Here is a 55,516-nt window from a genome sequence, read left to right on the forward strand (position 1 = left end):
TCGATCGCTTGTTGAATCACTTGCCGCGCCCCGTGACGAACCAATTCGTCAAGTCCAAGCCCGACTCCCGATAGACCGACGACTGCTTTTTCCGTATCCTTGCTCATGGTGGATGGTTTGATTTTTTGCTGGTTTCCGACTTCGACAATCAGATTCTCAGCTGAAACCTCCACCGCCTTCAACTTCCCGCCTCAACTCCCCCGTACACCACTTTCGACTTTAGCTCCCCCAATTTGAGGCTGAAGGCCTCGAGCCGATGCGCTCCGCGAGGTCGCGGGATCGGGATCGGGCTATCGAAGGACTGACTTTTCCCCATAAGATCAAGGCCTTACGAAGGGAGTGGAAGTCTAGGATGCCAATTGACAAATTTAATGCGGGCTTACGCCTATTGACGCTATTGCCTCGCTTTCAACGTAATTAAAATTGTCACTACAGAGCCCGCGTTGGCTCAGTTTCGCCAAACCGTAGTGACATTTTTATTTTGTTCTACGCCGAGCAAATCAAGCCGACGCTAAGCGCAGTGCGCGAGCGGCTGGGCACTGGCAGCATGAACACCATCCACCGCCATCTGGTTACTTGGCAGGGTCAACAAAAGCCTGCCGCGCGCAAGATTGGCGATCCGAACCCCCGCCTGCTGGCCGCACTGGGCACCGAGTTTTCGCGGGTGGCCGAGGACGCCGCGGCCGACGCCGAGGCCGCACTGGCGCAGGTCATGAGTGAAAACGCGGTGCTGGCCAGCACTGGCGAGGCTCTGGAAGCTGAACGCGACGCCCTGACGCAGGAGCTGCAGCAGGTTGCGACAGAGCGCGACAAGCTTGCCGGCAAGGCGGCCGAGCAGGCAGCAGAGATCGAACGCTTGAATGCAGAGTCGGAGCGGGAGCGCGGCGAACTCGCCGCCGTTCGTCGGGCGCTCGCGCAAGTGGAGTTGCGCCTGGAAGCGCTGCCACACTTGGAGCGCGAACTGAGCGAACTGCGCGCCCAACTGGCGGCGGAACAGGCCGCCCGGGTCGCTGCCGATCGCACAGCCGCCGTCGCCGATGCGCAGCGTGAAGCTGCTGACATCGCCCGAATCCAGGCCAACGAGCGCTTGGCCAACGCCGAATCGCGCGAGCACCAGGTGCGTGCCCAACTGGCTGAAGCGCAGGCCGCGCATGAGCGCACCCGCGAGAAACTAACCGAGGTCGTCGGTCTTGAGGCCGGTGCCCAGGCCGAGTTGCGAATGCTGCGCGAGCAAATTGAGGCCGCGAAGCCGACACCAGAGTCGGCACCAGATCAGCAGACCGGTCAACCGCCGAGCAAACCAAACTCACGGCGCAAGGGGGCGTAGCAACGCCGCTTACCTACCCACTGGGCGGCACGGCCCCCCTCTGCATTGCGCCCTGCCCGCCATACAGTCCTTCCCCTAGCCCTCTTCACATCCGGAGTCATCGCATGCTGCGGTCGTTTGGCCTGGTTGACCAATTTCGCACACTGGCGGCATTCGTTTGTGCCGCCACCCTCGCCTCCACACCGGCTATTGCACAGGATGGCGTACCCGCACTCGCAATCACCGCGCCGAACGGGGCCAAAAGCGTGCTGGTCGCCACTCTCCACGTCCCCTATCAGGGCATGCGCCAGCCGGCGATGTCGGTGCTCCAGGGCGCCACAAGTTTTGTCATTGAAAGTTCGAGGGCCCAAGGTCCACAGCCTGTCGAACTCCAGGGCGCCGATCTACTGGACCCCGAGGTGTTTGCTGGTCGGGCCTCTCGTGCACCATGGGCCCGGTCATTGACCGATACACAGGTTGAATTTCTTCAGCTGCGCGCGAAATGCGCAGCACCTCAACGTCCCGACCTGGCCATCGAAATGCTGCAGCACAAGAGTCCGCGTATGGCCGCCGCGTACGCTTGGATTCCCTGCACAGAATTGAGCAACCTGTCCAGAGACGCGATATTCGCGATAGCGGCACTGCGCTACAACGTAGCGATAGTGCCTCTCGAAGATCAGACCGACTTGGAAAACCGGCGACGCGCGGTCCCGGATCGGATCTATTGGCGCCTGCTGATGGGCGGCTTGAACATCGCCCGCCAGCGAGAGGATTTCCGTCAAGCTGTTATCGCATTCAATCGCGGCGACTATGAGAGGATCGCCGCTCTCGCGAGTCTGGGTAACGAATCTCCAGAGGATGCGGCGATCTATCACCGCCTGATGGTCCACGACCGCAATTTGTCCTGGATGCCGCGCTTGCGCCAAGCCCTCGACGCCGGCGGCGCGGTGGTCGCGGTTGGTGCTGCTCACCTGCCAGGGTCCGACGGACTCATCGCACTCTTGCGAGCGGACGGCTACCAAGTCAACGACATTCTGCTGCCGAATGACACAGCAATGGAGATGCAAGCACCATGATGGATGATGCAATGCATCGCGCTCAAGATGTCGTCTATGGCCAAGACCAAGCCGCGCAGATGCGAAAGGCACCGGGCCTTGCGCGCATCCGCGCGGCAGCATCTGACTCCAGTTGCACGGTATTGGACCAGTCGGTCTGGAAGCGCACTGAGCTGGGCCCGGTCCTTGATCTCCTCACGACTGAAGGATCAACCCAGCGGGTCTACGTCGACGTGCCCATCGCCGCCGTGGTTGGCTTAACGCATCGGAATTTCAGCAAGGCCTTGACGTGGCGCGGCATGCTGCAGGACCTGCACGGTTTTGGCTGGGACGAGCGCGTCATTGACTACTGCGAATCGGAAATCGGCCACCAATCATTTCCCGCCCCTGAGGCAGCGTACGAACTGAAGCTGGCCGCCTACGGCGGGGCTGTGACGTGCACCAACGGCGTCCACCGCCTGGTCGCGGCCGTGAACTGGTTGGGCGCCACGCAAGGTGAACACGCCGTGCTGCGCAAGGTCTCGGTCTGGTACCGGCCGACCGATGCCTCGTTGGTCAGTGCGTTGCGCGCGCTCGAGCAGCAAGGCGCCCGATTGCGTCTCGGCTGCGCCAGAGACGACGCCGGCATCCGCCGTATGTGGTTCATCGAATCAACCACCGCGCACCGCGTCAGCTATTTCCACGTCACGCCCGGACGCTGCACTCCAATTCAGGTCGGACCGCGCTGGGTGGCAAAAGCACGAGCATGGGCGGGCCTAGAGGCCGACGCCGTACATTTCGTGTCGGAGTGGTTCGATATTCCCCCGACCGTTCTCGATACGGTGGTAAAGGATGCTTGGATCGACGCGCAGATCCGCGCGCCCCGCTACGAGGCCCCTCTTGACTAAATGAAGACGGTGAGTCCCGTTGTCCAGCACGACTGGCCTTGCTATTCTTCCCTCGCACGCAGTAGCGCGCACAATTCGCCATCTCGCGATGGTCAACCACCTTGAAATCTACGCACTCCATGGCGACGAAATCCAAGACCGCAGCAAAGAAAGCCGCACCGGCAAAGAAGACCGCCGCCGCCGCGGCCCCGACCATCAAGCCGCTGAAGGACACCTTCACCAAAGCCAGCCTGGTGAGTCACTTGGCCGAGCAGACAGAACTTGAGGCCAAGGCCGTGAAGTCCGTGCTCCTGCATCTGGAGAACACCATCCTGAGTGCGCTGCACAAGAAAGGCGCCGGCGAGTTCACGCTGCCTGGTCTCTTCAAGGTGGTATCCGTGAAGGTACCGGCCACCAAGCGTCGCTTCGGCAAAAACCCTTTCACGGGCCAAGAGCAATGGTTCGAGGCCAAGCCGGCCAGCGTGCGTGTCAAGGTGCGCCCGCTGAAGAAGGTGAAGGACGCCGCTCAGTAAGTCCTCCGCTGCCATTCGTGCCAACGGGAGGCCAAGCCTCCCGTTTTCATTGGCGCGTGTGCCCAACGCAACCCATGAGGATGTCTTGTCTCTCTTTCCCCAGCGTAGCGCGGACGTGCGCCGCTACAAGTTCATCAATTGGAACGTCGTACTGAAGCCGGCTCTGCAAGAGAAATTTGAGAAGGTCATCACTGCAGCCGAGCAAGCAGGCTACCTCGAACGGCTATACGTGCGCGTCGAACGCGAGCACCGAACTGTCACCCTATTCCCAGGCCAGCATCCGGTGGGCGCTTCGCTGAGAAAACAGGGCTCGACAGCGGCGGAGCACGGAGCCGCACTTGTGTTCTCTCAAGCCAAAACCGGCAATGTCGCCGTGCTGCTCTATCCGTACGAGTCTGAATTCATGCGGCAGCCCGAAAAGCTCATCGTTTGGCGAGTGTTCGTGGGCCCGAACGATGTCACACAAAGCGTCATCGACGCAGCCGTGGCCGACGCGTTCCGATACTGGCGCGTATCCAGTGTGCTCGACGGTGGTTCGCGGTGGGATCGTTGGCGCATCGGAATGCTGCGGCGCCGAGACCGTTACCAATCGGCGGAGAAGGCGATGACGACTCGGCCAAGCCTGGTAGCAAGGGCCGTCGGCGCGTTCCTTGCCTGGTGGCCTGTTGCTGCCTTCGTCGCGTTTAGTGCCCTCGTGACGGTCGTGACCGGCTGGCACGACTTCAGCGACAAGTTTGGTGCCGCTTTCCACTCAACATCCACCGCAGCGAAAGAGTCGACGACTACATCAAAGACAGGCCGCGCCAGCGAAGCGGCGGCGGCCCCCTCGACAGCGCAGGATCGCTAGGCCCGCACCCGTAGTTACGGGTTCAACCGAACTGGGGGGCGAGGCATCCCTGTTTTCGGGTAGTAGCTGTAGTACACGTCAACAGCGCGGGCCCAGCAGTCGAGCAACTCGTCCGAGTGGTCGCGTACCCACTTGGCCAAGGCCTCAGCGTTCGGGTGGCTCATTCCGAACGCCGGCGCACCAGTCGCCACGTCGAACGCGCTTCGTGTCCAAGCAGAAAGCGAACGCCTTCGCCTTCTCGAAGGGATAGTCGCAGGGCACCAGGGGGTGCAGCGACTGTAGCGTGGCGGCGCTGGGCACCACAAAGCCTGCGTCATGGAAGTGCTGCCGGCCATGCGCTTCAAAGTCGTAGTCTACGAACCCAGCCGGGCTGTTGTATTCGACCCGCGTAATCTCGGAGGCGGTGATCGGCGCAAACGAGAGCCACCACGTGCCTTCTTTGGTTGTGGTCGATTTCAATAAATGCCGCCGTCTCGTGAGAGGCAGACGCCAAGGATTTTCGACGTATGCGGAAAGGCCCATAAGCTTGGCTTCATCGGGCTTTTCGCCACGACGCGCGTAGTACTCGACAAAGGGCATCAGAGTGGCTGTGTCGGCCGACATCTCCACCGTCAGGCGCACTCGGGTTTTGTTCATGACGATGCCATTCTTGGGTGCGACCCCATCGACGCGGGTCAGATACTCCATGTCTCTCGCGGTCAACGTTTTGTCGCCTGTCGTCAGGCCGTGACCATCAGCATCGGGATCCGTCGTCAGCCAGACCACTGAGTTGCGAATGCTTCCGTCACCATGCTTCACGTGGCCACGCGAAATCCCCATCGAGAGGATCGTTTCGGCGTACGAGACGGACGTGAAATGGTAGAACTTCATCCGCGTTCCTTCATCGTTGTGTGTGTTGATAGTTCAGCAACGCGATTGACCGAATGCGGTGTCAAACGGGTGCCGACAAGCTTTCTTCATTCAATTAGTCGCAACTGTCCTAGGCGCTCCAATCGCTCGCGGTCGGCCTGATCACTATGCTCCGGTGCGACCGGGTGGGCAGCGCCGCAAATCGTGCAGATCCAAAGCTGCACCCGGTGTGCCGCGTCGAACGATGTTACGCCGGCATTTTCGGGAACGTGGTCACGCAGGACGCCACAACTGTTGCAGGCGAGCCATCGTGTGTGGGATCTCATGGGAGTGCTTCGAGGGTTTTGGCCCGTTCGATGATAGCGCGCACGTTCGCAAGGCAAGGTGCTCGCTCATACAGTGAACCAACTTCAATGCCGATTTTGGCGCCACTGAGCAAATTGCTGGCCGTCGATTAGTTCGAAGCCAAACTCGCGCCCGACCTCGGCGGCCCCCGAAGTAAAGCGGCTTGTGGTAATGACGATCCCTTTGCTGGTGCCGCTGCTGCCGCGATCAGCAAAGGCAATGGCCCCATGCAGTTCACGCACGATTTCCGGGCCGACACTGCGATGCGCCGCCCAGCATTTGCATTGTACGATCCAAGATTGGCCGCTCTCGTCAACCGCGTATAGATCGACGCCACCATCGCCATCCCGACTGGCGGCCTGGTGAATCACGCGCAGCCCTCGTTCCCTGAGCAGTTGCATACAATCCCGCTCGAACTCAAACCATGCCGGCCGCGCACCTTCTGGCGCGGTTGATACCTCTTCGTAGATCATGCGCGATGCCGAGCGGCTGCGGTAGACACGCACCCGCTCAGCCTCCGCCATTGCCCCGCGAGTGTGTGGGCGCACGAATGTGAACCCTTCTGGAAGGTGCATTCCATACCGCTGTGCGAGAAAACGCTGAGTCGCCGATGTTGTTGCCGCCCGGCGCAGGTGTTGAGTGACAGCGTGTGGGGCACGACCAGATTCGTGCGCGTGTTGTGTCGCCTGCCGTAGATTGGGCCGGCTATAGCGTACGCGCGGCAGGTACACCACCGTCGTCAAGTCACGGCCACGGCTGCGGCGCGTTGTCGTTCGCGTACCAAACAGCGACTCTCGCTCCTCCACCACAAGAAAGTCCCGGATGATCGCAGCTGCGATCAACTGCAAGCTCAACTCGGCGTCCGTGTTCCACGTCACTTCGCCATCATCATCGCGCGGGCGGATCAAGCGGCCACCTGTTGCGCGCGGCGGATCGCTGGCAATGCCAATCGCGACATGGTGGTAGCGCTGCGCTGCGTCGAGAAATTGGCACGCGAACTCGCCTTGGTTCTCAAAGATCCGCACCGCCACGAATGGGCCGAACGCCACTTCTACTCGTGCGCCCCACGGGATAGTCCATTGCCGAGCTTCCTGTGCTTCGCGCAGCATCGCCTGAATCGTCGCTTCAGCTTCGTCTTCGGTGCCATCGAGCGCGACGCCGCGCATGGCTTCACAGACATCCGACAACGGGACCGGAAAATCGTTTGGCCCGAGGCGCTGGCCCGCGTCAATGAGGTCCAGCATGTCCAGACCGCTGCGCCACATCTCCTCGATGTCGGACAGCGACGCTTCGAGGTTGAACGGCGCACTACGCAATTCCAAACCGTGTTGCCCAGTGTTGGCGAACCAGGGCCGGTGGGTGCCGCCCTGCGTGATCTTGTCATCCAACAGAGCAGCCTCGAACGTCCAACGTGCGGCTTCGGACAACATTTGGTCGCCCGCATCGTTGAGCAGCGGAATCAGCTTGTCGAGCAAACAGAACAGCGCGTACGTGTCATGCAGCACCTCAACACACGCCCGATACGCAGCTTCCGCATCGGGGGCTGGACCCGCCAATGCTGCCAGCCAACGTCCGATCAATGGCGCACGCGCCACTAGCACCCTGCCCTGCTCGGCAATAATGCCCTCACCGAGCCAGTTGCCCTCTTCCGTGACGACCGGTGGTACGCGGTCATATGCCTGTCGCTCTGCAATTCCGCGCACGAAGCCAGCGGCGAGGCGGCGATTCCGATACACCTGCCTGCCCCATGCGACGCGAGCCTTGTCTGTTGCATTTAGGTCGCCTGCCCAGGGCCCGTCATAGTTCAGCTCCGACCAGACGTCTGACGCGGGTTCCGCCCAAAGCGGGATCGCAGGAGCGGCATCGGTTGTGTCAGCCTTTCGTTCGCGCTCGAATGGATCGAATCGCTGACCCTCGCGTGACCCCTGCAGTCCAGGCACCGGATGTTGCCATTGCTGCTCCATGCCTTGGAGTGAGGGAGCGGTTTCCCCAAAACCCGAATGCAACTGCGCCTCAAACCAAACAGTTTGGTACCCCTCCGGCGAAACGGCGATCATGCGAAAGCGACCGCGCTGGCGAATCGCCGCAACCACTGGATCAGCGCTCGGCCGCATCCACCGTGTGTGGGGATGGGGATTCTTTCCCTCTGTCATCAACGTAAAGGAAAACACCATGGAGGGGGTGTTGTTCCAACGCCAACCAATTGCGACGCACGTCCGCTGTCGACGTAGCCGTTGGATGGTGTCACGGTCCTGGGCGATGAACACTATGCAAGCAACGCCATCTTCACCGATCCAGCCAGGTCCGAAGAACCGTTGACCCACCGAGGTTCCCTTGAACGGCTCCGCCAGCGCTTTGACTTGGGCGGCCGTGGCATGTTCTATCGTCGTGGCAACCGCGCGCGCCACCGGCACTCGTTCGTTCCGGGGGAATTGCTTAGCAGGTGGGTTTTGGTCGGCGGGCATAGGCGAATCGGCAAGCTCAGTTCGTTGTGCCATACAGGGCAGACTGGCGATCAGCGGTCAGATGCCACCGCTGGGCAAGGTTGGCCGCTTCGGTGTTGCTGGCCAGGACCGCCTCAGCCTGCGGAAACAAGGCAACGTAGCTCGTTGCAAAGAAGCTCATGAAAACGAGGGCCACGCTTACGAACCTAGCGGCCATCGCCTCCTGGTCGCAAAGCGCTTGTGCATCGCGAATCTGCAGAATGCTGAGCCAGCTCGAGTGCGCGTAGCCGCAGAGGAAGCTGTAGATTTGGCGGATATAGACGGGGTGGAAACCGGCGGCGATGCCAGTGTCGATCCAAGACTGGCCGGCGCGCCATTCGCCCTTCAGAACCTTTTTACGCATCGGTTCGGAATACTGCTGCCAGACGCCGTGGGCTTCGATCTCGATCTGGAGTTGATCGATCCTTGTCTTCTCGTCGGCCAACTTCTGTTGGTGCTCTGGCGCACGTGCCGGATACGCCTGTCGGTCCAGTAGGCCGGCACGACGCCAGATCATATGGCGGAATTGTCGGACCTCCACATCTTTGCTGCCGTAGATGTAGGCGAACGTGAGGTAGGTCTCCAGAGCCGCGCGCGCAAGAATCATCACGGAACTGTGGTCGATGTGAAGATCTGCGCCATACCCGGCAATATCGATTTGGACCGGTTGGGCTATCAGGCGCAGCGAGGCTACGTGGTAACAGAATTTTTTGCCCAGCACTTGCGCATCGTTCATCCAAAGCTGGTCCACCGGGATCTGCTGCCCGGCCTGGGACTCAACGAGCTGCATCACCAACGTGAGCAGGCGCTCAAAGTCCCCCGAAAGATCATGGTTCAGCACTGATGCAGTCATTGCAGATATGAAAAAGCCGCCCGAAGGCGGCTCCTGTAACGTGCGAGTGTGGCCTCAGCCTGCAACCCTTACGCGCCGGCCTGCCAACACCGATCCTGCTACTTTGGGCTCCACTACCGACCGGCGCGCGACCGCCTGTTCGCGCGTCAATTTGGCGAACACGGCGAGGCGCGCGGCGACCTGTTCCGGCTTTTCGGCCAGGAGCGCTTGGCGTCGAATTTTGCGTGCTGTCGGCTTCATGGTTGATCTCCCTTGCGCATTGCGGACAGGACTGCCCCCAGATCGCGCTCAAGTCTCTCAATCTTACCCTTTTTCTCCACGACCCGTGAGTAGCCCAGGCTTTTGTAGAAATCTACCAACTCGGGAATGGGCCGCTGCAATGAGGCCGTCGTGCAGTCAAACGCCGCCGCACAGAATTCCAGGTAGCGCACTGCGATCTTGGCAAAGCGGCCCTGCAGCGGGTTAGGTGCCGGCGCACGGCTGAGCAGGTGGATCGACGCGACCACGTGTCGATTACTGATCCGCCCCAGGATCAAGCCACACAAGACATGCGTGTGATCCGGCAACTCCGCATAAACGGCGGCCTCCACGCGGCGCGGCCGACGGCGAGCCCGTGTCAACTCGCGGGACCACAGCCAGCCTGGGGCATAGCCTCCGAAGGTCCAGCGATCTGCAGCATCGACGTCCGTCCGTCCGATCGGCCGGAAGCGCACCGTTACCCCCTCTTCTACCGCGACGGCCGCGCTGGCCGCCGCGCCTGCCAGCTCGCGACGCTCAGCGCAGCGGCTTTCGGCAGTGTCCCAGTCTTGGCGCTGGGCCGCCATTTTTGAGGTCGGCGACGACATTTCGGTCTGGATGGAGGCTATTGGGCTGATTCTAACATGCCTAAAAGCGCACTCCATCGAGTGAAGTGCGCTTTTTACTGTGGTTGATAAGTATTCTTATCATGTACTGTGAAATTAATGTACGCTTTCGAGAACGTCACTTTTTCGCGTTTTCCAACAGGCCCGGAAACCCAAGCCCGACAACGCTTCGCCGCCCATGGACCCGCTCGACCCCGACCACAACCCTGAACCACCCCCCAGCCTCGAGACGCTGCAAAGTGAAATAAAGCGCACTCGACCCACCCGCCGCCGCGTTGTCGTTCGACGCCACCTCCACCGTGGCCATTTCGCGTTCCTGCGCGCGGTCGTCCAGGGGCTGGATGCCCGGCCGATGTGGGCGCGCTACCTGGCCATCGATGGCGAACTGGAGGCGCAGGCCGAGCTGACGCAGGAGACCTTCGTCGCGCACCCGAAGGTACGGCGCATGACCGCCTGGCTGCGCGCTGAACTGGCGGCGGCCGTGCGCCGCGCCGGCCACTACGGCAAGGTGCGCCTGATCCGCATCGACCTCTCCGGCCTTGCGCAGCGCGGACCCGCGTTGCCAGCGCTGGAGGAGTTCGCGCTGGAGAACAGGCTGGATGACTTCAGCATCGAGGAGCAGCTCGAAGCCTATCGGGAGCGCTTCGGAGACGCGGTGCAGCGGGCCGAGCGCCGGACCAAGCTGATGGAGCGGCAGCTGCGCCTGCTGGCCGACCTGGAACAGGTGCTGGCGGAGCCGGTGCGGGTCGACGACCACTGCCACGCGTGGCTGGCCGCGGGCGTCGCGGATCGGCTGGAGGCCGCCGGCGTAGCCACCATCGGCACCCTGATCGACCGTATCAACAGCCTGGGCGGCGGCTGGTTCCGCGCGCTGCGCGGGGTCGGCGAGAAGAAAGCCCACGCCATCGAGCGCTTCCTGCGCGCGAACGCCGACACGCTGGCGCGCAAACTGGGCGAACACGCCCGGATCCCGCGCCGGCAACTCACCGCGCACGAGCGTGACCGCGTGGTGGCATCCGGCACTGGCCTCCTGCCCCTGGAAAAGATCGTTGTGCCGGCCGCGCTCGACGGCAGTAACGGCCGTTTCCGGCGGCCCCCGGTCGAGTGCCTGCTGGACGCCCAGAACGACTACGAGGCGGTACTCACCTGGCTGCGCTCGAAACCGGGGCTGCCGCCTGCCGAGATCGCCCGGCGGCGCACCGGCCGGCGCGATGTCATCACCGAGCCCGGCCCGCTGGATTGGCTGCACTACCTGTCCAACACCCAGCGCAGTTATCGCAAGGAGGCAGAACGCTTTCTGCTGTGGGCCATCTGGATTCGGCGCAAGCCGCTCTCGTCGATGACGACTGAGGACTGCGTCGCCTACCGCGATTTCCTGGCCGACGTGCCCGACGACTGGTGTGCGCCACGCTCTCGGGAACGGTGGACGCCGAGCTGGAAACCGTTCGAGGGCAAGCTGTCGCCCGAGTCGCAGGCCTATGCCCTGACCGTGCTGCAGAACCTGTACCGGTACCTCAACGACAAGAACTATCTGAGCGGCAATCCGTGGGGCGGCGTGCGGGCGACGAATGGTGGCAAACCACAGCTGGACGTTGGGCGCAGTCTGACCGAGGACCAATGGGCGTTTGTGGTGGAGCGCCTGTTCCTGCTGGAGCGCACGTCATCGAACCTGCGGCTGCAGGTCGCCTTGCCCTTGCTCTACGCCACGGGCTTGCGTCTCGCGGAGATCGTGGGAGCGACAACGGCCGACCTGGCATGGCGCAGTCTCGCCCTCCCCCGCTCCGGCGAACGCATGGACGGCTGGTGGCTGACCGTGGTCGGCAAGGGGTCGCGTGTACGTGAGGTGCCAGTGCCCGATGAGGTCGTGCACGCGCTGGGCGCGTACCTGGACTCCCGCGGCTTCCCCAGCGACCCCGCCCAGATTCGTGAGCCGGTGGCCCTGCTCGGCCACGCGACCGATCAGGCTGAGCGTGCGCCGTGGGCAAAGCGGGACACGGCGAGCCCTGCCGCTCCGCTGACGCCGGGTGTGCTCTACCGGCAGATCAAGCGCTTCTTCCAGGCCTGCGCAACCGAGTTGGAGGCAACCGATCCGCAGGGAGCAGCACGGCTGAACGAAGCCAGCACGCACTGGCTGCGACACTCACACGCATCACATGCCATTGCCGCCGGCACGCCGGTCGAGATCATGCAGCAGAACCTGGGGCACAAGTCGCTCGACACCACGACGGTCTACGTGACGTCGGAAGAGGCCATTCGGATGAAGGAGCTGCGGGGGTTTTGGAAGCGTTCGTGATTTTCGAATGCGGGGGCCGCAACTTCCCCGTCTTTGCAGGCTTAGCCGGCACTGTCCTTAAGCTGGCGCCAAGATCAAACGAAGCCCGTCCTTCATTGGGCTAACTTTCAGTATATAGCGAGCCCCCGTGAACCCCTCAATGAGTTGTCACGTGGAAACTCGCCCCGCAAGCATCCCCAGCTGCATTGCTGCAGTTTCCACGTGACAACTTATCAGACGAGTGTCATGCGCACGCAGAATCATGCGACATGTTGTCGCCGACTGCCGCCAGAGACCGTACTTCTGAACCTTCTATTGCATCACATAGATGCTGGATAGTGACGCCAGCAAAGGGGCCCATCGCGTTTCCAGGTGGCAGCTACCAATGGGGTTCGGTAGATCCGTAAAAGTTTCGCCCAGACTTCGCGTCATTGCGATCGCCGATTCGGCTAATAGCTCCAAGTGTTCCCGTCAGCCACGAAGCCCGTTCGCCCGAACCGCACATGCAACGTATGCTTGGCACGAGTTTCCACGTGACAACTGCACTCCAGCGTCAGGAAAGATGTGACGGGTTGTCACGTGGAAACTGGTCGCAAAGTTCAGTCCACAGTGCATGACGAGGATAGTTTCCACGTGGCAACTCATTTACAACGGCTGATGAGAAAAACACTAAGAGAGATAAGAAATTCCTTGAGTTCACAGCAAGTCTCGCTAAAATCACAAAAACCTTGGAGAACCTATGAGCGCATTTACGATTGCAATCGCAAACCAAAAAGGTGGCGTAGGTAAGACAACGCTGAGTCTCAATCTCGCATCTGCCTTCCAATCTGGAGGCACGGACGTCGCTCTAGTCGACGCAGATCCTCAGAACACCTCATTGCGATGGGCAACAAGCGGTGAGGAGCCTCTCAAGATTTCGGTGGCGAGTCTCGCTCCCGCAGGTTCTAAGATCGGAAACGAAATCCAAAAATTGCAAGGCAAATACGATCTTGTCGTTGTGGACTGCCCTGGTAACCTTGAGGACCCGCGAACGCCCGAGGTGCTCGGCATCGCAGATTTCTGCCTGATCCCAATGGGGCCATCGCCGGCTGACTTGTTCAGCACTCTGGCAATGATTAACGAAATCAAGAACATCAAACGGCGCATCAATCCGGAATTAGCTTCCGCACTGATGCTGAACAACATCAATGGCCGTACACGCATGCGAGAAGAAATCCTTTCGCTGCTGAACCAGCAAGACGTTGGTACGCATCTGCTCCAGAGTCAAATTGCCCAACGTGAAATCTATCGGCAGCTGTTTGCTCTTGGGACTACCGCACATGAGTGCGGGCGATACATGAAGGGGTTGAAGGAAGCACGCGCTGAAATCGAGTCGCTGGTCCTTGAGTTGACGCAGCACATCACTCAATCGCGTTCGCAAAAGGTGGAAAATGTCTAAGAATACTAAGGACACTAAAGTGCAAGGCGCCTCGACAACAAAGGGGCAGCCCATCCCAAAGCTCACCCTCGCGAGCGGGCTGATTAAGGGGTTCAAGAACGAGCAGCAGGCCATTCAGACTCGCGAGCGAGAGCAGGAACCGCCTCCGGCTTCCCCTCAGGAGCAAGAATCTCAACCCGTTACCGAGACAACCGCCAACACGGTGGAACCTGCTGCCGGCCCAACTGCGTCCGCAGTTGGTGGGCGCAAGAGCATCGCAATTGCCGATTGCGTCTCGAACCCGTACAACCCTCGCGTCTTCTATCCAGAGGCGAAAATCCAAGAGTTGGCCCTAACCCTTCAAAGGGAAGGCCAAATTGAGGCCATCAAGTTCACGCGCCTACCTCAGTTCCCTGGCAAGTATGTGATCATCGACGGCGAGCGTCGGCTGCGTGCGAAGAGATCGCTGGGCGAGACGCACATCGATGCCGAAGAACGTCATGACGTACTGCCCATCGACCTCTACACCACGGCTTACCGAGCGAACAACGACCACGAGCGGCAGTCAATCTTCGATGACGCGATTGCGTGGCAGCAATTGATCGAGCAACAGGTGGTCGCGGATCAAAATTCGCTGGCTGAGAAGGTCACCAAAGACAAGGCATACGTCAGCAAGGTTCTTTCGCTGAACGCACTGCCGAGAGCCATTCTAGAGCGCATGGCAGAAAGTGCTGATCGTGTGGGGTTGCAGGCGGCCTACTGCCTCAAGTTGATCTTCGACCGTGTCGGGGAGGAAGGCGCTGATCGTCATCTGACGGCAGTTATCGAAGGCAAGAGAACGGTGCGCGAATTGGAGCTCATCTTGCGCAACCTGCAAGGCCCGGGCGCTACCGCGAAGCGAAGTCGCACTCGCTACCACCAGCTTTTCGATTTCAAAGCTGATGGTGTGCAGCGCGGCCAACTTAAGACATTTCCTGACGGCCGAATTAGCTTGGAGCTGAAGGAAATTCCGGCTGATAAACAAGAGGCGCTGGCTGAGAAGCTGAAGGCACTGGTTGACCAAGAGTTGGTAGAGCCATCAGCGGGCTAGCAACAGCACGCTGTATGCAGGTTTTTCAACGACGAGGCCCAGGTGTACCTGGGTCTTTGTCTTTTTTTGACGCTCTCTGAAAGAGACGCAGCGTTTACTTTGTTTACGTAAACACTTTAAACCTTTAAACAACATTTAGGCTCCGGAAACCCAAGCCCAGTAAGGCTTTGCCGGTCATATGGTGCATAGATTTGTGGATTGGGTGAACACCATTGGGGAACGCCGGTTGTGGATTTGGGGCTACGGTGAAAGCCATTGGGGCCAAGGGGTTGTGGATTTGGGGCTTTGGTGAACGGATTTGGGGCGCCGCCAGCGAACCCTAAAGGTGAAAGGATTTGGGGATGGCGAGGGTGAACAGATTTGGGGAGAGCCACCCTAGAGTACAGCCCAGGTGCGACACACGAGACCGTAGGTTGGACCCGCTTGGTGAACGGATTTGGGGAGATGAAAGGTGAAAGGATTTGGGGCGCATGCGAGCAGGCACTCCCGCACAAATCCATGCCTGCAAACATAGGTGAAAGGATTTGGGGATTCCATAGGTGAACGAATTTGGGGTAACCCCGTGAGTACCCACTTCCATCCAGCCCCAGGCTCCCGGGCATAGGTGAAAGGATTTGGGGAGGGGAAGGGTGAAAGGATTTGGGGCAATTGGCTCCGAAAGCGCACCCGAGACGACTTCAAGAGTCTGTCGCCCCTTCCAATGCTTACGAAATGGGCAAATGAGCGCTATGGAGCACAATAGATGGACGGGCAACTGCGGAAAGCCCCCCAAATCCGTTCACCTTTCGAGGAATGCGGGGCCGAAAGCCCGCGTAAAAGGTGAACGTTTTTGGGGAGAGCGAGATCAAGAGTCGAACACTCAGGCAGCGAGCGCTGTCCCTTCCTGGCAACGTAAGATTGCCAAACGAGCGCTATAGGTGAAAAATCTACCCCTAGTTTTTCACCTATAGCGAACCCACCCACTAGGTCATGGCACGCGTACCCGAAGCAAAGAAGGGTTCCCAGATCGCCCTGTTTCAACAACAGGAGGCTCCTGAGCCGTTCAAGAAGGCGGTTCAAGCGATCCACGTTTCACCGGTAGGTAGTGCGCTGTCGCTCCAGCAGCGCCGCATCTTCAATGCACTGATCAAGAACGCCATCGAGCAACGCCTGGCAGGCCGAGAAACAAACAACACGTTTCAGGTCTCTATCCCTCAGATGATGGCAGCGCTCGACCTCACCACGAAGGACAACGCATACATCAAAGAGACCGCAAAATCGTTGATGCGCACTGTCGTGGATTGGGATCAGCTCAATAGCGACGGCACGTCGACATGGACGGGTTCAACACTCATTGCCGGCGCCAAGATTGTGGGCTCCGTCTTGTCGTATTCGTTCGCTCCGCAGATCAGTGAGGAGCTACTGGATCCCCAACGGTACGCAATGATCGACATGCGGATCGCCAAGCTGTTCCGGCGGTCCTATTCGCTTGCGTTGTGGGAGAACACTGTACGGTTCGAACGGATAGGCCTGACCGCACGTATCCCACTGGCCACCTTTCGCAATCTCATACTCGGACGCGAAGAGAGCGAGACCAAATACAAGGAATACAAGATCTTCAAGCGAGCGGTGTTGACGCCGAGTATTGCCGAAATCAATGATGTATCAGACCATGAGATCGAGTTGATCGAGCACAAGGTCGGCCGAACCGTCGGTGAGATTCAATTCAAGATCAGTCGCAAAGTGAGCGCACTGGAGGAGGAGCCTCACCAAGACCTAGTCAACACAGTGGTCAAGTTCGGTGTCCCGCATTCCGAGGCCAAGCGCCTCGTTCGCACGTTCGGAGCCGAACGCATCCTGGAGGCAATCAGCTACACGCGCGCTCGACAAGCGAAGAAGGGTGTTCCGCCGTTGGATAACATCCCGGCGTACTTTCGCAAGTCGCTTACGGAGGATTGGGGCAAGGGCGCGGGCAAGGCTGAGTCTGCCGGAGCTGGTCAACAGCAGCAGAAGCCGTTGGCACGAAGCCCAAAGAATGAAGAGGATGCGCGGGCGCAATACCTCGCAGCTCGCATTCCGCATGCGCAGGGCTACTTTGGGGAACTATCCGCTGACGATCAGTCGGCGATGCTCTCGCGTTACAACGATCAGTGTTCTGTGAAGGAGTTGAAGGTCGTCGCAGGCAAGAAGCCCTCCAAGGCAGCGGAATCGAATTTTTTCGAATGGGTGGCACACGAAACTTGGGGCGAACCCAATGCCGGCGAAATTCTGAACTTCGTGCTGTCGGGAAAAGTCTAGCTGATTATTTCGACACACCGGCTTCAAGAACGAATCGAGAGGTTGGATTCTTCTTCGCCGTGCTCATCTCAAGACGGTCGCGCGCACGGGTCATGGCCACGTAGAACAAGCGACGCTCCTCGGACTCTGTGCTCTTCTCGTTCGGCACCACGGTTTCTTCAGCCCTGATGATGCATACGTGATCCCACTCCAAGCCCTTTGAGTTGTGCATGGTCGTGAGAATCAGCGCGTCGGCCGCCGGTACGTTGTTCTCGCGCCGCAGGAAGGCGATACGATCCGAGAATGGACCGTTGAGGCGGCTCAGCACGTCGTAGGTCGTGGTGACCGCACGCTTGGCGGTGTCTGCTTTGGCACGTTGAGCCATCCACTCGTAGACACCTTCCAGCACGAGCGGATAGAACTTCCGATCGCAGAGACCGCGCCATTCGGCAAGCCGCTTCATCAGCTCCCGGTACGTGTCCGCGGTGCTCTCGGCCAGGCCCATCTCGACCAGCTCCTTGCGCGGCCGCTGCTCAAGACTGGGACCGATCCGGCTGTGCAACGTCTTGAGGTCTTGCGCTCCGACGCCAGCGAACGCCAGCACGGCATCGAGGCCGTTGGTCTTCGTTTTCTGGATGAGTTCGAGCAGGTTGCACATTAGCGCGGCCTCGGCCCGGCTCAGGATTGATTTGCCGGACGCTCGGAAATACTTCACGCCATGGGAGCGGCAGACGGCCTCAACTGGGTCGAGGATACGGTTCGTTCTTGCCAGGATCGCTGCCGATTTGCTGGCGCGCATCGACGCTGCGAGGGCCTCCACTGCGTTCACGGCCTCGGCATATTCGTCATCGAAGCGCCGAAACGAGATGTGGCCGCCGGGGCCACGCGCGGCGACCAGATCTTTGCGGATGCGCTCCTTGTTGTTCCGAATGACGTTGTCGGCAGCGGCGAGGATTTCTGACTTGCAGCGATAGTTCTCCCCCAGAATCACGGGACGCGCGTCGAACTCCTTGATGAACGACTCCATGCCTCGGAATCCGAGCGCGGCCCTGAAGCCGTAGATGCTTTGGTCATCGTCACCGACTACGGTCACGATCGAGCCACTGCGCGCGTGCTGCGCGACCCACTGGTATTGCAGCGGATCGGTGTCCTGGAACTCATCGACCAGCAGGTGCGTGAAAGGGTAGGGCGAGATGGTTCCGCGCTCCATGCCCTCGATGGCCATACAGAGCATGTCCTGGAAGTCGAGCTTCCCGTTCCGCGCCAGCGCTTGTTGGTATGCCGAATACAGGCGCTCCTCAACGCTGCCAGGCGGAACCCTGCCGAAGTCCATTTTGATTGCCTCGATGGCGGCCAAAGCGGCTTCTTCCTTCCAATCAAGGTCGGCTTCCTTCAGGGCTTGTGCAACCAGCGCCAACTGGTCCCCCTCGTTGGCGATGTCCTGCTGCTTGCATCCCTTTGGTGTGAGCTGCTTGAACGCCAGCCCGTGAAAGGTCCCTGCCAACAGGCGAGCCTTCGATGCCGGCCCGGCCAGCGCGCGAATGCGCTCCTGCAGTTCCGTGGCCGCCTCCTTGTTGAAGGTCACAGCACCGACCCTGCATGCGGGATCGGCGAGAAGAATGGCTGCCTTGGTCGCAATTGTCTTTGTCTTTCCGGCGCCCGGGCAGGCAACGGCGACACAGTGCAGGCGTAGGTCTGCCACTTCGCGCTGTGACGGGTTCAGTTCGTCTAGGATTGACGTGGGCATCTGAGAAACCAATACGGTGGCCAACCCCGAGCCTGCGATGGCCGATGGGGTCGGCAAGTGGCCTGCGAGCCGGGTGAAGCTTCTGGAAACTCGCAGGCACCCGGGACTTAGGCTCGACGGACCTTCTGAAGCGACGAGCGGAATGCGCGCAGGCTGTCGTTGAAGGACCCAGAGAACAAGTACCAACCCCAGCCCAGAAGCGCGAAGATGCTGTACATCAGCGCCAGATTCATCCCCGCTTCGCGCGCCGAAGCGTCGATCGACTGCTGTTCGAAGCCAAACGTCTTGCACAGGGCCTGCGGCGGGGGCAAGCCTTTGACGGCAGACGTGGTGTCCTTGCATGTCTGCATCGTGATATAGCCAGCCGGAGCCGCCGGATACTTGGCTCTATCAGCGACGGACTGGAGCAGCTCGCGCGGGATCGCGGAGAATGAGAAGTCACTATGGATCGCAAGCAGTAGGCAGAACGCGACGCTCGGCACGACAACCAGCAAGCGGAAAGCCCAACCACCCCAGAATGCGATGTGGCGGACCAGCGTCCATGCGACGGACAGCTTTGTCAGTGTGGCCTGTGAGTTCATGGTGTTCCCAATGGATGTGTAAGCGGTTAGCGATCGAGTGCGTCGCCACTCCATAAATGGCAGTGACTCGCAAAAACCGGCAATCGGCTTCAAAAAATGTCGGTGGAGTAGACCGCTGCGCGCCGAACCCGGGGCGTCACGCAATCGCGGGGGCCGCCTTGCCCGCCGAGGCAGGGCTTTCCAACAGCTCCAGGCGAGGTCCAGCCAACAGCGCAGCGAGCACCCGATCATCAAAGTGGATGCGGCACAAAAACAGATTGGTCTGTGCCATGCGCACGCATGCCTCTTCGTCGAGGGTCAGCAATGCCTCGCCCATCGATTGAGAGATACCCAGCGCAGTTGTCGCCAGGGCTTGATCGGTGGCTAGCAGCCTGCGAGCAAGGCGCAGATACGCGATATTGAGAGATCGAATCTCGCTCAGCAGCGATGTCGCTTCCATGGTGATGTCGTTTGCAGGCGATTCAGGAAATGCCGAGCGCATGTGGCCCGCCGCCGGCGGAACCCTCTGTGCCGATGCGTACGCCGTACCGCCACCAACAGGTGAAGATACGGCGGAGGTCGTCCGGCAGGGCACGAGCGCGCTCAGATCAGATGTTGCGCACGGTGGTCATCAGACGCAGGTGCGTCGTGTAGCAACGAATGGCCAGCGGTTGGAACTTGCGCAGGAAGCGATTCACTTCCTCGTTCACGTCCGACTGATCGCGGATGGCGTTCCACACCATGAAGTCGAAGTGATCCATGGCCCGGTCGAACTTGTTCAGCACGCCCAGAGCCCGCATCGAGAAGGGCGAGTATGCTTCGACCACCATCTCCATCGACGGCTTTGTGACCGACGGCTTCCAGATCATTGCGCCGCTGGATTCCATGTCCTTCTCGCGTGCTGCGCGATAGCCCTCGGCGACGCGCAGCTGCTCATCGACGTAGGCTTCCAGATTGGCCATTTGTGTCTCGAAGTGCTTTGTGATGGTCGACAGCTCCGACGCGGTGAACGTGCTGTGTCCGAAGCGGGTCAGGTTGATGGTCATCCGGTTCATGAACGGCCACCACTGCTCGAACAGGGGCTTGAGGCGCGTGTGGTTGAGTTTGACCATAGTCTCGACAACAGACGCACCCGCGAGCTGACGGGTCAGGATCTGGCGCCCCAGTTCGCGCCGGCGGGACACGATCTTGGCGCGATCATCCGGCGACATTTCGCGGAACATTTTGCGGGTGCGCGCAACCTCGCCCTTCTGGCTGTCCGCGTCGGCCGCCGAGATCAGACTGTCGCGCTGCAGCGCATCGACCGCGCTCTCCATCTCGTTGAGTTCTTGTTCAACGTCGGACGGTGTTGTTGCGCCTGCCGTATTCGCTGCGGCGCTGGATTCAACTTCATCGTTGGGAAGGGTATCCCCGTTCGTCGTCACGGCAACGTCGGAGTTGTCGGCGCCTGCAACCTTATCGATCGTGTTCTGCATGGTGTGCTCCTTAAAATTTGCTCCCAAAATGGGCGCCAGTGGGACGGAATGAAACGCGGCTATCGGCCTACGTGAAACGATGCAGCCATCCGCCAGCCGAGCACGCCCAACACCAGCGCGCCGACTGACCACCACATCGTGTTCAAGGAAAATGGAAACAGGAGGGCGGACGTGCCCAATCCCAGGGTGATGACCGTGGCGTGTGCCGCCACGTGAAAAGCAACGGGGCTTGCGAACCCGGCAGCAGCTGCTTTGATTCGGCGCGAGACGGCACCGTCGTTCATCATGGCCATGCCGAAGACGAAGGCACCGAATGCCCACGAGAGAGCGACGTTCGCGCGGAAGATGCCTCGGTAGATGGACATCCAGAAGTGCCGCAGCCAAGCGTTGCTCATGTCCGTCGCGCCAGCGTCGGAGATATCGGTGCTGTTCGGCAGCGTGGACGTCCACGCCTTCATGGCGCCAGACTCGACGAACCAGTGCCGAAACTGCGTGTTGGTCCGATCCGCAGCCCGCGTCGCCGCGGTGTCTCCCAGGTTCAGTTCAACCGACGCCAGTTCGGCGTCGGAAATCTCGAATGTGGTATCGCCTTCGAGGAAGGGACAGCCGACCGCGAGCATGATCGGGGCAACAAGCGTCCACAGGCGAAGGTGCGAGGCGAAGCGACTGTCAGCCATCAGAGCACCACGCGCAGGATCAGCAACGCCGGCGTCACGATGACGGAAGCCAACCCAAACCAGAACAGCGCCGGTCGGCGAAGTGCGACGCTCTGCAGCGCGAAGCACAGTGCTTCGCGGCCGCGGGCGTACTCGGGCGGAATCTCGGCCAGTTCCTGCAGGTAGCCTCGGGCGGCGAGTTCGATACGGCCGACCGTATCGAGATCGAGCCGGGACACCTTAGCGATGAGCGAATTCTTCAGCGACATCGTATTCCTCGAAATAGCGGCAGAAGACGTGCCCACTGAGCACCCGCGCAGCCATTTGCATGGCAGCGCTGCGCGGCGTCACGTCGTCAGGGCAGGGCTCATCGACCATGCGGCACTGGTAGCCGGCGCTTTGGCGTGCCTCGAAGTCCGGGATGGGTTCCTGCAGTGGTGCCCAGACGTGGTACTTCTCGCCCTTGAACGCGGCGTAGCGCATGGAAAAGATCTCGTGCGAGCGGGTGAAGAGGCCGCGCACGAAAGCAATATTCGCGTCGCCCTCCTTGCGCGCCTGGCGGTAAGCCGACAACGCATCCATCAGCATCTCGGCCACGAGGGGTTCTTCGCGCACGCGAAAATTGACGCCGAGAAAATCGACGACGCGCTTGCAGGAGTCATCCAGCTCCGGGAAGGCGATGAAGACGGGCGCGAGCTTCGACGAAAGCTTGTACTGGTTCACGACTTGTCGAAACAGACTGGGCATGCTGCAGTTATCCTTGGATGATGGGAATGCGACCTTGGTAGACCGAGCCACCGGAGATGCGCATGAAGTACTGGAGGTTCGGCAGTTCGGTGATGAGGCGTGGCGGAATCAGCGGCGCCTTCTCCAACTGCGTCGAGCGAGATACGGAGCCGCTGAATTCCCCGACGTGCGACTCGGAACCTGTGCTTGCGCTGCTCGACACCACGATGTTGCGAATGGCTGTCTCGCCCACCTTGTCGGAGAACCATTGCGCGGTGTCGGTATCCTCAAGGCGCAGGATGATCTGGTTGTTCAGGTTGCCGAGCACCTGCAGCATCTTTGCAGCACTGCCAAGCTTGGCTTCCAGGTCGGAGCGGCTTTGGAACGCCACGAACGACCGGAAGCCGGCGCCACGGCCTTTGTTGAGAATCTGGATCACCTGCTCGTTGATGGCTTCGGCCACCTCATCGACCAGCAAGACGATGTCGGGTGGCGTCTCGTAGAAGTTGTAGATGGCGCCCGCGACAGAAGCCACGTCGGCCAGCAGCATGGAAGCGATCGCCTTGGCGACGATGCTGTTGGACATCGAATCCAGGCCAACGTACAGGACGGCCTTCTGCTTGATCACGCGCTCGATATCCCAGATCTCACGGTCATCCGTGAAATCGTCGGCCTTCGGCGCGAGCATGAGACCGGTTTCGCCGGTAGCCAGCATCTGCAGCAGCGGCAGCGCCGAGGCGATGATCCGCATGTAGTGCTCGCGATCGTGCACGAAGGTGGCCACCAGGCCGTCGATCGTCTCGTGGCCGAGGCCCTTCTTTGCGAAGTTGTCGACGTAGAGCTGAACCATCCCCTGCAGAGGATCCACCCCGCCCTTCTGGGCGATGCGCTGCAGAAAGCCTCTGGCCTCGTCTTCCCAGTCGAGCATGCCCGCTTCCGGAAAGAATCGGCGCAGGCATCGATCGAGCAGACCATTGATGCCGGACTGTGCGTAATTCAGGATCGAGCGGAGGTTCGGCTTGTCGCCGACGTACAGCTCACCCTTGACTGCGCGGTCGATGAAGAGGAAGGCAAAGTCGCGGAAAGGGCCTTCTTCCATCAGTTGGGAGACGCGGCTGGCGATTTCCGACGGCTGCGACCAATTCTCAACCGGATTCATCCGAATCGATTCGGACGGCGCAGCCTGCTTCCAGTACAGGAACTTGCGACCGGCACGCTTGCATTCACGCTCGACGCGCTTCTTGAAGTCCTTGTCGTTCTTCGGGTCGACAATAATGAGGACGTCTTTGTTGGGGCTGTGAATGACCTGTGTCGCAATCAGCTCGTAGGTCTTGGTTTTCCCGGCACCCGTGGTGCCGCTCACGGCCGTGTGACCGCCGAGCGCCTTATAGTGCAGGGGCACTTCGATCTTGTTGGGTTCCATCCCGTGGATCCAGGACTTGCCCTGCGGGGCCGTGTCGGGGACGCTGTTGGGCGGCGCAAACGCGGTCTCGATTCGCTTGGCGACTTTCGGCGGGAGCCACTTCGGAAGACCCGGAATTTCGGTGGACGGCATGCGCAAGATGTCGTGCGCGATCTGGCAATGGCGCTGCGTCCATTCGAAGCCGTTACCGAAGTACATCGCGTCAAGGTCGGCTCGCATGCGGGCACTCGTGCGCAGCAGCACGTCGATCTGAATGAGGGTGAGCCAACGCGTCGAAATCGACATGCGAAAGGCCAGCGCCTTGCGCACCTGGTAGGCGCGCGCCACGAGGAACAGAGCACAAATGACCGCGAACGCCCATGCGTGGGGCATGCCGGACAGGGGGAGCAAGATCAAACCGATCAGCCAACCGACGGCCGCGCGGGCCTCGAAGATCGGGCGAAAGTGGCTCACGTAGTTCATTGCTGCGGACGGGCGAGGATCAGCGAGCCAATGCGCTCGACCAGCACGATGTCAGCGCCCTGCGAGCTGGCGAGGAGGTTGAGCTTGCGCAGGTTGTCCACCAGCGTTTCGCTGGCGATGCCGTAGCTGCCGAGAATCCGCTTTTGCAGCACCAGCCCCTTTTCGGCCCAGTGCACGGCCACCTTGCCCGACTCGACGTCCTGCACGAGTGCGCGGAAGAACTCGCGCATGAGCGTGCTCGCAGAACTCAGGATTTCGGCAAACGGGTCTTCCTGTTTGACCGTTGGCTCTTTGGGCACCTGCATCGAGTCCAAGTCGAACAGTGAGCTTTGGGTGTTGGGCTTCTCCGATGTCGGCGCTGGCGTCTCAGGCGAAGCTGAAGCGGTTGACGTCGGCGTGGCCTTGGCCTGCTCGAACAGCGCCGAGACGCTATCCGCTGCCGACGGCTCGCTCTTTGCCGCCTTGGCTTTGGGCTGCGATGGACGTTTCTCGGCCGCCGGGGCCGGTTGAGCGTGAGCGGCAAATCCGTCCTCCAACGTCTTCGCGGGAGGAATCGGCGTGGTATCGGGGGCAAAGCGCGCGCGCCGTGCTTTGTCCTCGGTGTCGCAGGTCACCGCCACGGCTTGACGCAGGACCTTGTGCAGCAGCGACTCGGTACCGGCCGGGCGGCTCTCCGGATTGATCGCACCGAAGAGGTCGGTTTGCACCATGCTCTCGAGCAGCTCCAGCCGAGTGTTGCCGAGGATGGAACGTGCGAGCAGGGCGGTACGCATCCGCTCGATGGGCAATGGCGCCTCTCGGCGTTGCACACGGTATTCGCCACCTTCCAGCCAAGCCGAGAAGGCGCCATGCGCGGCAGGGCTCCACTCGGCCTGGTCTCTCAGTCGGTAGAACTGGAAATGGCGGAACGGTTCGTCCAGCCAGGTGCAGCACGCCGCGAGGAACACGGCATACAGGTATTGTGGTTCGAGCTTGCGCCGACGCTCCGAGGGCTGGTCGGCGCCGAACTTCTGTCCCCCGGATAGCCGCAGGGCGTAGTAGACGGTCTCGACCGTGGCGCGAAACGCGCCACCGGGTTCCGGATGCTGTTCGGGGCGCAGCGGCATCGACGAATACCAGTCGGCGCAGGTTTCGAGCACGGACAACCACTTGCGCTCGAAATCCGCGCTCGACGACTCGTTCGCGTACTGCCGAACGAGGTCCAGCCGCGAACCGAGCGTGGCGGTCAATGCAGCGATGGGCATTGGCGTGTGGTTCATATCGTCAGCCCGCCATGCGCTTGCCAAGGCCCCACGCCGCCTTGATGCCGCCCTTTACGGCCCCGCCGCTGATGCCGGCACCATTGCCAAACAGCTTGCCTGCAATGCTCGGAATCTCGAACGAAATGAACAGCAGGAAGATGCTCAGCACGAGCGCATAACAGGCGCCCGCCATCGTGTCGGTACCGATCGAGTTCACGTCACCGAGTGAAGATGCGAACGACGCGGTCACCAGCTTCGACATGATTGCCGCGACCACTGCATACAGAGAGCCGGACACCATGTAGTCAAACCAGGCGAGGAAGTATTTGCGCGTGAATTCGGAAAAACCCAGGGCGACCGCGAGCTGGCCGACGACGATGCCGATGGCCACCTGAATTTGACCGAGCGAGATGTAGAAGTTGTAGATCACCGATGTCGCCACCGTCACGGCGAAGGCAAGCAGCAGGGGGATCAGGGCCAGGGCCACCCCAATCTTCTGGTACCAGGTCGCGGCATTCAGGGCATTGCCGTAGGAGTCCCACAAATTGCCGGCCGTCGTGGCCAACGTCGCACCGGGCGAAAGGTCGCCGCCGGCGATGGACGTGGCCATGGTGTTGAAGTACTGGTAGATGCCTGGCGCGAACCGCTCGTATCCCACATAGATCGCGGCGAATATCCCGAGCGTCGCCATCTCTTCCAGGAAGTTCGTCCACGCGGTGACGGGGTGGTGAGCGCCAGCGAAGCGCATTGCCGCCAGGACAATGGTGATGATGCCCAGCGCCGCCGCGAACTTGGCGGCTTCTGGGGTAATCGTGTGACTGATACCGACCGCGGCATTGATGACCTGCGCCGTCGAATCGGTGAACTTCTTGAGCGCGCTAGAGATGGCTTCCCCGACCGCGCCTTTCGGCCCGGCGAGGTTGGGACCGGATTGGTTATCCGCGCCTGACCCCGCAGAGCCGGTGGGAGACGGCGTCGAGGGTGTCGTGACAGGGAAGGTCGCGTCTGCCTGCGCCGTTGCACCTGTCGACAACGCCGCGAGGCAGACCAGCAACGCTATGCGCATCAGGCCCATCAGTCGAGGAAAGCTCATCTGTGCCACTCTCACTGGGCGGTGCTGCTGCGCGTGTACACGGACTGGCGCAGCTTCTGGAGCTGAGCGTCCTGGCTGGAGATCACGCTCTGCATGGCCGCCGTTTTTTCTTCCGTGTCGGCGTTCTCCTTCCGGTCTTTCACGGCGTCAGCCTGCACCTTGGTGCCAATCAGCTTGATGAGGTCGGCGTTCTGGCTGGAGAGCAGGTCCAGGTATTGATTGGTGGTCTGGGCGGTGGCCTGCGCCGTCGGGCTCAGCGTCATCTGTGACTGCAGGTCCTGACGACGTTGGGCCAGATGCGCGATGTTCTTGGCGACGTCGGTGCCGGCATCGAACAAGGCTTGCGCCGTCTTATTCCCAGAGGTCAGGAGCGTGCGTTGGTCCTCGAACCATTGCGCGGGCGACTTGCCGGACACCACCACCAGGCCGTTCACCTTGTCCAAGAAGCTCGCATCGCTGGAGACTGCCCCGTAAAGCTGCTGGAGCACTTGGCCGTAGTCCGAGTAGCGCTTCACGTCCGCCAGGATCGAGTCGATCTGCGCTTGGTTCTTGATGTCATCAAGGCCCACAGCCTGCTGGAGCTGGTTCAGCATCATCTTGTACTGGTAGATGATGTTGGTGTTCTCGTACACCTCGGTCTTCAACGCTTGCGCCGCGCTGATGGTGTTCTTGAGGAAGTTAGCGGCATCGAACACCGGCCAGCCGGAGGCATGGGCGGGGCTCGACAGCACGACGGCGGATGCGGCCACGACGAATGTGCCGCGCATCTTTCGCAAAGTTGCAGAGAATGTGGTCTTGAGCATGGGTGGCTCCTTCGATTGAGAGATGGCGCAACGCAGCGCCGTGGTACGACTTCGGCTTAGGCGGCCAGAAGTTCACGCACGTAGCGGTCCTCCCAGCCATCGCCCTGCATGTAGTGCTTGTCGAAAACCGCTTGCGCCTTGCCGTCGGAGCGCAGCCGGGCAACCATCTCAGGCTTGAAGTCCGTCTGGAGCATGCGCGACGTGGTCCGGGTGACCCACAGGTAGTCGCGGTTCGGCACGGCGTCGTTGATCATTTGCACCTGGTCGACGGTCAGGCCGAACGTGTCGCAGTACAGGTTCTTGCTGGTATTGGCGAGGCTGTTGGGCAGGTAGATGAAGTTCGCGATGGTTTCCTTCAGCACCTCGAAGTCGGTAATCCGCGCGATCTGGCGCAGCGACTGTGTTGCCATCCACACGGCACCGTTGAGCTTGCGGATGGTGGTCAGCCACGTTTCCAAGCGCCTGTAGAAGCGTTCGTACTTGAAGAAGAAGCCCGCCTCTTCAATCTCGATCAGCGTGAATCGCTGACCATCCATGCTCTTGCTGATCCGGAAGAAGGCGTAGTCTAGGAATAGAACCGCCGCGCGCTCGTAGTTGATGAGCAGCTCACCCATCTCGATGGTCAGGTCATCGCTGATTTGGAACGCGTCGTCGACGTTGTCGAAGAAGTCACCGTACTGACCACCCTTCATCCAGAGCTGCAGCCGCTCGCGCAGATCGGCGTGGATCAGTGTGGCGAAGAAGGACAGGGTCCATTGCTCGCGGCTATAGCCGGCCAGAATCTGAACCGCGTCGAAGATGTCCGTCTTCTGTGTGGGGGTGAGCCTGAATCCGTCTTCGTCCTCGATGGCCAAGATCAGCCATTCCGTCACGTAGGCGTGGTTCTCCGCCTCGCCGAGCAGGGACAGCGGGTTGCAGCGTGTGGCGGTCGCAAACTTACCGGTGACATCGATGAATTGACCACCACCGAGTTGCGTGGTGATGCGTGTCGACCGGTCCTTATCAAACCGGATGCGCCGGGGGTTATGGCGCCCCGACTGTGACATGAGGAAATTCAGGAATACCGACTTACCGGCACCGATCGGGCCGATCACGAAGAGGTGGCCATTGCCCCCGGGCTCGTGCATGTCGACGCGCTGGGCAGTCAGGTGGCGTGTCGGCAAGCAGGTGAGTGGTGGCATCTCCTTGCCGGCCTTGTCCGAGAGCCAGTCGTTGCGGGTCGGCCCCGGATTGATCGTACAAATCGGGGCGACGTCCGACACGGCCGGTGTTTCGACAAATTGCAGGCGCCGCTGGTTGTCCCAACGACCGGGCAGCGTGCAGTTCCAGGCGGGCATCAGGTTCGTACCTTCACGAATCGTGCCGAACCCCGCGTTACTGATGGCGCCAACGACCAGACTGACCGCGTCCGAGCATTCCTCTTCGGTGTTGCCGTAGACGATGACGGAGATGTTGGCGAAGCCATGCTGCTGACCATCCGCGGTCAGCCGGCGAAGTGCCTGACCCGCCTCGTCGGCGAGCTGTTCCCGGCCCTCATCGTTCTCCTGTTCTTCCTTGGCAGCGAACTGCTTCAGAATCTTCCACAGGTTGAAGCTCGCCATCTTGTAGAAGCTGCGGATCTTCTCGATGTAGACGTTGGCCTTGGAGTTGTCCAAGAAGCGGTAGAGGACGCAGACGTCCAGCTCAACATCGAGCTTCGTCAGGACGTCCAGCGCCGCTTCTTGGAAGCCGAGCCATTCCTTGACGGCGACCACGGCCGCGTAGCGCATTCCATGCGCCGACTCAAAGAGCAGTTGCTCGGCACCCGGCGTCACGATCGACTCGGTGAGGTGGGTGTCCAGCAGCGTCATCGGGAAGCGAATCCTGCGTGGCGGCACCGATGGGTTCGCCGCTTGATGCAGAAGTGCCATGGACTCCTGCAGCATCTGCCGTTTGAGCCCGATCTTGGTGTTGCCGCCAACAAACGCATCGAGCATGCCTTCGAAGCGCTTGGCATCGGCCTGCGTCTTGGCAAGATCGAATGCGAACGCGTTGCGCGCGAGGAACGTGTCCTTTAGCGACTCGAATAACGCCGCGACCAGCCCCTTGCCGCCCACCGTGACGTGGTAGCTGATCTTTTCGAAGATCTTGTCCAGGCCGGATGCGGGCGTGTAGCTGAGCGCGAGCGAGTGCGTGTTCTGGTAGAACTTGCCCGATGACATGTTGGCCCGATTGAGCTCGTCGATCTTGGCGTCATGAGCACTGGCGAACTCGCCGGCGATGTAGTCGTGTGCGCGGCGGTGCTTGATGCGCCACCACGCAGTGATGCGACCGTCCAGGCTGCGGCAGGCCTGATCGAGCTGATCCCGAGCGGATGTGATCTCACTCTTGTTGGGGTGGTCCGCGTCAACGCCCCCCAGCCCGTAGGTGGCCAGCAAACTGCCATCCTTGCCGAGCACCAGCGAGGGCGTGATAAAGGTGAGCCAGGGAGCGATTTCCTGGATGGGCCGTTTTTTCTTCAGCATGGCAGATCACTGTCGAACCCGTAGGGCCGGCGAAAGCGCGCGCCGAGCTTGCCGTGCCAGGGGCCTGGCTCGTACAAGTCGCCATAGCGGTCATAGACCATCAGGATTTGGTTCCACCACGGGTCCTTGTTGGTCAGCCAACGCAGCGCCATGTGAACCACCATGCCGAGCGCGAGGAATCCACAGATAAACTGCCAACCCGCCCGGTAGGTGATGTAGACCAGCACTGCGGTGAGCGTGCCGTTGGCAATGGCGAAGCCACGCACGACACCACCGATCATGCGAGGCAGTGACAGCGAGCGACTAACCTTGTGCTGGCGCATGGTTAGACGAACGTGCAGTACGTGGCGGAGATGCCGAACTTCTGCAGCAGCGGGATACAAGCCGCTGCAATGCCGATACCGATACCAATCGTCGAGACGAATTTGACGATGGTGGATTCGGACTGCGCGATGGCGATTGCACCGATCACGATCACAATCACGCCGCCCGCGAGCAGGTAGCCGCTCTTGACGAAGTTCGCGATCATGCAAACGAAACCGGACAGAGAGGCCAATTCGTCGGCGCGGGCCTCCGCCCCATAGAGCAGGGTGGTGATGGCAACGGCTTGTGCCACCGTGCCGCGCCAGGTGGTTGCGCGTTTGAGCAGGCGCTGGACTGCTTGGATCATGATGAAACCCCCTTAGAAAACACGTTTGATGACGTAGTCGTTGTTTGCGTAGCCCTGGATCTCCAGAATCTCGGAGACGTGCCGCATCTCGCCCGTGCGCCGCATGTGCACGACGTAGTGGAAGCAGTCGGCGATGAGCTTGCGCATGTCGCTCAGATCCCATCGCGAGCCGAGCGGGATGCCGAGCATGGCGAGGCTCTCCAGGCGGGAGAGCGCAGTGCGGCCGTTGTTGGCGTGCAGGGAGCCCATCCCGCCGTCGTGGCCGGTATTGAGGGCTTGAATGAAGTCGAAGGCCTCGCCGCCACGCACCTCGCCAACCAGCACACGGTCGGGACGAAAACGCAGGCTCAGCGCGACCAATTGCTGGGTCGTGACCTTCTTGTCGGGATTCGAAAGAAGACGAACGCAGTTCGGGACGCTTAGCTTCAGTTCCTGGGTGTCCTCGATGGAGATGATTCGCTCTTCGTGTGGAATCTCGCCAACGAGCGCGTTGAGAAAGGTGGTTTTGCCGGACGATGTGCCACCGGCGACGAGCACGTTCTTGCGCTGCCGCACCATGGTCGACAGCGCGTGCGCGAGCCCGTCGTCGGAGACGTCGGGCGGGAAGATGATCTGATCGTCGTCAGGGTTGCGCGCGACGGAAGAAGAGAACGCGCCCATCGCCGTGTAGTCGGAGAGCGTCAGGTTCTTTTCACGGTGACGGCGAATGCTGAGGGCGTGCCCGTCGATTGCGGTCGGGCGCATGACTGCGGCGATCCGCAGCCCCTTATGGCCGGCGTTGATGATCCCTTGATCGGTGCCTTTGACCGCCGATTTCTCAACCGACGAAGCCAGCGCGCGGATTGCGCCTTCAAGCTTCTTGGGCTCCAGCATGAGATCGAGACGCTCCAATCGGCCCTTGCGTTCAACCCACACGCTGTTGTGGTGATTGATCATGACTTCGGCCACGGTCGCCTCTTCAAGCACCGGTTGAATCGGCTTGAGCGATTCAAAGAACATCTTCACGGCGCTTTCTTCGAGCGGCGTGAGCTGATTGGAATAGGGGTCATGATTCGCGGTCATGGCGCTATTCTTTTGGAAAACGGATCAGGCCCTCGCGGCGAAAGCGGGGTCATTTTTTTCAGCTTTCGCGGAATGAATGCATTGGCGACGATGCAAGGCTCGAAGAGCTGGGGTGCTCAACTGCGCTAAGACCGTCTTGCTTGTCGCGCAGGACGTAGAACGACAATCCGGGGCGGATACCCGCGATGGACCAAAGTGCGGAAAGCCTCTATGCGGATGGGCGCTTTCCGGGGATTTATCCCGAACGCGGTAAACCAACGCGCGCTTTTTGGCACCCAAACTTCACTCCGTGAACGCGCTAGTCAGGTGGCTCACCGACTGACATGACATCGGTGAAAAGCTCGCAAATATCGCGGGGCTTTTGAATCAAGCGTCCGCATTCATTCCTGATTCAATTGTCGGCATCTAATTGGGTGCCGGAATGGGTCTTTTCAAAAGCAAGAAATCCGAACAAGCGAAGGTGCTTTCACCGCATCCCGGCATGTATGCGGAGAAAAGCATTGCCCAGGCCGTCTTCGATCAAACGACCGCGGTCAAGGTCGACCGCAACCATTGGAAGATCGCCTTCTTGATTGCGAGCTTGACGGCCCTGGTTGCCGTGGCGACGCGCGAGCCGGCACCTTCCGTGGTGAAGTCCTATGGCGTCAGCTCCGACGCCAACGGCCAGCCCCTGGTCAGAGTGCTGCAGCCCTACGAGCCGAAAGGACGTGACCTGACGGTCGGGTTCAAGGACCTCATCACGCGCTGGTTCACGATCGAACCGATGCTGACGCCGGTGGTCGAGGATGCGCGGATGTACAAGAGCATCAAGTCCGCGAAGGAGCAGATGGTTGGGACTGCACGCAAGCAGTTCGATCAATGGTTTGACGAGGACGCACCGTTCCGGGCCGTGACGTCCAGCCCGACGCTCACCCGCGAACCCGAAATCAAGAACATCGCGCCGCTGCCTGACAACACCGTCGCCGTCGAATTCATCGCGACGACGAACGAAGAAGGCCAGAAGCCCAAGCGCATGCGGTACGCGATCACGTTCCGCTACGAAATCAAGCCTCCCCAAAGTGATGCGGAGGCGCTGGGTCCGAATCCGTTCGGGATCTACCCAGTCTTCTTCACCCTCCAGAAGACCCCGGCATGACCATGTCCCTATTGCGCACAACTTCCTCGGCGCTCGCATGCGCTTGTCTCGCGCTGGCTGTTGTCGGAGGCGCGTGGGCTGCTGCCGAGCGCCCCGCGAAGCGCGCCGAACCTGTTATCCCCCCGCTGAACTTGGGATCAATGGCGGATGCCATGAACCCCATGAATCCGTTCAACGGTGGAGCGGAACCGCTGGCTATGCCGGGCGATTCCCGCCTCGTCGTCTTTACGTACAGCAAGGATCAGATTTATCGCGTCCTGACCGCGCCACTGAAGGGAACCACCATTGAGTTCCCGGACGATGAGCAGATCGTGTCGGAGCCGGCGTGGGGTGACAGCGTGCGCTGGGAATCGTCAACGGACAACGGCAATCATCTCTATCTCAAGCCGCACGCTGCCGGTCTGGTCAACACCCTGTCGGTGACCACAAACAAGCGCTCCTACGAGTTCACGCTGGTGTCGTCCCCCCTGGGCGGGATCTTCTACCAGAAGGTTCGCTTCCGCATCCCTGAGACCGTGATGGCCAAGATCAAGGCGCGGGCAGATGGCGAGGCACGCGAGCAGGGAGAGCGTCCGGCGAACACCGTCGGCGTTTCGCCGGACAAGCTCAACTTCGACTATTCGACGTCGGGAAGCGCGGACTTCAAGCCCGACGCTGTCTTTGATGACGGCAAGCTCATCTGGATGCGCATGCCCGCGACTGCCAGCGAGTGGCCCGTCGCGCTGGTGAAGGACGGAAGTGATTTCGTCGTAGCGAACTTCATTCGCCGAGGCGACTACCTCGTGCTGCAGCGCCTGGCAGAGACCGTGGCGCTTCGGTCGGGTAGCACGGAGGTGATCGTGCGCCGCGGCCGCGGTCGCTTCTTGGGTCTCTTCTAAAGGATCGGCCGTGGCTAAGCAGGTTGAGGACGTGACCGACGCTCGCGAGCGAGTCTCCAAGGGGAAGATCCCCAAAGGGATTATCTACGTCGCAGCAGGCATTGCTGCGGTGCTGATCGGCACGCTTGCCTTCTACTACCAGAGCAAAACCGACGCCGAAGTGAAAGAGGCGTCGGAGGAGCAGCGCGCGGAGAAGATGAAATCGCGGGCGACGGCGGGTGAGGCGTCGCAGAACCTCGGCCAGCAGATCCGTGCCCAGCAGCAGGCCGCCAAGGATGAGGCGTCCCGCCAAGAGGCCTCTGCGGTAAGAGCCGACTCCGGTCAGCGCGCACCGGTCATGTCGGCGAAAGACTTCACGACGGGCCGTCAGGGCACCGAGGTGATGGGGAAGAAGAATGAAGAGGACAGCATCTTTACTGCGCCGCTCTACAAGGCAGGCATGAACAAGGTGCGTGACAACGCACGCCCGAAAGTCGACCTTCAAGGTACGCTGGACCCTGCGTCCATGCGGGCGATGCAGCAGGCTGCCGCAGCGGCTGCCAACGCAACCGGCGCACCGCCTGCTGATGCTGCGCCCGTCAACAGCGATCAACAGTTTCTGAAACAGACAGCAGCAACGAAGTACGAGCGCACAGGTATTGCGGGCCGTTTGCCGAGTTGCACCGTATCCCAGGGCTTTGTGATTCCAGCGACGTTTGTCGGCGGCAACAACTCGGATAAGCCGGGCGAGTTTCGCGCGATGGTGTCGCAGAACGTATGGGACACGGTGGATGGCACCTGCCTCGCGATTCCGGCAGGTTCGATGCTGGTTGGGACTTACAGCAGCGACATCAGCATCGGGCAGGAGCGCCTTCTCGTGGCGTTCACCCGTCTGCAGCTCCCCAATAAGAAGTGGGTTCCTCTCGGCTCGATGCAGGGTGCCGACACCAATGGCTATTCCGGTGTGAGCGGGGACGTCAACAACCATTTCTTCAAGATCTTCTATGGCGCGGTTGTCATCGCCGTGCTGGAGCAACGCTTCAACAATCAGCAGACGGCGACGACCTCCAATTCGAACGGCCTGACTACTTACGGCAACGCGGCGGGCCAGGTCGCCACACAGACGGCGCAGACCATCCTGAACCGCAACCAGAACATTCGGCCGACCATCACCACGGAACCTGCCCAGAAGCTGTTGGTACAGGTCAAGCAAGACATCGTCCTGGAGCCGTACCGTGAATAGGGCGATTGGGCTTCTCCTGATGGCGGCCTGTGTGTCCGCGCACGCCGTGGTGGTCGATGCGGTGATTTCACCGACGGCCTACGTCGTGCGCGACGGTGGACAGGTTCGGCTGCAGACGCTTCCGGGCAAGCCGGTCTTGTACTGCGGCCTGGGCGCCTTCGAAACCTGGGCTCAGCGTTTGGTCGGCCAGGAGTTCCAGATCGGGTCCGCGCGACAGCCCGACGGAGTGACTCATGCCGAGACGCTTGTCAGCGTTGTTGCCGGTGCCGGGTGGCTGCGTCCCGCCTCGTTGGATGACGCGGGTCAAGCCGCCATCGTCGAGCGCAAGGGCGGTTGGGCCTGCGCACCGAAAGCCGCCCCCTTTGCGGAATTCAGTGATCGCGTCGATCCGACCATCCTGGCCGGCATTGCGCTGAACGAATCGTCGTATCAGGGGCGACCATGGCCGTGGACGTTGAACGTCGCGGGGCGTGGCTACTACTTCGCCACCCGAGACGATGCCTATGGTGCCATCCGCCGCCTGATCGAGGCGAAGCGGTGCGATTTCGATGTCGGAATCATGCAGGTGAACTGGTGCTACCACGGCCAGCGCTTCGCATCGCCCTGGGATGCCCTGTCGCCTGCATCGAACATCCGTGTCGCGGAAACCATCCTGCTCGAAAACCGGCAACGCAGCGGCTCTCCGATGAAGGCGGTCGCTTGGTATCACAGCGCTGACCCCGCGCGTGGAGGGCCCTACTTCGCCCGATTCCTGAACCACCTGAAGCGGCTGGACTCCGCCAATAGCCCATGACGAAGTTCCGACACCTCGCTTTGCTGCTGCCCGTTCTGTCCGTGCAGGCCTTCGCCGCAGACACCGATCCGCTGGATTTCGATTACCAGGTGGTGGCGCCATCCACGGCTCGCCCCGCGATGATCTTCAACGACGGGTCGAGCACGTACATTCAGCCGCGTGCCGGGCAGACCATCGTGGCCGACAACGGGCAATCATCCGGTCCGTACATCATGGTTGATGGTGTCCCCGACGTTCTGCACTTCACTGCGAACGGGCAAATGGTGACGGCGCGCTGGAAACGCTCCAACGCGATCACGCGCGAGCCGGCGAATCCGTCGGGGGACTTGCCCCATGGGTTCACTGGCTTCTCCGGCCGCATCGCGATGGTCGGCGAGCACGGCAATCTGCAACTCGTGCGTCCCGGGAGCGTCACGCAGCCGCTGGCGCAAATCGTCAAGGCGATAGCTCCCAGCGGTTGGACGGGGACCGCCCAAAAGACCATTGCGCTGACGGAGGAGACGACGTTCGTCACGCGGGATGCCGAGAACTGGCTTCAGGCGCTCGGGCGGTTGCTGGACCAGAAGGGTCTCTACGCGGAGGTCGACTTCGGCCGTCGCAACATCGCGCTGCGTGTTGAGCCGCCCAAGTCGATCGCCGTGGGCGTCGCGGTGGCTTCGTCCGATGCCAGCAACGGCGCGAATGTCGGCAACACAGGTGCGCCAGCAACGGTCCCAAACGATCAAGGCAGTGGTGACGGTGGCGTGGCCAGCTCGCTATTGGCCGAGGCGTTTGACGCGCAGGCCATCCGCGACACAAAGGCCGGGACGATTCAAATTCGCTTTGCGACGAAGCCTGAGGGTCTCCAGATCAGGAACAGCGAGGGCAGCAAGCAGGGCCTGACGTGGCTGGACGGTGATCGCGTGGTCGCGTTCGATACCGTGGATCGTTTCACCGTCTCTGCCGCGGGTAAGGCTGTCGAAGTTCGGCGAGCTGCTGAGATTCGCTATGACTTCGCGGCCGACAACGCAGCGGGCCTCGAATCGGTCTTCGAGAAGGACAACGCGACCTACCTCGTATTCCGAACTTCAAAGGCCAATGTGAGCGCACGCAACGACAACGGCGAGGGCTCGGGCGAACTGAAGGACCGCTACTTCAAGTTCAACGGAATCGCTGAGCGCTTGACTGTGGTGGCCGACGGCCGCTCAGTGATCGTGGAACGTGTCCCTGAAGTGCGCTTCTACGAGCGCAAGGCGAGGGTGGAATGAGCGGATCACGACTCCGAGTGCGAGACGTGAGCGGTGCGAAAAGGCTGTTCGCTTTTTTCGCACTTCTGCTGGCTCTTGCCAGTTTAGCGCGGGCGGATTGTCTCGACGACGCGGCCAATTACTACCGGCTCGATCCGACGCTCGTTCGCGCCATCGCGTGGCACGAGTCCGGCATGCGGCCGCTTGCTGTCAATCGCAACTCTAACGGCAGTGTTGACGTTGGCCTCATGCAGATCAACTCCTCCTGGTTTCCGACGCTGGCGCGTGTGGGCATTGCCCCTGAGCACTTGTGGAATCCCTGTGTTAACGCCTACGTCGGGGCGTGGATTCTGAGCTCGAACATCGCGCGCCTGGGGCCGAACTGGAAAGCCGTCGGCGCATACAACGCCACTTCACCGGACAAGCAGTTGCGCTACGCCAACCAAATCTACGCGCGCTGGCAGGCATTGCAGCGCGCTGGTGCCAGTCATTGACACATTGCGAGACCGTTATGAGAAGCCTTCTTTCCCACAAGCGCATGGCCGTCATCGCGATGGCTGCATGCACCTTCGTTTCCTCCGTCCACGCGGGGACCCGTACCCAGAGCGTTGACGGCGATGGTTGGCAGCCGCTTGGCAGCAGTGTTCGCAAAGCAAGCGTCGCTGGCCAAGCCAATCGCAACGGAGCCTCCGATCCCAACACGCTCGTCGCCGCGGCTTCCGCGTTGGCGAGTACCTCACCTGAACCAGCAGTGTCAGTCACGTCCGTTCCCTCAAATAGGCCGTTCGAACTCATCGCCGACGAGTCAGTAGAGCAGCAATTGCTTGAGTGGGCGAGGCGCGCGGGTTGGAAGGTCTTGTGGAGGGTGCAGGACGCATGGGTAGTGCCGGGCAATAAATCCTATGGCGATGACTTTGAATCTGCTGTGAAGCGCGTCACGGAAGACTTGGCAGCCAACGGAACAGACGTGCTCGGCGACAGCTGGCGCGGCAACCACACGATCGTTATCACCCAGAACGGAGCAGCTGAGCAATGAGGATCTTCTATCAACCGAAGCTGATCGCCGGTGCTGTGGCAACGGTCTTGAGTCTGTCGGGATGCGGTATCGCGGAGGTGCGCGGCATCCAGAAAGACGCGATGCGCGACACGCGCGCGCAGCTCGACGCTGCCCCGAGCAGCCGCCCGGTCTTCCAGATCCATGAGGGGGCATGGCTTCTTGGCGAGAAGGTCAAGGCGACCAAGCCGCAACCGGAACTCTTCAACAAGCCCGTGTCGTACAACGACGCACGGGACCGCATCAGTACGCTTGCCGACGTTGCCGACTGGATTGCTCGCACTTACAACGTACGGGTGGTCATCGATCCCTCGGTGAATGCACCGTTCCCCTCGGCGCAGTCCATTGTGACCACCGGCGCAACCGGCGCAGTCAAGGGGCCGCAACTACCCGCAGGGCTCGCCACGAGTCTTGCAGGCGCGCCCAACGCAACGTTGGCCGCCCCAGGTGGCATGCAGTCTGGGGCCGCAGCGATGCCGACGCAGTCACCGCTGCACTACGTTGGCGATTTCAAGGGTTTTATGCGGACGAACGAGCAGCGCTACAACGTCTACTCGCGCTTTCGCGACGGCACCCTCACGTTCTTCCGAGTCGAGACCCGGAACTTCACGTTGCCTGACATGGGAGCCTTCGCTTCCATGAGCGGGACGATCTCCAGTGACGGCAACCTGTCTTCCAGCTCGGGCGGCACGTCGGCTTCTACCACTAGCTCCACATCTGGCGGTTCAAGCGGTTCGGGCACCGGCGGACAAACAGCCAGCCAGTCGTTGGAAGTGAAACCGTGGAAACGCTTGGAGGAGATCGCCAAGCAAATTGCGGGGAATGGTGCGGAGGTCATCGCCGACCCGAATCTGGGGACTGTCACTGTCACCGGGACGCCGCCACAGTGTGATCGTGTTGAGGACTGGGTCCGTACTCTTGATGCCATGTTCGGTAAGCAGGTCGCCATCGACGTGCGCATCTACGAAGTCCGGCTCAATCAAGAGGACAACTACGGCTTGAATCTCTCGCTCGGGTACAAGAGCGGAAATGGGCACACCGGTGCCACGTTCACCGGGGTGGCGCCGCCAACGGTGTCGAGCAACGCGACACCCATGTCCGTCGGCGCGACGATTGTCGGCGGCAAGCTGGACGGTACCAAGGTGGCAGTGCAAGCGCTGTCGACGCTGGGCAACGTTACGCAGGTTGTGTCGCGTTCGGGAGTTACCCAAAACGGCAAGGTCATGGCAATGCAGTCTGCAACTTTGCAGGACTACATCCCGAGCTCGCAGACCACGTTGGCGTCGAACGTGGGTTCCACGTCTTCCATGCAAACCGCCCCTGACATCTCCGGCTTCACAAGCACGTTCACGCCAAAGGTTGTCAACGGCCGCATCTTGATCATGTTCGACATGACCCTGTCGAATCTGAACCCGCTACAAGAACAGACCCAGGGCAGCGGGGCCTCCTTGTCCAAGGTGCAGCTGCGAACCAAGCCACTGGCACGTTTCCAGCAGACCGTCGGCCTGAAGCCGGGCGAGTCGCTGGTACTTACCGGCTTGCGCGATCAAACGACCAGTACCACGAACAACGGCGTTGGCTCGCCCTACGTCCCAGTGACGGGCGGTGGGGTGGATGCCGCAAAGCGCGAAACGATGATTGCCGTCGTTATCACCGCACGGCTTCTTTGATACCTGGGGTTCATGATGAATCGACATTTCTTGTCTGCAGCGGTTGGACTTGCGCTGAGCGCCGGTGCAGGATTTGCAATTGCGCAGGGTGCCTCGGCGCCTCGCATGGAGAAGGCGATGCAGGCCGCTCAATCCATTCGTGATGCGCAGCCTTCGGCAACAACAACTCCGCCAACGACAACACCTGCGGCTCGTACCGCGCAAGTTGCAGAAACGTCTGTACGGCCAACCCAGGCTGCTCCATCACCCCAGGCGTCGATTCCTGTTGCGGCTGCGCCTTCGCCGAAGACCGAAGCCGCTCAGGCAGGTGCTGAGGCCGACGAACTCAGCATCCTGCAACGGCAAGCGGCAGTCCTGAAGGTCAAGGCTGAAATTGCGAAGTACCAGGCGGACATCAAAAGCTCGGAGTCGCGCGCGATGCAGGCTGCAACGAGCGTGACGCCTGGGCAGGCAGGGGAACCGGGAGTTGTTCCGTCGCTGGTCGTTCCCGGCAACGTTACGAAGCCACCGATTCCGCTACCTGCGGCCAAACATGGGAAACCGCGTCTGGTTCACATCGGGGGAGCTGACGGCGTCTACTCGGCTCTCATCGAAATCAACGGCATCACGATTTCGGATGCAGTGGCTGGCACTCAGCTCGGCGATGGCTGGCAAGTCATCGGCGTCGATGCGAAACAAGTCAGAGTGGGTCGCGGCAAGCAAGTTCTGAAGCTCGCGGTGTGACATGGCTCAAGTCCTCAACCTTCCAGGGATCAAGGGCACCTATGCCGTCGGCCTGACTTGGCGGCATGAGGATGCCAGGCCAAGCCGCGCGGCACTGCGCAAGAAGGCTCGTGATCTGCAAGCACGGTGGAGTGTCGTCCATCAGACGCGCACAGGGCACGTACAGGCCGGCTTTTGTGCGGGCCTCGAGGGCGCTGCCTCCAACTGGCGAACCAAGCCGCTTGCAGCCCTTGTCGCTGACTCACATCCTCAGCCTTGGTGCGGCTTCTATCGGATCAGCGCTGACCTGTATTGGTACATCGCGGTGCGCGACGGCCAGGAGGTTTTACCGGACGGGGACCGGACTGGCACGCTCGAAGAATTGGAGCAACTCCATGCGTTGCACAAAGCGTCCGGTGACTGGAACGTAGTCCGCGGGACCGAAGCCGAACTCGCAGACATCGTTCGCACTTCGCGATCGGTGAAGGGGCTGACCGATCTGGAGCCGGGGCCGCGACGCTACGTGCTACCGGTGGCCGGGGTGCTGACAGTGGCGGCATTGGCCGGCGTCGGCACGTGGTGGTATCAGCAACGGCAGGCTGAGGCACAGCGCGCTGCGGATCTCGCGCGACAACGTGCTGCACAGGCGATGCACGCGGCAAAGCAAGCCAAGCAACAAATTCCGCCATGGACACTTCAACCTGTGCCGTCTGCTGTTGTCGACGCATGTCGTTCGGCTTGGCACGGCAGGGCACTCGCCACGAAAGGTTGGTTGCTGACCGGCTGGAGCTGCCAGTTCGGTAGTCCCGTCACGGTCAACGTTGCCGCTCAATGGGAGCGCGACGGGGGTGTGGCTGAGGACGCGCCCGGCACGCTCCTCGACGATGGAAACCACTCTCGCTCGACGGAAGTTAAGCCCTATACGTTCACGATCCAACCAACAGGTATTGATGATTTTGAGGTTGCGAAGCGCATCGTTTGGAGCGTGTCGCACCGCAAAGCTTTCCAGTTGAAGCTGGCGGCGACGCAGCCCGCCGCGCTTCCTGGCGCGAATGGCCCCGATGCACCTGAACCGGCCCCGTGGATTGGGAATGCGGCCGATTTCACGCTTGCGATGGCTCCATGGTTCAGCGGTGCTTCTGCATTCGATCAAGTCCCAGGTTTGCGGCTGACCGAGGTCAGCGTCGACCTGCGAGATGGCCAGTGGCATGCGAAAGGGACGCTCTACGTTAACCGTTTTCCTGGGGCGACTGCTGCCCTCAAGGTGGGGAGCTGACATGGTGGCTTTGGTTGAGCGGTTCAGGGCATTCTCGCGCGTTGACGCGCATGTCGAGCCAATGCGGCTCCCGCCTGTTCCTGCCACGCTGATGCAACACGTCGTGTGGGCGGGGGTCGGCGAGAAGATTCAGGTCGATGGCCGCTATGCAGGTGGTTCGGCCTTTCTCACATGGTTGGCTGACCTCAAACGCCATGGTCTGGAGCCGGTTGTTGAATCTCTTGCCCCGCAGGAGCTGGCGCAAGCGCGCGAAAGCACGTCGGACGGGCAATCGGGCGACGCATACCTTGAGTTTCTGGAAATGTCGCGCCGGCGGCACGTCGAGGCTGCCGAACTGGGGGCGTCCGACCTTCACGTTCTGCAGCGAGAAGACCATGCTGAATTTCAGTTGCGCATTGACGGCGAGCTATGGACGGTGCCCGAGTGGGAACTGAACGCTGCGCAGGGGGAAGCTTTTGTGCGAGCAACTTGCGTCGGCCTCGCAACCGTCAAAGAGCCGACATTCAATCCGCTCGAGTTCCAGGAAGCGCAGATCAGCGGCAACAAGCTGCCTGAGACCGATATTGAAAGTGTTCGCATTACGCGCGGCCCAGCCTATCCGATCGAGGCCGGTGGTGGCGTCATGGTTAATCGCCTGCAACCGCGCAGGCACACGGCCACACTTCAGCGACGCGAGACGCCGGCGAGTCGTCTGCGACTGGTGAGACCGGAGGCGCCGGCCGGCAAAGTCGACTTTGAGCGGATGGGATTCACGACGCTGCAGCTCGCGATGTTCGAGCAGGTCGTCCTGATGCCGGATGGTCTGTTTATTCAGACGGGGCCGACGGGAAGTGGCAAGACCACGACCGGCTACGAAATGCTGCGCTACAAGGGGCAGATTTCGCCCGAGCTGCGGCAGATCACCCGTGAGCATCCGGTCGAGTACCCGCGTGAATGGGCAGTGCAACTGCTTTCGACGGGGCAGAACTCCTCATACCTCGTCGAACGCATGCTCCGGATGGACCCGGACATCATCGACATCGGCGAGATCCGCACAGGCAATGAAGGTGTTGCAGCAGTTCAGGCAGCGCAGACCGGGCACTTGGTCTTCGGCTCGCTCCACGTTCTTGATCCGTTCGAACTGATTGGTCGCCTGCAAATGCTCGACCACACGCTGCTTTCCAAGGAGTTGATGTGCAACCACAAAATCATCGCGGGTTTCATGGGGCAGCGGATGGTTCCCGTGCTGTGCACGGAGTGTCGGGAGCCATTGGCCAAACATCTCGACGCAATGCCGGGAATTCTGCTCGACCGCATCAAAACCTGGGGAAACATCGAACAGGTCCATGTGCGGGGAAAGGGATGTCCGCACTGCTTCGGCCGGCAAATCCGCGGGCGTGAGGCAGTTGCAGAGGTTGTCCTTAGCACCGAAGAGCTGATGGAAGACTTCCTCAGGGGGACGTCGTTGGCACGTCGAAATCACCGCCTGCGTGAGGGCTCCGACAAATCCATGCTCGGCAATGTCATGGAACGTGTGTTGGCCGGCAGGATCGATCCGCGCGACGCGCAGAAGAACGTGCCCATTGAGGCGTATCGCGAGGGCGTATGAATCTCCAGAAAGCTCTGCAGTGGCTGAAGGGCAATCCTCTGCCATGGAAGCTCCGAAAACGCCTCTATGAACGTGCGTCAACGCATCTGGCGAACGACGTAACGCTAGAGCGCGTGCTTACCCGGTTCGGGGCCGGCTTGCTACGACGGCGAAAACGTCGCGCTGCTGCTGCAATCGATGCCGTGACACAAGGCGTCCGCAACGGCCAGACGCTGGCGGCGGCAATGGACTCGTCGCTCACCAATCTTGAGCGAACCGTGCTCGACGCTGGTGATCGAGCGGGCAAGCTTCCCGAGGCAATGAAGCTCGTCATCGAGGTGCGCGAACTGGTGGATCGCATCTTTTGGAAGCTGATCCTCGGCTTCGCGCCGGCGCTTGTCTATGTCTACGCGCTCTACAAGGTACTCGGCTTTATCGGTGCCGACGTAGTGCCCGAGTTCGCAGGAATCTTGCCGGCCGAGAAGTGGACCGGATGGGCACGCGTCCTCTACCTGATGGGCGTGTTTGCACAAAGCGCGGCAATGCCTTTGGCGACGTACGGGCTGCTTACCTATGCGCTCTGGTGCGCATGGGCGTTACCGAACTGGGCTGGCCGTGGGAGGGCGTTCTTTGATCGATGGGTTTTTCCGTTCCCACTCTATCGGGAGATCGCAGGGTTCTCTTGGTTGCTGTCGTTTCTTGCTCTGCAGCGGGCGGGCATCCCTGAAGTGGAATCGCTGGCCGCACAGGTGCGCACGGCATCGCCATGGTTGGCGTCGCGGCTGCTCGCCATTTCATCCGGCACACGCAATGGCTTTGATCTTGCAACTTCCATGATGCGGACTGGGCACGACTTCCCTTCCGTGGATCTGATCGATGAGATCGGCGAGTACATGGGCAAAGCCGACTCGTCGGAAAAGCTGGCGAACGTGGCGCGAGAGAACGCGGCCTATGTCGAGCGAAAGGTGCTTGCGATCGGCGGTGGCATGGCGTTGACCCTGAGTCTTCTTGTGTACGCAGCCATGTTTGTCATGCAGTTTGGCTCAAACGCGCTTTCGTCGGCTCTCACGTCGTCGATGAGGCAGATGTAAATCGTTGGACGTGGTTTTACTTTAGGAGAGGGTGATATGGAACGGATCATTGGGGCGCTCGTGGCGATCGCGCTGGCAATCCTCGCAGTGGGCAACACGCTCAGCAACAGCGGGCAGGCGAAGTCGGATCAGAAGAGTGGTGGCGCGGCGACGGATATTGGCTACGTCATGACAAAGGCCCGAGCAGGGTTCGCGCAGAGCAATACCGGCTTTGCCAATTTTTCGAACGCGAACCTGGGCGGGCTTATTAACGGAGGCACCTTCCCTCCGACCATGGTCAAGAGCGGAGGCATTTTCGACAAGTGGGGCAATCCCATTACTTTGAGTTCGGCAAATAGTGGCACGAGCGGGGTGATCTCTTTTGGGGGTGGCGGGTCGCAAACAACTGACGAATGCACGTCCACCGTGACGAGTCTGTCAGGCTACGACTTGTTGACGGTTGGCGGTCAGAGTTTTACACGCAGCAACATGCCTGACACGTCGCAGGCCGGCGCTGTTTGCTCCGCGACCGCAACGATTGTCGTGACGTTCCACTGAGCCCCAGCGAGTCAGCGTTTCGATGGCATTCGCACTCCTTCCGCTCGCCGCAGTCATGCTGCTGTTCGGGCTTGGCATTCAAGCGTTCCAGCTCGCCGACAGTGTTCCTGGTGCCGGCCCCGCAGGCCAGATGGAGACGCGCTCGGTGGTGTCATCTCAGCAAGCTGCGATGTTTGGGACCGCATGTGTTAGCACAGCGATCGCGCAGCGTGGCGCAATCAGTCCAAACATGACCGTGACGCTACCGGCAGGTGTGTTGCTGCCTGCTGGTGCTGTTTGTATGACGACGGCGAATGGTAGCGGTCGCAACGTCTACGGGTACCTGCCAGCGGCACCTGGTGCAGCGGGAAAGTTACTCGCCGATGCGCAGGGCGGCAACAATTGGTTCGTCATCCGGGCCGCAGGTGTGGCGGTGAGTTTGGCGGGCGGAAACACCATGTCAGTACCCACGACCATCCCCGTTAGCTCACTCCTCAATTGGGTTCAGACGTCTTCCTGAAGGCGACGCGCAATGGATGCAATTCTCGGTTACATGATCGCCATCGCCCTGTCGTTGCTGAGCGTGGGGCAGTTCTACCAGTGGCAGGCGTCGGGCATGACAAACGTGCAGACTGCGGCCGCGGCAAGCCAGCAGGTGATCTACAACAAGGCCGCGGCTCAGTACGTTCAAGACAACGGGACATCGATCGCGGCGATTGCAACGCCTACCGTGCCGGTGACCATCACCACCGCAATGCTGATCAGCAGCGGTTACTTGCCGAACGGCTTTTCGACCACGAATGTTTTCGGACAGACATGGCAACTTCAGGTCCTGCAGCCCACCGCGGGGACGTTGCAGTCGGTCGTGCAATCGGTTGGCGGGAGGGCAATCGCGGACACTGTCCAGCTTGTTCAGATTGCCGCCCAAGCAGGGGCGCAGGGCGGATTCGTCCCCTATGCCGGCCAGAATGGTGACGCAACCATGACCCCCGCAAATGCTTACGGCGCATACGGGGCATGGAAGCTTCCGTTGACCAATTTCACCAATCCAGGCAGCGGTCACCTGGTGTCACTGCTTGCGTTCACAGGCGTGAGTGCGAACAACAGCTATCTGTACCGCGTTCAGGTTCCTGGCCATCCCGAGCTGAACAACATGCAGACCGACCTTGGTATGACCGATCAAGGGGGGGCGCTGCACAACATCAGTGGCGCACAGCAGATCAGCTCACAAAGCTTGCAGGCTCTTTCCGGTGGTTCGCTTGCCGTGCCATCGATCACGACCGCAAACGGCAAAGTAGTCACTTGGGAGCAGGTGGGCGAGGGCGGTGTGCTAGGCCTGAAAGGATCGAACGGTACATCGATCTACCTTGAGAGCTTGAATGGCACGTTCCGTATCGTCAACAACCCTTGGACACAGTCCATATTCTCGGTCGACCAGTCCGGCGATGTGGTCGCGGCGGGAACGCAGAGGCTGGGTAACGTTGCTTCGCCCAACACGGCGTGTGCCCAAAACGGAACACAGGCAGGCAATGCTGATGGCTCTGGCCAGCAATTAGTTTGTCTGTACAACGTGTGGAAACCAATTGGCGGGAGCTTGCAGCGCTTCGGGTATTACACCGCGCAACATGGTTCTGGAATTCCGAGGCCGACTTGTCCGGCGGGCGGAACCCCGATGATCGTTGTGACCCCGGCGAACTTTGCGGTCGATCCGACGACGGTCGTCAACTATGGAGCGTGGGGATCAGGCCCGTGGACTGTCTACATCATGGATGGATCAAATGCCGGCATCGGTGGCGCGACTGCCACTGTTGGGACCTATTGCGGATACTAATGGAGTCGTGAAATGAGGATGCTACTTAGGGTCTTGTCGGTGATTGTGCTTCTGGCGGGATCCAGACTTGCAATGGCGAACCCTGTGCTTTGTTCACCGGGATACCAAGACTCGACTTGCCCGAGCCCTATCGCAAGGGGCCCAGTCCCGGCACCGCAGTGTTCGTCTGGCGCTGGATGGACGACGACTTCAAGTCCCGTTTGGAAGGGTTCCTATTGGAGTGCGCCTGGCTGCAACTATCAGCCACCGCCTTCGTGTCCTTCGGGCTACTACGCTGCCAGTGGCCCTTCTTGGAATGGATCGAGCTGGGTAGGCCTGAACTGTCAGCCGACGGCACCTCCGCCCCCGCCGCCGCCTGCAGGTCACGTGTTGGTGGCAACGTATACAACCAACAGCTGTGGCAACCTTGGGCCCTTTAATGGATACGCAGACGGAACGTATGACGCCAGCAACTCCGATTGGGGAGGGCAGACTTTCTCTGGTACTTGGGACCAGATGTATTACAACGGGGTAGCGTATATGAACTCGAACTATGCTCGTTACATTGCTCCAGCTTACATCTCCCAGCCTTCGGACCCAGCGACGGCTACACAATATTTGTCGCGAGTGTTCTTTGTCTACAACCCGTGGGCATGCGGCGGCGGTGTTGGCTAAAGCAAAATGGCGTTTGTCCTGACCGCAGGCAAGTTATTGAGAGATCGGCGACACAAAGAAAAAGCCCCACGGTGACTGTGGGGCTTTCTTTTTGATGGCTAGACTGTTTAGCCCACCACGTTGCCGGTCGTGAATGTGAAGCTGCGCGTGAACGGCGTGCCGTTGATCGTACCGGACAGGTTCACCGTGTACGGCGTGTTCGGTTGCAGCGGTGCGGTCGGGTAGGCGACGGCTTCGAACGCGGGGACCAACTTGTTCGGATCAGTTGACGAGTTGAGCAGTTGCAACGTCACCGTGTGCGAGGCGTTGTCGGTCATCGTGCCGGAAGTCAGCACAACGGTGTCGCTCGGGTTGGCCGCAACCGCGACAGGAATGCCCCACGAACCGCTGGTGTTCGGCGGCGCCGGCGTTTCACCGTTCGACGAGTAGGCCACACCGGTGGTGCCTTGGCACGGGAAGGTCAAGGGCATGTTGCCCGGCATCGTCTTAGGCGCATCGAAGCTCATCGAGGCGCGCACGTCGGGGAAACCGTTGAACAGCGTCTTGGAGACGCCGATGCCAACAATGCTCGACGGCCACACGCCCGCAGCGATGTGGTAGACGCCGGACAGCCAGCCGATAATGTGTTGCTGACCGTATTGGGCGTCGGTCAATGTCGCATTGGTGTAGTAGCCCCCGCTCACGCCGCCGACGTACTGATTGGGGAAGCCAGCCGCCACCGCGCGATCCTGATAGGTGACACCGGTGAAGCCAGTTTTGCCCGCCGTCTCGCTATCCGCAACTACGCCATTCGTGCTCATGTAGGCAGCGTGTGCTTGGGCGGCAGTGTCCAGCACAGTGTTTTCGGACAGTGCCGGAAAGCCACACTGCGTACGGTACTGGTTCAGCGTGTTGAACGCTGCCAGTTGTGCGCTCGTGCTGCCGTACTGCGGTGTCGTCTGGGTGCCGGTGACAGTCTGTGCCGGCGGAGTCGTAGTGCCGCCGGTCGAACCGCCAGTCGTGGACGTGCCACCGTCACCGCCACCGCCGCATGCGGTCAGTGCGAGAGTCGATGCAGCAGCAATTGCGAGGAGAGAGAGTTTGTTCGTCATTGATTTTCTCCGGTGATTTTGAGGTCGGTGATCGATATGCGACCACTTGATTTAATCGTAGCGTGCGGCTCAAGAAGTCAAGGATGCACTCCAGGTACTTCAGATGCCGCGCTCAACGTGTGCGGGGGCGGTCGGCAGCAACGCGTTGCTACTTGACCTTGTGCAGTTCCACGGGCCCGAGCATCGAAACGAGCAGATACCCCGTCGTCGTTGGGAAGTCCTTGTTGCTCCAGTTCGAAGGGACATGGACGAGCGCAAAGTCCTTCGTGGATATCCCGCTGACTGATTCACTAACGGCGCGGCCGAAGAGCGCTTGAGCTTGCTCTTTGGTCAGATCATTGACCGGGCCCTGGATGGCTCGCCAATTGCCGTTGTGGAACTCCTGAACGGCGAGTTTGCCGTCTGCCTTCTCGATCCGAAGCGTTGGCTCGAGCCCGTTCTTTCCCTGGACGGAGTATTCGCCGACGATGTCGCTCGTCGACGAGCCACATGCCGTGATGATGGCGGTGGCGGCGATGGCCAGCAGGAGCTTTGCCTTCTTGCGCACGGTTGCGGTAAACGCCGGGATGTCGAACTTGCAGAATGTGGTCATGTGATTGTGGGCTGTGAGTTGTGTCGGCTGGGGCCGTCGTGCTGATCGTGGTGAATGCATTATGGGTAAGCGCGCTTTCTCGCTTGCCGGTGCCGAAGAGTTGCGCGCTCCTAGCACCCCTCTGCCGAGAAATAGAGCGTCTTGCCGCAGGTCTTGCAAAAATGGGCGCGTGTGCCGGGCGCACGTCGAAGCGCGTGCACGCTGAGATGCTTGGACGAGCAGCGATCACACGTGATCGTGCCAGCGTCAGATACCAACCCCGGATGCTTCTTTCGATACCAGAAAAACGTATGTGTTCGAAACCGGTAGAGCCGGTACCAGCGCGGTGCGAAGAAGATCATGAGCGCGAGACCGAGGACCAGCGCAGGAGCGGTGCCGGCGTGCGATTTCCCGACTAGGGACGCGCCAGTCAGTGCGGTACCAAACAGCGATGCGGTACCAGAAACGAAGCGGGAAGCAAGATGGCGCATATCGTTGTCCTTTGTGGATGGGGAGGCACCCGCCGCCAGTCGTGACGCCGCGGCAGAGGCTTCTACGTCTTGAGCGTACGCCGAGAGAATCAGAGTCAAGCTCGGGCGGCATCGCCAGCCCATCCACCATTCGGGGCCCGATCCAGCTATGCGAGTTGTTTGCGCGGTTTGCCCTTGCGTGGCGCCGTCAACGCACCTGTGCATGACGGGCAATAGAAGGACGCCGCCAGTTCGATTTTTGGCGTGGTATTGCACGTCAGATAGTGCGTGGAACAGGTGCGGCAACTGGACATGGACAAATCGCTGCCGGTGGACACTGATCGGGCCAAATGGAACGCCCGGTCCGGGGTCAGCCGCGCGGCATCGCCGAACAGACGCCCGACGGTGTCGAGTGCGGTGATGAACGCCTCTGGCTCGTTCGCACGTGCGGCAAGGGCGCTCCAGTACAGCCAAATCAGCGTCGTCGACTGAATGCGGCTCGACACCGACTCCACGTACCAGGATGACGAGGAGGGCATCAGGCCGCAGGGAGACGATTCGCCGTGGATTTGTCGATAGAGAGCGCGCGCCGTAGCCGCGGTGCCAGGGAACATCGAGGCCACGCTGGATGCGCGGCAACGCAGGCCAATGAGCGCCTCGGTATAGCGTTCCATCTGCGCGCGGCCGACGCGGAAATTTCCCCAGCGTTCACGTTGCAGGGGCCGCGGGGCACGTGAGTCGCCGGCGTTCATCACGTGGTGGCAGATCGTCTCTTCCGAGATGAGGTTGGCCGAATACTCAAGCCAGAACATCGGATTCTCAAAACGCCAACGGAACATCGGGAAGTTGGCGCCGAAGATGGCAAGCTCCAGCTCGTGCTGAGACACGGTCACGAGATAGTCAGCCAGGTCTTGCGGCATGCCCAGCAGTTGAGCGGCAACGGGCGTGGAGTGGAGTAGGTCGACTACCATCCAGACGTAATCCTTGTTCTGGTGGAACAAGCTCATCTTCAGGCTGGGATCAAGGTTGCCGAATTCCGCCTTCACCTTGTCAATGGCCAGGGTTGGTGTCGTCTTCTTGATGAGGCTGCGCCAATCTTCGACGTTCTTGAACATCGGTGTCACGACCAGGAACGGTGTTCCCATCAACTGCCGCTGCCCTGCAGCGTTCTGCGCGAGCATGGCCAGCTCTTCCGGCCGCACTCCAAATACTGGCGCCACTTCCCGGTGCCGAAGCATGCAGGTGCCCATGAAATCCGCAAGCTGGTAGTTGATGGAACGGATCCGGTCGGTAATCCGGTCGGGAAGGATGAGCGAGTCTTTGGCAGAAAGAGCAGTCGAACGAGTCATGGCGAGAGAGTCAGTTGTTGTTTTTGGGACCGGCGCTTGAATCAGGCGGTTTACGTGCGTGTCCGGCGGGACACGCGGTTTGTGGTCTCGGTGGTCGCGAGCGCAGCGTTCACTTCACCGAGGAATTTGGTCAGGACGCCAGCGAGGCCTTCGAGAATGGGACGGCATTCGGCCGATGCGTTGGCAAAGATGGCCGTGAGTTGCGCAGACTGGTATTTGTGTGCGACGGATTCGATGTCGGCAACCAGCGTGATCATCTTCGCTCTGGCGTCAGCAGACGAGTTGATGTCGTCCTGCTGTTGTGCGATTTCCAGGTTGAGTCGATCAAGCTCGTCCTGCTTGCGCTTAACGTCCTCATTGGCCGCTTCGAGGCGACGGTTGGCTTCTTGGAGCGCATCGTCCAGGGTCTGGAGTCCTGGCGGCAGAACGTGCACTTCGACTGTCTCTTTCACAGCCGCCGGTTGGCCGCTCTCTGCCCTTGCTGCTAGCGCGTTGCGTTCGCGCGTGAGACGGTCGATCTCTTGCTGTAGCGTGCTGACGGTCGAAGAGCTGCGGGTGACCTGGAGTTGTGCTTCGTCCATGGCACGCTGCCGATTGGCCACCTCCTCCTGGGACACCGTGAGTTGGGCAGCCAGAGTTCGAATCTGTGCTTCAAGATCGCGGTTGTTGTTCAGGTTTTCGTTCAGCTCTTCCTGCGTGACTTGGAGCTGCAGGCCGGTATTGGTCAGATCCTCTTCTGTCTTCCGAAGCTTCTCGATGATCGGCCGGATGTCCTCGCGTTTAAAGCTATCCGTCTTCAACTTGTGCTCGATGACCTTGTCGACTTCGTCATCGGTGATGTCCTTGCGGGCCAAGATCTTCATCTCACCCAAGGTCAGGTTGGTGATGGCCCGGCTGTTGTTCGCAAACTTCCTGTAGATGTTGATGTAGAGAGCCACGCGTGAATCGGTCATCCGAAGGACGGTGCTTGCGTAGCTGGACAGCATGGCACTCCCGCGCTTCCTGGCCACGGTCTCATCACCGAGGGTGCGCGTGAGGCTCCCCATGATGATGCCGTCAATGTGGACCAGCCGTGCCCCAATTGCGATGAACTCGGCCACGACACGGTTTTGCGACTGCCAGATTTCCTCGGTCGCCTGTGCGATTCGGCCAATCGACGATTCGTCCAGGTCCATGAACTGGGTCCTCGCGAATGTCATGGCGGAGACAGAACCGTCGTCCGTGATCGTTTGCGCAAGCTGGAAGTCCGTATGAGTCATGTCGATGTAAGCCAGTGGAGTGTTCTCGTGACCGGAGCCAGATGTGCTCAGGCGCCAAACGGGCGGTGCGATGCGGATGGTTACCGCGAATGCACCTCCTCTTCGAGCCATCGTAAGGCGGTCAGGGAGAAGTCAAGTGAACGCGTGGCCTGCGATGTGCGAGAGCAAAATCGAAGGTCATCGGTTGGGGCGGGTCGGAAAGCGGCTACATACGAACGGCCTATTACGAATTGCTAAAGGAAGACGCGACTCTATCGTTGTATCGTTCGCCGAATCGCAATACTTAACCCCAATGAGGTGGGGTGTGGGTGCAGTATTTGGAGGGGTGCGTGAATTAAATGAAGCTAATATCAGTCGTCAAAGCGAATTAAGATTTTCTGAATGCATCTTCAAATGCCCCACAAAAGGGGGGCATCCGATGGCATGAGCGTCGCGTCATCCACTGCCTTGCAGCGGATAGGCTCGCGCGTGCGAGCTTGCGCGGATCCACTGCATCCGCTAAAGTTCGTGACATCTCCGCGTCGTTGACGCATCGAACTTGCGCTTGATGGAGCAACTCCATCTGGCTTCACAGCCGCTCAGCGCCATTCTCCCTTTCTGATTTGTCCCGGCTCAGCTTGTTTGCCTGACGCTCGCGCGTGAGGCAAGCACGTTGTTGCTTGCGGGATTCCTTGCTCATCCGAGCATCGAATGATCGCCTGGCAGCCGCCAGGAAATCCCTTGCCGCGTTTTCTGGAGAGAGAACCATGGAATCCCTGCTCAAGTTCGTCAATACCCCCTTTCGTCTGTTCTGCACGATGCTGGTGCTGTACATGGCCGCGCATTCGCATGCCATCGCCGTTGTCGTAGGCATCGTGTTCCTCTCGGTCATCTGGCATAGCCTGAAGAGCGAGAAGGCTGCACCGATCCCTGCTGCACCCGTCATCATCCCGCCGAAGCCTGCACAAGCCGAGGCGGACAAGGCCGCTCCCGCGGTGCGCCCGGCTGCCAACACGGCACGCTATGCGAAGTCCGCGGTTGTCACGCCCATGCTTCGCCCCAAGGCCGCCACGCGCCCTTGACCTCAGGCCTTCCCTTGGAAGGCGCCTTTAACCCCCTGTTGGTGGGAGTCTTCTCCCGCCAGCAGGTGGGGGGAGGCTGCCCCATGGAGAAGTCACCATGAATACCAATGCAGTCGCGTGGCAACTCGATTTCTTCGGGGATGCTGCTGCCGTAACCCCCACGCAACACAAGCAAGACCCTCTCCCGGATCCGGCCTACTGGTCCGACTCGGTCAAGGAGAAGATGGTCGACGCTCTCATCAGCCTCGCATGCGACAGCCGCCGAGGCGACAACATGCCCGAGTCCCTTATCGACTGCGCCGACATGCTTCGCGCGCGGATGCGCGGAACCCTCTATGACTTGGAGGATTACCGCATGACGCTCGGCTGGATCTTTCACTACTGGGACGGTGCGCTGCCGTACCTGTACGTGTGCGCAGTGACCGGGGTGAACCCCGAAGTCCTGCAGGACGTCATCCTGAACCAGCCTAGGCTGAAGAAGGATCTCGACGAACTGAGGCATTCGTTCTGCGGCACGCTGTTGTAGGAGGCCGCATGACGTTCCTCGAATCGCTCGTGAAGGTGCTCCTTCCCAAAGCCGACAACCCTCAGCGTCACGCAGACGCCGAACCCATCAAGGTTGGTGCTGGCGGCAACAACGAAACACAGATGACCATCAGCGGTGAGCCGCACCTGTTTCGCGATGAAGGTGATCGAGTCGCGCATTTCGTTGCGCTCTTCGAGAGCCGTCTCACCGAGACCCCGTTCGGTCCCAAGCTGCTGCCTGCCTTAATCCCCCATTGGTCTCTCAAAGCAGTCCACGAGGGCTTGAAGGTGACGGAGGTGGTGGCACAGGTCATTCAGGGCGGCGTCCAGCCTTCCTCAGTCAAGCAGGAGCCGACTCGCAGTGCGGCTGCCCCTAGACGGGCAGTGCCCGAAACGACGGAGGAAGCACCGGTTGAGGCCGATGCGCAGGCCCGCCGCGCACGTGCCCCTGAAGCGCGCTCGCGTGCCACCTATCACGGTCGCATCAAGTCGTGGGGCGAAGAGCGGTTCCCTGATCGCAAACGTCCCGGTAAGTCCTACAAGAATTTTGCGTTGAAGCTCGAAATGGCCTCAGGCATGGAGACGCTGCAGGGCGAAGGCCTGAAGGACGCAATCTCGGAGGCGGGCTGCAAGCTCGGCGACGCAGTTGAGGTCAAACGCCTTCGCAAGATCAAGGTCCCGGCCTTCGATGAAAAGAGTGGTGACCCCGTTCTCGATGAGAACGGCAACCAAAAGGTTCATGACAAGTGGCTGTGGTCCATCTCCGTAGCCCATTAACCAAAAGGTAATTCCGTATGGCTTCAGTCAACAAGGTCATCATCGTGGGCAACCTCGGTGCTGATCCGGAAACACGTTACATGCCCAGTGGCGACGCGGTCACCAACATCCGCGTGGCAACCACCGATCGCTTTAAGGACAAGGGTAGCGGTGAGATGCGCGAAGCCACCGAATGGCATCGCATCGCGTTCTTCGGTCGCTTGGCGGAAATCGCTGGCGAGTATCTGAAGAAGGGATCGTCGGTCTACATCGAGGGTCGTCTGAAAACCCGTCAATGGGAGAAAGACGGCCAGAAGCAATACAGCACCGAGATTGTCGCGGAGCAGATGCAGATGCTTGGCGGCCGACAGGGCGCCGGTGGTGAAAGTGAAGGCGGTGGTGGTTACTCGCGCGGTGGCGATGATACTAGCGGTGGCCATGGCGGTAGCCGCAGCCAGGCTGGAGGAATGAGCCGCAGCGCAGGCGGCAGTGGCCAGGGCAGTAGTGCACGTCGTCAACCCGCGCCGTCCAACGGCTTCGAGGATTTTGACGACCCGGACATCCCGTTCTAGTCCTGATCGACAGGGCTCATTTGTAGTTCTTCTCAAGCGCCTCTGGGCTTCCACGAAAGTGGAACCTGGAGGGGCAACTTCCTCTCCTGCGCCGGCGGTCGCTTGGCGCATCCCCCTTCGAATCTCACCCCCAAGACGTCGTGCTGAAAAGACGGTCTGCCCGTGCGGGCCGTCCTTTGAGCAAGCGTTCCCTCGCCTGTCTCAGGCATCGACCAACACTCCACCTGGAGTCATCCCATGAAGAAACTGAGTGAAATAGTGCAAAACTGGACGCCCACTCAATGGGATGCTCTGGTGAACCAATACCTGCCGGCGGCTTTCCTCACGGAGAGCTTCTGGAAGGGTAGGCCTGGCCCGTGCCCGATCTGTGGTGGGCACGATCGATTTACCTACGACAACAAACGTGGTCGCGGCGATTGGGTCTGCCGCAAATGCAACGCTGGTAGCCCCAAAGCCGGAGACGGCATTGAGCTCGTGTGTCGCGCGACTGGTATGTCGTATCACGAATTGACCTGCAGATTGAACGGCGAACCCGTTCATCCAATCGGTCCCTTGGTCAATCGGCCGGTCGCCTGTCGGCAAAAGAAGTCAGCCGATCCCGTCTGGAAGAAGCGCCGCATCCATAAGCAGTGGGATGAAGCAGTGTCTCTCACGCCAGGCGACCACGTGATGCACTACTTGGCCGCACGGGTTCCGGGGCTCCGGGCGCCGCGTCCGCAATCGTTGCGGGTTGCGATGCAGGACTACCTGTTTGAGGACGAGGTGATCGGCCGTTATCTAACCATCATCG

57 protein-coding genes (1 of these 57 cut by a window edge) are annotated in these 55,516 nt (G+C 60.6%); 30 read left to right on the forward strand and 27 right to left on the reverse strand.

Annotated features, from left to right (window positions below):
* The coding region (locus BEK68_RS25975; protein ID WP_139111370.1) for a hypothetical protein at positions 1-182 on the reverse strand (182 nt) is incomplete at its 3' end.
* A 299-nt stretch (positions 183-481) separates the two neighbouring features.
* Between BEK68_RS25975 and BEK68_RS20815 the strand changes: the two genes are divergently transcribed.
* The 5 genes from BEK68_RS20815 (at position 482) to BEK68_RS20835 (ending at position 4,607) form a co-directional block, all read left to right on the forward strand.
* The gene (locus tag BEK68_RS20815; RefSeq protein WP_012435602.1) at positions 482-1,327 is read left to right on the forward strand and encodes a DNA-binding protein; all 846 of its coding nucleotides are present in this window, start codon (positions 482-484) and stop codon (positions 1,325-1,327) included.
* Positions 1,328-1,431: 104 nt separating this feature from the next.
* Positions 1,432-2,382, forward strand: a complete 951-nt coding sequence (locus BEK68_RS20820; protein WP_012435603.1) for a TraB/GumN family protein — start codon at positions 1,432-1,434, stop codon at positions 2,380-2,382.
* The gene (locus BEK68_RS20825; protein WP_021197350.1) at positions 2,379-3,248 is read left to right on the forward strand and encodes a hypothetical protein; all 870 of its coding nucleotides are present in this window, start codon (positions 2,379-2,381) and stop codon (positions 3,246-3,248) included. The genes BEK68_RS20820 and BEK68_RS20825 overlap by 4 nt, the downstream gene beginning before the upstream one ends.
* Before the next feature lie 119 nt (positions 3,249-3,367).
* Positions 3,368-3,760 (forward strand): HU family DNA-binding protein, encoded by a 393-nt coding sequence (locus BEK68_RS20830; protein ID WP_012435605.1) that lies wholly within the window; start codon positions 3,368-3,370, stop codon positions 3,758-3,760.
* 85 nt (positions 3,761-3,845) lie between these two features.
* On the forward strand, positions 3,846-4,607 hold the full coding sequence (locus BEK68_RS20835) for a hypothetical protein (protein ID WP_004635272.1): 762 nt from the start codon (positions 3,846-3,848) through the stop codon (positions 4,605-4,607).
* A gap of 144 nt (positions 4,608-4,751) precedes the next feature.
* Here the strand turns inward: BEK68_RS20835 and BEK68_RS20840 are convergent, their stop codons facing one another.
* From BEK68_RS20840 to BEK68_RS20860, 5 genes are all read right to left on the reverse strand, one after another.
* On the reverse strand, positions 4,752-5,477 hold the full coding sequence (locus tag BEK68_RS20840) for a hypothetical protein (RefSeq protein WP_004635270.1): 726 nt from the start codon (positions 5,475-5,477) through the stop codon (positions 4,752-4,754).
* 389 nt (positions 5,478-5,866) lie between these two features.
* On the reverse strand, positions 5,867-8,266 hold the full coding sequence (locus BEK68_RS20845; RefSeq protein WP_004635269.1) for a restriction endonuclease: 2,400 nt from the start codon (positions 8,264-8,266) through the stop codon (positions 5,867-5,869).
* 16 nt (positions 8,267-8,282) lie between these two features.
* Positions 8,283-9,137: a DUF5677 domain-containing protein gene (locus BEK68_RS20850; RefSeq protein WP_004635267.1), complete on the reverse strand. Its 855-nt coding sequence runs from the start codon at positions 9,135-9,137 to the stop codon at positions 8,283-8,285.
* Positions 9,138-9,191: 54 nt separating this feature from the next.
* The gene (locus tag BEK68_RS20855; RefSeq protein ID WP_004635264.1) at positions 9,192-9,377 is read right to left on the reverse strand and encodes a hypothetical protein; all 186 of its coding nucleotides are present in this window, start codon (positions 9,375-9,377) and stop codon (positions 9,192-9,194) included.
* Complete coding sequence (locus BEK68_RS20860) at positions 9,374-9,982, reverse strand: hypothetical protein (RefSeq protein WP_225694715.1); 609 nt, start codon at positions 9,980-9,982, stop codon at positions 9,374-9,376. The genes BEK68_RS20855 and BEK68_RS20860 overlap by 4 nt, the downstream gene beginning before the upstream one ends.
* A gap of 196 nt (positions 9,983-10,178) precedes the next feature.
* On the opposite strand from BEK68_RS20860, the gene BEK68_RS20865 reads away from it, so the two are divergent.
* The 4 genes from BEK68_RS20865 to BEK68_RS20880 all read left to right on the forward strand — a co-directional run bounded on the left by BEK68_RS20865 (position 10,179) and on the right by BEK68_RS20880 (position 17,056).
* Positions 10,179-12,293, forward strand: coding sequence for a phage integrase family protein (locus BEK68_RS20865; protein WP_081311598.1), 2,115 nt, complete (start codon positions 10,179-10,181; stop codon positions 12,291-12,293).
* Between the two features lie 718 nt (positions 12,294-13,011).
* Complete coding sequence (locus tag BEK68_RS20870; RefSeq protein WP_012435608.1) at positions 13,012-13,710, forward strand: ParA family protein; 699 nt, start codon at positions 13,012-13,014, stop codon at positions 13,708-13,710.
* A complete protein-coding gene (locus tag BEK68_RS20875; RefSeq protein WP_012435609.1) occupies positions 13,703-14,779 on the forward strand; it encodes a ParB/RepB/Spo0J family partition protein in 1,077 nt (358 codons plus the stop codon). Before BEK68_RS20870 ends, BEK68_RS20875 begins: the two co-directional genes overlap by 8 nt.
* A gap of 969 nt (positions 14,780-15,748) precedes the next feature.
* Positions 15,749-17,056 (forward strand): replication initiation protein, encoded by a 1,308-nt coding sequence (locus BEK68_RS20880; RefSeq protein ID WP_012435610.1) that lies wholly within the window; start codon positions 15,749-15,751, stop codon positions 17,054-17,056.
* Between the two features lie 4 nt (positions 17,057-17,060).
* Here BEK68_RS20880 and BEK68_RS20885 read toward each other — a convergent pair whose 3' ends face one another.
* The 15 genes from BEK68_RS20885 to BEK68_RS20955 form a co-directional block, all read right to left on the reverse strand.
* Positions 17,061-18,782: an ATP-dependent helicase gene (locus BEK68_RS20885; RefSeq protein ID WP_012435611.1), complete on the reverse strand. Its 1,722-nt coding sequence runs from the start codon at positions 18,780-18,782 to the stop codon at positions 17,061-17,063.
* Between the two features lie 107 nt (positions 18,783-18,889).
* Positions 18,890-19,363: a hypothetical protein gene (locus BEK68_RS20890; protein WP_012435612.1), complete on the reverse strand. Its 474-nt coding sequence runs from the start codon at positions 19,361-19,363 to the stop codon at positions 18,890-18,892.
* A gap of 136 nt (positions 19,364-19,499) precedes the next feature.
* Complete coding sequence (locus BEK68_RS20895; RefSeq protein ID WP_012435613.1) at positions 19,500-19,844, reverse strand: flagellar transcriptional regulator FlhD; 345 nt, start codon at positions 19,842-19,844, stop codon at positions 19,500-19,502.
* Between the two features lie 106 nt (positions 19,845-19,950).
* Entirely contained in the window at positions 19,951-20,817 is an 867-nt protein-coding gene (locus BEK68_RS20900; RefSeq protein ID WP_012435614.1) for a hypothetical protein, read from the reverse strand.
* A gap of 59 nt (positions 20,818-20,876) precedes the next feature.
* Positions 20,877-21,437 (reverse strand): DUF4400 domain-containing protein, encoded by a 561-nt coding sequence (locus BEK68_RS20905; RefSeq protein WP_225694716.1) that lies wholly within the window; start codon positions 21,435-21,437, stop codon positions 20,877-20,879.
* 56 nt (positions 21,438-21,493) lie between these two features.
* A complete protein-coding gene (locus BEK68_RS20910) occupies positions 21,494-21,742 on the reverse strand; it encodes a hypothetical protein (protein WP_012435616.1) in 249 nt (82 codons plus the stop codon).
* Complete coding sequence (locus BEK68_RS20915) at positions 21,714-22,220, reverse strand: hypothetical protein (protein WP_012435617.1); 507 nt, start codon at positions 22,218-22,220, stop codon at positions 21,714-21,716. Before BEK68_RS20915 ends, BEK68_RS20910 begins: the two co-directional genes overlap by 29 nt.
* Positions 22,221-22,227: 7 nt before the next feature.
* The gene (gene traD / locus BEK68_RS20920; protein ID WP_012435618.1) at positions 22,228-24,084 is read right to left on the reverse strand and encodes a conjugative transfer system coupling protein TraD; all 1,857 of its coding nucleotides are present in this window, start codon (positions 24,082-24,084) and stop codon (positions 22,228-22,230) included.
* A complete protein-coding gene (locus tag BEK68_RS20925; protein ID WP_012435619.1) occupies positions 24,081-25,343 on the reverse strand; it encodes a TraI domain-containing protein in 1,263 nt (420 codons plus the stop codon). Before BEK68_RS20925 ends, traD begins: the two co-directional genes overlap by 4 nt.
* 4 nt (positions 25,344-25,347) lie before the next feature.
* Positions 25,348-26,418: a type IV secretion system protein gene (locus BEK68_RS20930; protein ID WP_012435620.1), complete on the reverse strand. Its 1,071-nt coding sequence runs from the start codon at positions 26,416-26,418 to the stop codon at positions 25,348-25,350.
* Between the two features lie 11 nt (positions 26,419-26,429).
* Positions 26,430-27,221 carry a conjugal transfer protein TrbJ gene (locus BEK68_RS20935; protein WP_012435621.1) on the reverse strand — a complete coding sequence of 264 codons (792 nt, stop codon included), beginning with the start codon at positions 27,219-27,221 and terminating at the stop codon, positions 26,430-26,432.
* A 56-nt stretch (positions 27,222-27,277) separates the two neighbouring features.
* Positions 27,278-29,725 (reverse strand): VirB4 family type IV secretion system protein, encoded by a 2,448-nt coding sequence (locus tag BEK68_RS20940; protein WP_012435622.1) that lies wholly within the window; start codon positions 29,723-29,725, stop codon positions 27,278-27,280.
* Positions 29,719-30,048: a VirB3 family type IV secretion system protein gene (locus BEK68_RS20945; protein ID WP_012435623.1), complete on the reverse strand. Its 330-nt coding sequence runs from the start codon at positions 30,046-30,048 to the stop codon at positions 29,719-29,721. Before BEK68_RS20945 ends, BEK68_RS20940 begins: the two co-directional genes overlap by 7 nt.
* Positions 30,049-30,050: 2 nt before the next feature.
* Positions 30,051-30,395: a hypothetical protein gene (locus BEK68_RS20950; RefSeq protein WP_012435624.1), complete on the reverse strand. Its 345-nt coding sequence runs from the start codon at positions 30,393-30,395 to the stop codon at positions 30,051-30,053.
* A gap of 12 nt (positions 30,396-30,407) precedes the next feature.
* The gene (locus BEK68_RS20955) at positions 30,408-31,394 is read right to left on the reverse strand and encodes a CpaF family protein (protein ID WP_235202026.1); all 987 of its coding nucleotides are present in this window, start codon (positions 31,392-31,394) and stop codon (positions 30,408-30,410) included.
* Here BEK68_RS20955 and BEK68_RS26285 point away from each other — a divergent pair.
* From BEK68_RS26285 to pilV, 16 genes are all read left to right on the forward strand, one after another.
* Entirely contained in the window at positions 31,320-31,586 is a 267-nt protein-coding gene (locus tag BEK68_RS26285; protein WP_235202027.1) for a hypothetical protein, read from the forward strand. The genes BEK68_RS20955 and BEK68_RS26285 overlap by 75 nt on opposite strands.
* Before the next feature lie 292 nt (positions 31,587-31,878).
* The gene (locus BEK68_RS20960) at positions 31,879-32,592 is read left to right on the forward strand and encodes a type IV secretion system protein (RefSeq protein ID WP_012435626.1); all 714 of its coding nucleotides are present in this window, start codon (positions 31,879-31,881) and stop codon (positions 32,590-32,592) included.
* Positions 32,589-33,470, forward strand: coding sequence for a TrbG/VirB9 family P-type conjugative transfer protein (locus tag BEK68_RS20965; protein ID WP_012435627.1), 882 nt, complete (start codon positions 32,589-32,591; stop codon positions 33,468-33,470). Before BEK68_RS20960 ends, BEK68_RS20965 begins: the two co-directional genes overlap by 4 nt.
* A gap of 10 nt (positions 33,471-33,480) precedes the next feature.
* Entirely contained in the window at positions 33,481-34,692 is a 1,212-nt protein-coding gene (locus BEK68_RS20970; RefSeq protein ID WP_012435628.1) for a TrbI/VirB10 family protein, read from the forward strand.
* 19 nt (positions 34,693-34,711) lie between these two features.
* Complete coding sequence (locus BEK68_RS20975) at positions 34,712-35,485, forward strand: lytic transglycosylase (protein ID WP_012435629.1); 774 nt, start codon at positions 34,712-34,714, stop codon at positions 35,483-35,485.
* Positions 35,482-36,732 carry a hypothetical protein gene (locus BEK68_RS20980; RefSeq protein WP_012435630.1) on the forward strand — a complete coding sequence of 417 codons (1,251 nt, stop codon included), beginning with the start codon at positions 35,482-35,484 and terminating at the stop codon, positions 36,730-36,732. Before BEK68_RS20975 ends, BEK68_RS20980 begins: the two co-directional genes overlap by 4 nt.
* Positions 36,729-37,205 carry a lytic transglycosylase domain-containing protein gene (locus tag BEK68_RS20985; protein ID WP_012435631.1) on the forward strand — a complete coding sequence of 159 codons (477 nt, stop codon included), beginning with the start codon at positions 36,729-36,731 and terminating at the stop codon, positions 37,203-37,205. Before BEK68_RS20980 ends, BEK68_RS20985 begins: the two co-directional genes overlap by 4 nt.
* A 17-nt stretch (positions 37,206-37,222) precedes the next feature.
* On the forward strand, positions 37,223-37,747 hold the full coding sequence (locus tag BEK68_RS20990; RefSeq protein ID WP_012435632.1) for a toxin co-regulated pilus biosynthesis Q family protein: 525 nt from the start codon (positions 37,223-37,225) through the stop codon (positions 37,745-37,747).
* Positions 37,744-39,435 carry a type II secretion system protein GspD gene (locus tag BEK68_RS20995; RefSeq protein ID WP_012435633.1) on the forward strand — a complete coding sequence of 564 codons (1,692 nt, stop codon included), beginning with the start codon at positions 37,744-37,746 and terminating at the stop codon, positions 39,433-39,435. Before BEK68_RS20990 ends, BEK68_RS20995 begins: the two co-directional genes overlap by 4 nt.
* A 105-nt stretch (positions 39,436-39,540) precedes the next feature.
* Positions 39,541-40,158, forward strand: coding sequence for a type IV pilus biogenesis protein PilP (gene pilP, locus BEK68_RS21000; RefSeq protein ID WP_225694717.1), 618 nt, complete (start codon positions 39,541-39,543; stop codon positions 40,156-40,158).
* A 1-nt stretch (position 40,159) separates the two neighbouring features.
* The gene (gene pilO2, locus BEK68_RS21005; RefSeq protein ID WP_012435635.1) at positions 40,160-41,413 is read left to right on the forward strand and encodes a type 4b pilus protein PilO2; all 1,254 of its coding nucleotides are present in this window, start codon (positions 40,160-40,162) and stop codon (positions 41,411-41,413) included.
* Between the two features lies 1 nt (position 41,414).
* Positions 41,415-43,001, forward strand: coding sequence for an ATPase, T2SS/T4P/T4SS family (locus BEK68_RS21010; RefSeq protein WP_012435636.1), 1,587 nt, complete (start codon positions 41,415-41,417; stop codon positions 42,999-43,001).
* Complete coding sequence (locus BEK68_RS21015) at positions 42,998-44,071, forward strand: type II secretion system F family protein (RefSeq protein ID WP_012435637.1); 1,074 nt, start codon at positions 42,998-43,000, stop codon at positions 44,069-44,071. Before BEK68_RS21010 ends, BEK68_RS21015 begins: the two co-directional genes overlap by 4 nt.
* Before the next feature lie 36 nt (positions 44,072-44,107).
* Complete coding sequence (locus tag BEK68_RS21020; RefSeq protein ID WP_012755741.1) at positions 44,108-44,608, forward strand: type 4 pilus major pilin; 501 nt, start codon at positions 44,108-44,110, stop codon at positions 44,606-44,608.
* Positions 44,609-44,630: 22 nt separating this feature from the next.
* Positions 44,631-45,107, forward strand: a complete 477-nt coding sequence (locus tag BEK68_RS21025) for a hypothetical protein (RefSeq protein ID WP_012435639.1) — start codon at positions 44,631-44,633, stop codon at positions 45,105-45,107.
* Between the two features lie 12 nt (positions 45,108-45,119).
* Positions 45,120-46,418, forward strand: coding sequence for a shufflon system plasmid conjugative transfer pilus tip adhesin PilV (pilV, locus tag BEK68_RS21030; protein WP_012435640.1), 1,299 nt, complete (start codon positions 45,120-45,122; stop codon positions 46,416-46,418).
* A gap of 761 nt (positions 46,419-47,179) precedes the next feature.
* Here the strand turns inward: pilV and BEK68_RS21040 are convergent.
* The 6 genes from BEK68_RS21040 to BEK68_RS25850 all read right to left on the reverse strand — a co-directional run bounded on the left by BEK68_RS21040 (position 47,180) and on the right by BEK68_RS25850 (position 52,560).
* Positions 47,180-48,163: a CAP domain-containing protein gene (locus BEK68_RS21040; protein ID WP_012435642.1), complete on the reverse strand. Its 984-nt coding sequence runs from the start codon at positions 48,161-48,163 to the stop codon at positions 47,180-47,182.
* Between the two features lie 148 nt (positions 48,164-48,311).
* Entirely contained in the window at positions 48,312-48,755 is a 444-nt protein-coding gene (locus tag BEK68_RS21045) for a hypothetical protein (RefSeq protein ID WP_012435643.1), read from the reverse strand.
* A 110-nt stretch (positions 48,756-48,865) separates the two neighbouring features.
* Positions 48,866-49,225: a hypothetical protein gene (locus tag BEK68_RS25195; RefSeq protein ID WP_012435644.1), complete on the reverse strand. Its 360-nt coding sequence runs from the start codon at positions 49,223-49,225 to the stop codon at positions 48,866-48,868.
* A gap of 146 nt (positions 49,226-49,371) precedes the next feature.
* Positions 49,372-50,553 carry a FlhC family transcriptional regulator gene (locus tag BEK68_RS21050; RefSeq protein WP_012435645.1) on the reverse strand — a complete coding sequence of 394 codons (1,182 nt, stop codon included), beginning with the start codon at positions 50,551-50,553 and terminating at the stop codon, positions 49,372-49,374.
* A gap of 50 nt (positions 50,554-50,603) precedes the next feature.
* A complete protein-coding gene (locus BEK68_RS21055) occupies positions 50,604-51,728 on the reverse strand; it encodes a hypothetical protein (protein ID WP_012755742.1) in 1,125 nt (374 codons plus the stop codon).
* Between the two features lie 652 nt (positions 51,729-52,380).
* Complete coding sequence (locus BEK68_RS25850; protein WP_146049767.1) at positions 52,381-52,560, reverse strand: hypothetical protein; 180 nt, start codon at positions 52,558-52,560, stop codon at positions 52,381-52,383.
* Between BEK68_RS25850 and BEK68_RS21060 the strand changes: the two genes are divergently transcribed.
* The 5 genes from BEK68_RS21060 to BEK68_RS21080 form a co-directional block, all read left to right on the forward strand.
* The gene (locus BEK68_RS21060; protein WP_012435647.1) at positions 52,559-52,873 is read left to right on the forward strand and encodes a hypothetical protein; all 315 of its coding nucleotides are present in this window, start codon (positions 52,559-52,561) and stop codon (positions 52,871-52,873) included. The two genes, BEK68_RS25850 and BEK68_RS21060, sit on opposite strands and share 2 nt — an antisense overlap.
* 97 nt (positions 52,874-52,970) lie before the next feature.
* Entirely contained in the window at positions 52,971-53,399 is a 429-nt protein-coding gene (locus tag BEK68_RS21065) for a hypothetical protein (RefSeq protein WP_012435648.1), read from the forward strand.
* 8 nt (positions 53,400-53,407) lie between these two features.
* Complete coding sequence (locus tag BEK68_RS21070) at positions 53,408-54,175, forward strand: hypothetical protein (RefSeq protein WP_012435649.1); 768 nt, start codon at positions 53,408-53,410, stop codon at positions 54,173-54,175.
* A gap of 17 nt (positions 54,176-54,192) precedes the next feature.
* Complete coding sequence (locus BEK68_RS21075; RefSeq protein ID WP_012435650.1) at positions 54,193-54,726, forward strand: single-stranded DNA-binding protein; 534 nt, start codon at positions 54,193-54,195, stop codon at positions 54,724-54,726.
* A 237-nt stretch (positions 54,727-54,963) separates the two neighbouring features.
* A protein-coding gene (locus tag BEK68_RS21080) for a primase-helicase zinc-binding domain-containing protein (protein WP_012435651.1) crosses the window boundary here: on the forward strand, positions 54,964-55,516 show its 5' portion. It continues 524 nt past the right edge of the window; 553 of the gene's 1,077 nt are visible here — the first part of the coding sequence; it begins with the start codon at positions 54,964-54,966; its stop codon lies off the right edge, out of view.

It is taken from the genome of Ralstonia pickettii (assembly GCF_001699815.1).
Taxonomy (GTDB): Bacteria; Pseudomonadota; Gammaproteobacteria; order Burkholderiales; family Burkholderiaceae; genus Ralstonia; species Ralstonia thomasii.

Excerpts from the sequence above, each read along its gene's own strand:
- BEK68_RS20820 (WP_012435603.1), top strand. The coding sequence starts at position 1,432 with ATGCTGCGGTCGTTTGGCCTGGTTGACCAATTTCGCACACTGGCGGCA.
- BEK68_RS20825 (WP_021197350.1), top strand. The coding sequence starts at position 2,379 with ATGATGGATGATGCAATGCATCGCGCTCAAGATGTCGTCTATGGCCAA.
- BEK68_RS20830 (WP_012435605.1), top strand. The coding sequence starts at position 3,368 with ATGGCGACGAAATCCAAGACCGCAGCAAAGAAAGCCGCACCGGCAAAG.
- BEK68_RS20840 (WP_004635270.1), bottom strand. The coding sequence starts at position 5,477 with ATGAAGTTCTACCATTTCACGTCCGTCTCGTACGCCGAAACGATCCTC.
- BEK68_RS20845 (WP_004635269.1), bottom strand. The coding sequence starts at position 8,266 with ATGCCCGCCGACCAAAACCCACCTGCTAAGCAATTCCCCCGGAACGAA.
- BEK68_RS20850 (WP_004635267.1), bottom strand. The coding sequence starts at position 9,137 with ATGACTGCATCAGTGCTGAACCATGATCTTTCGGGGGACTTTGAGCGC.
- BEK68_RS20855 (WP_004635264.1), bottom strand. The coding sequence starts at position 9,377 with ATGAAGCCGACAGCACGCAAAATTCGACGCCAAGCGCTCCTGGCCGAA.
- BEK68_RS20860 (WP_225694715.1), bottom strand. The coding sequence starts at position 9,982 with ATGTCGTCGCCGACCTCAAAAATGGCGGCCCAGCGCCAAGACTGGGAC.
- BEK68_RS20865 (WP_081311598.1), top strand. The coding sequence starts at position 10,179 with ATGGACCCGCTCGACCCCGACCACAACCCTGAACCACCCCCCAGCCTC.
- BEK68_RS20870 (WP_012435608.1), top strand. The coding sequence starts at position 13,012 with ATGAGCGCATTTACGATTGCAATCGCAAACCAAAAAGGTGGCGTAGGT.
- BEK68_RS20875 (WP_012435609.1), top strand. The coding sequence starts at position 13,703 with ATGTCTAAGAATACTAAGGACACTAAAGTGCAAGGCGCCTCGACAACA.
- BEK68_RS20880 (WP_012435610.1), top strand. The coding sequence starts at position 15,749 with ATGGCACGCGTACCCGAAGCAAAGAAGGGTTCCCAGATCGCCCTGTTT.
- BEK68_RS20885 (WP_012435611.1), bottom strand. The coding sequence starts at position 18,782 with ATGCCCACGTCAATCCTAGACGAACTGAACCCGTCACAGCGCGAAGTG.
- BEK68_RS20890 (WP_012435612.1), bottom strand. The coding sequence starts at position 19,363 with ATGAACTCACAGGCCACACTGACAAAGCTGTCCGTCGCATGGACGCTG.
- BEK68_RS20895 (WP_012435613.1), bottom strand. The coding sequence starts at position 19,844 with ATGCGCTCGGCATTTCCTGAATCGCCTGCAAACGACATCACCATGGAA.
- BEK68_RS20900 (WP_012435614.1), bottom strand. The coding sequence starts at position 20,817 with ATGCAGAACACGATCGATAAGGTTGCAGGCGCCGACAACTCCGACGTT.
- BEK68_RS20905 (WP_225694716.1), bottom strand. The coding sequence starts at position 21,437 with ATGCTCGCGGTCGGCTGTCCCTTCCTCGAAGGCGATACCACATTCGAG.
- BEK68_RS20910 (WP_012435616.1), bottom strand. The coding sequence starts at position 21,742 with ATGTCGCTGAAGAATTCGCTCATCGCTAAGGTGTCCCGGCTCGATCTC.
- BEK68_RS20915 (WP_012435617.1), bottom strand. The coding sequence starts at position 22,220 with ATGCCCAGTCTGTTTCGACAAGTCGTGAACCAGTACAAGCTTTCGTCG.
- traD (WP_012435618.1), bottom strand. The coding sequence starts at position 24,084 with ATGAACTACGTGAGCCACTTTCGCCCGATCTTCGAGGCCCGCGCGGCC.
- BEK68_RS20925 (WP_012435619.1), bottom strand. The coding sequence starts at position 25,343 with ATGAACCACACGCCAATGCCCATCGCTGCATTGACCGCCACGCTCGGT.
- BEK68_RS20930 (WP_012435620.1), bottom strand. The coding sequence starts at position 26,418 with ATGAGCTTTCCTCGACTGATGGGCCTGATGCGCATAGCGTTGCTGGTC.
- BEK68_RS20935 (WP_012435621.1), bottom strand. The coding sequence starts at position 27,221 with ATGCTCAAGACCACATTCTCTGCAACTTTGCGAAAGATGCGCGGCACA.
- BEK68_RS20940 (WP_012435622.1), bottom strand. The coding sequence starts at position 29,725 with ATGCTGAAGAAAAAACGGCCCATCCAGGAAATCGCTCCCTGGCTCACC.
- BEK68_RS20945 (WP_012435623.1), bottom strand. The coding sequence starts at position 30,048 with ATGCGCCAGCACAAGGTTAGTCGCTCGCTGTCACTGCCTCGCATGATC.
- BEK68_RS20950 (WP_012435624.1), bottom strand. The coding sequence starts at position 30,395 with ATGATCCAAGCAGTCCAGCGCCTGCTCAAACGCGCAACCACCTGGCGC.
- BEK68_RS20955 (WP_235202026.1), bottom strand. The coding sequence starts at position 31,394 with ATGTTCTTTGAATCGCTCAAGCCGATTCAACCGGTGCTTGAAGAGGCG.
- BEK68_RS20960 (WP_012435626.1), top strand. The coding sequence starts at position 31,879 with ATGGGTCTTTTCAAAAGCAAGAAATCCGAACAAGCGAAGGTGCTTTCA.
- BEK68_RS20965 (WP_012435627.1), top strand. The coding sequence starts at position 32,589 with ATGACCATGTCCCTATTGCGCACAACTTCCTCGGCGCTCGCATGCGCT.
- BEK68_RS20975 (WP_012435629.1), top strand. The coding sequence starts at position 34,712 with ATGGCGGCCTGTGTGTCCGCGCACGCCGTGGTGGTCGATGCGGTGATT.
- BEK68_RS20980 (WP_012435630.1), top strand. The coding sequence starts at position 35,482 with ATGACGAAGTTCCGACACCTCGCTTTGCTGCTGCCCGTTCTGTCCGTG.
- BEK68_RS20985 (WP_012435631.1), top strand. The coding sequence starts at position 36,729 with ATGAGCGGATCACGACTCCGAGTGCGAGACGTGAGCGGTGCGAAAAGG.
- BEK68_RS20990 (WP_012435632.1), top strand. The coding sequence starts at position 37,223 with ATGAGAAGCCTTCTTTCCCACAAGCGCATGGCCGTCATCGCGATGGCT.
- BEK68_RS20995 (WP_012435633.1), top strand. The coding sequence starts at position 37,744 with ATGAGGATCTTCTATCAACCGAAGCTGATCGCCGGTGCTGTGGCAACG.
- pilP (WP_225694717.1), top strand. The coding sequence starts at position 39,541 with ATGGAGAAGGCGATGCAGGCCGCTCAATCCATTCGTGATGCGCAGCCT.
- pilO2 (WP_012435635.1), top strand. The coding sequence starts at position 40,160 with ATGGCTCAAGTCCTCAACCTTCCAGGGATCAAGGGCACCTATGCCGTC.
- BEK68_RS21010 (WP_012435636.1), top strand. The coding sequence starts at position 41,415 with ATGGTGGCTTTGGTTGAGCGGTTCAGGGCATTCTCGCGCGTTGACGCG.
- BEK68_RS21015 (WP_012435637.1), top strand. The coding sequence starts at position 42,998 with ATGAATCTCCAGAAAGCTCTGCAGTGGCTGAAGGGCAATCCTCTGCCA.
- BEK68_RS21020 (WP_012755741.1), top strand. The coding sequence starts at position 44,108 with ATGGAACGGATCATTGGGGCGCTCGTGGCGATCGCGCTGGCAATCCTC.
- BEK68_RS21025 (WP_012435639.1), top strand. The coding sequence starts at position 44,631 with ATGGCATTCGCACTCCTTCCGCTCGCCGCAGTCATGCTGCTGTTCGGG.
- pilV (WP_012435640.1), top strand. The coding sequence starts at position 45,120 with ATGGATGCAATTCTCGGTTACATGATCGCCATCGCCCTGTCGTTGCTG.
- BEK68_RS21040 (WP_012435642.1), bottom strand. The coding sequence starts at position 48,163 with ATGACGAACAAACTCTCTCTCCTCGCAATTGCTGCTGCATCGACTCTC.
- BEK68_RS21045 (WP_012435643.1), bottom strand. The coding sequence starts at position 48,755 with ATGACCACATTCTGCAAGTTCGACATCCCGGCGTTTACCGCAACCGTG.
- BEK68_RS25195 (WP_012435644.1), bottom strand. The coding sequence starts at position 49,225 with ATGCGCCATCTTGCTTCCCGCTTCGTTTCTGGTACCGCATCGCTGTTT.
- BEK68_RS21050 (WP_012435645.1), bottom strand. The coding sequence starts at position 50,553 with ATGACTCGTTCGACTGCTCTTTCTGCCAAAGACTCGCTCATCCTTCCC.
- BEK68_RS21055 (WP_012755742.1), bottom strand. The coding sequence starts at position 51,728 with ATGGACCTGGACGAATCGTCGATTGGCCGAATCGCACAGGCGACCGAG.
- BEK68_RS21060 (WP_012435647.1), top strand. The coding sequence starts at position 52,559 with ATGGAATCCCTGCTCAAGTTCGTCAATACCCCCTTTCGTCTGTTCTGC.
- BEK68_RS25850 (WP_146049767.1), bottom strand. The coding sequence starts at position 52,560 with ATGGTTCTCTCTCCAGAAAACGCGGCAAGGGATTTCCTGGCGGCTGCC.
- BEK68_RS21065 (WP_012435648.1), top strand. The coding sequence starts at position 52,971 with ATGAATACCAATGCAGTCGCGTGGCAACTCGATTTCTTCGGGGATGCT.
- BEK68_RS21070 (WP_012435649.1), top strand. The coding sequence starts at position 53,408 with ATGACGTTCCTCGAATCGCTCGTGAAGGTGCTCCTTCCCAAAGCCGAC.
- BEK68_RS21075 (WP_012435650.1), top strand. The coding sequence starts at position 54,193 with ATGGCTTCAGTCAACAAGGTCATCATCGTGGGCAACCTCGGTGCTGAT.